This is a genomic window from Exiguobacterium sp. RM11 (assembly GCF_059821525.1).
Window position 1 is genome coordinate 90,001 of sequence record NZ_CM187558.1, and the last position, 55,000, is coordinate 145,000.

68 protein-coding genes, 2 rRNA genes and 2 other annotated features (2 of these 72 running past the window's edge) are annotated in these 55,000 nt (G+C 47.7%); all 70 genes read left to right on the forward strand.

Annotation, left to right across the window (positions count from 1 at the left end):
- Nucleotides 1–2,170, forward strand: a 23S ribosomal RNA gene (locus AC5LIL_RS00470); it begins 745 nt to the left of the window's first position.
- Nucleotides 2,171–2,224: 54 nt separating this feature from the next.
- Nucleotides 2,225–2,342: ribosomal RNA gene (gene rrf / locus AC5LIL_RS00475) — 5S ribosomal RNA — on the forward strand.
- A gap of 141 nt (nt 2,343–2,483) precedes the next feature.
- Complete coding sequence (locus tag AC5LIL_RS00480) at nt 2,484–2,960, forward strand: CtsR family transcriptional regulator (protein ID WP_074032375.1); 477 nt, start codon at nt 2,484–2,486, stop codon at nt 2,958–2,960.
- A 5-nt stretch (nt 2,961–2,965) separates the two neighbouring features.
- On the forward strand, nt 2,966–3,400 hold the full coding sequence (locus AC5LIL_RS00485) for a UvrB/UvrC motif-containing protein (RefSeq protein WP_074032378.1): 435 nt from the start codon (nt 2,966–2,968) through the stop codon (nt 3,398–3,400).
- Entirely contained in the window at nt 3,400–4,443 is a 1,044-nt protein-coding gene (locus AC5LIL_RS00490) for a protein arginine kinase (protein ID WP_499824544.1), read from the forward strand. Before AC5LIL_RS00485 ends, AC5LIL_RS00490 begins: the two co-directional genes overlap by 1 nt.
- A 24-nt stretch (nt 4,444–4,467) precedes the next feature.
- Nucleotides 4,468–6,903: an ATP-dependent protease ATP-binding subunit ClpC gene (gene clpC, locus AC5LIL_RS00495; RefSeq protein WP_499824545.1), complete on the forward strand. Its 2,436-nt coding sequence runs from the start codon at nt 4,468–4,470 to the stop codon at nt 6,901–6,903.
- A gap of 56 nt (nt 6,904–6,959) precedes the next feature.
- Nucleotides 6,960–8,336: a DNA repair protein RadA gene (gene radA, locus AC5LIL_RS00500; RefSeq protein ID WP_074032385.1), complete on the forward strand. Its 1,377-nt coding sequence runs from the start codon at nt 6,960–6,962 to the stop codon at nt 8,334–8,336.
- Nucleotides 8,337–8,449: 113 nt separating this feature from the next.
- Entirely contained in the window at nt 8,450–9,514 is a 1,065-nt protein-coding gene (locus AC5LIL_RS00505; RefSeq protein WP_074032388.1) for a PIN/TRAM domain-containing protein, read from the forward strand.
- A gap of 56 nt (nt 9,515–9,570) precedes the next feature.
- The gene (gene ispD, locus AC5LIL_RS00510; RefSeq protein WP_499825341.1) at nt 9,571–10,251 is read left to right on the forward strand and encodes a 2-C-methyl-D-erythritol 4-phosphate cytidylyltransferase; all 681 of its coding nucleotides are present in this window, start codon (nt 9,571–9,573) and stop codon (nt 10,249–10,251) included.
- The gene (gene ispF, locus AC5LIL_RS00515) at nt 10,248–10,721 is read left to right on the forward strand and encodes a 2-C-methyl-D-erythritol 2,4-cyclodiphosphate synthase (protein ID WP_499824546.1); all 474 of its coding nucleotides are present in this window, start codon (nt 10,248–10,250) and stop codon (nt 10,719–10,721) included. The genes ispD and ispF overlap by 4 nt, the downstream gene beginning before the upstream one ends.
- A gap of 45 nt (nt 10,722–10,766) precedes the next feature.
- Complete coding sequence (gene gltX / locus AC5LIL_RS00520) at nt 10,767–12,224, forward strand: glutamate--tRNA ligase (RefSeq protein ID WP_214697139.1); 1,458 nt, start codon at nt 10,767–10,769, stop codon at nt 12,222–12,224.
- Nucleotides 12,221–12,428, forward strand: a binding site (T-box leader). (Overlaps the previous gene by 4 nt.)
- A gap of 51 nt (nt 12,429–12,479) precedes the next feature.
- Nucleotides 12,480–13,169, forward strand: coding sequence for a serine O-acetyltransferase (gene cysE / locus AC5LIL_RS00525; RefSeq protein ID WP_499824547.1), 690 nt, complete (start codon nt 12,480–12,482; stop codon nt 13,167–13,169).
- Nucleotides 13,138–14,535: a cysteine--tRNA ligase gene (cysS, locus tag AC5LIL_RS00530; protein WP_499824548.1), complete on the forward strand. Its 1,398-nt coding sequence runs from the start codon at nt 13,138–13,140 to the stop codon at nt 14,533–14,535. The genes cysE and cysS overlap by 32 nt, the downstream gene beginning before the upstream one ends.
- On the forward strand, nt 14,532–14,936 hold the full coding sequence (locus tag AC5LIL_RS00535) for a Mini-ribonuclease 3 (RefSeq protein WP_499824549.1): 405 nt from the start codon (nt 14,532–14,534) through the stop codon (nt 14,934–14,936). Before cysS ends, AC5LIL_RS00535 begins: the two co-directional genes overlap by 4 nt.
- Before the next feature lie 109 nt (nt 14,937–15,045).
- Nucleotides 15,046–15,795, forward strand: coding sequence for a 23S rRNA (guanosine(2251)-2'-O)-methyltransferase RlmB (gene rlmB, locus AC5LIL_RS00540; protein ID WP_074032495.1), 750 nt, complete (start codon nt 15,046–15,048; stop codon nt 15,793–15,795).
- Nucleotides 15,792–16,331: an NYN domain-containing protein gene (locus AC5LIL_RS00545; protein WP_214761567.1), complete on the forward strand. Its 540-nt coding sequence runs from the start codon at nt 15,792–15,794 to the stop codon at nt 16,329–16,331. Before rlmB ends, AC5LIL_RS00545 begins: the two co-directional genes overlap by 4 nt.
- A 208-nt stretch (nt 16,332–16,539) precedes the next feature.
- Nucleotides 16,540–17,181, forward strand: coding sequence for an RNA polymerase sporulation sigma factor SigH (gene sigH, locus AC5LIL_RS00550; RefSeq protein WP_031421852.1), 642 nt, complete (start codon nt 16,540–16,542; stop codon nt 17,179–17,181).
- 128 nt (nt 17,182–17,309) lie between these two features.
- Nucleotides 17,310–17,456 carry a 50S ribosomal protein L33 gene (rpmG, locus tag AC5LIL_RS00555; protein WP_026824819.1) on the forward strand — a complete coding sequence of 49 codons (147 nt, stop codon included), beginning with the start codon at nt 17,310–17,312 and terminating at the stop codon, nt 17,454–17,456.
- Between the two features lie 34 nt (nt 17,457–17,490).
- Nucleotides 17,491–17,661 (forward strand): preprotein translocase subunit SecE, encoded by a 171-nt coding sequence (gene secE, locus AC5LIL_RS00560; RefSeq protein ID WP_074032412.1) that lies wholly within the window; start codon nt 17,491–17,493, stop codon nt 17,659–17,661.
- Between the two features lie 16 nt (nt 17,662–17,677).
- Nucleotides 17,678–18,229 (forward strand): transcription termination/antitermination protein NusG, encoded by a 552-nt coding sequence (gene nusG, locus AC5LIL_RS00565; protein ID WP_499824551.1) that lies wholly within the window; start codon nt 17,678–17,680, stop codon nt 18,227–18,229.
- A 147-nt stretch (nt 18,230–18,376) separates the two neighbouring features.
- A complete protein-coding gene (gene rplK / locus AC5LIL_RS00570) occupies nt 18,377–18,802 on the forward strand; it encodes a 50S ribosomal protein L11 (protein ID WP_012727690.1) in 426 nt (141 codons plus the stop codon).
- Nucleotides 18,803–18,896: 94 nt separating this feature from the next.
- Nucleotides 18,897–19,583: a 50S ribosomal protein L1 gene (gene rplA / locus AC5LIL_RS00575; protein ID WP_074032415.1), complete on the forward strand. Its 687-nt coding sequence runs from the start codon at nt 18,897–18,899 to the stop codon at nt 19,581–19,583.
- 59 nt (nt 19,584–19,642) lie between these two features.
- Nucleotides 19,643–19,796: a sequence feature (ribosomal protein L10 leader region), on the forward strand.
- 44 nt (nt 19,797–19,840) lie between these two features.
- Entirely contained in the window at nt 19,841–20,347 is a 507-nt protein-coding gene (rplJ, locus tag AC5LIL_RS00580) for a 50S ribosomal protein L10 (RefSeq protein ID WP_074032418.1), read from the forward strand.
- Between the two features lie 61 nt (nt 20,348–20,408).
- Nucleotides 20,409–20,777 carry a 50S ribosomal protein L7/L12 gene (gene rplL, locus AC5LIL_RS00585; RefSeq protein ID WP_074032420.1) on the forward strand — a complete coding sequence of 123 codons (369 nt, stop codon included), beginning with the start codon at nt 20,409–20,411 and terminating at the stop codon, nt 20,775–20,777.
- A gap of 79 nt (nt 20,778–20,856) precedes the next feature.
- A complete protein-coding gene (locus AC5LIL_RS00590; RefSeq protein WP_074032423.1) occupies nt 20,857–21,453 on the forward strand; it encodes a class I SAM-dependent methyltransferase in 597 nt (198 codons plus the stop codon).
- A gap of 193 nt (nt 21,454–21,646) precedes the next feature.
- A complete protein-coding gene (gene rpoB, locus AC5LIL_RS00595) occupies nt 21,647–25,195 on the forward strand; it encodes a DNA-directed RNA polymerase subunit beta (protein ID WP_074032498.1) in 3,549 nt (1,182 codons plus the stop codon).
- A gap of 22 nt (nt 25,196–25,217) precedes the next feature.
- The gene (rpoC, locus tag AC5LIL_RS00600; RefSeq protein WP_499824553.1) at nt 25,218–28,817 is read left to right on the forward strand and encodes a DNA-directed RNA polymerase subunit beta'; all 3,600 of its coding nucleotides are present in this window, start codon (nt 25,218–25,220) and stop codon (nt 28,815–28,817) included.
- A gap of 290 nt (nt 28,818–29,107) precedes the next feature.
- Nucleotides 29,108–29,530: a 30S ribosomal protein S12 gene (gene rpsL / locus AC5LIL_RS00605; protein WP_012727683.1), complete on the forward strand. Its 423-nt coding sequence runs from the start codon at nt 29,108–29,110 to the stop codon at nt 29,528–29,530.
- 48 nt (nt 29,531–29,578) lie between these two features.
- A complete protein-coding gene (gene rpsG / locus AC5LIL_RS00610) occupies nt 29,579–30,046 on the forward strand; it encodes a 30S ribosomal protein S7 (RefSeq protein ID WP_012727682.1) in 468 nt (155 codons plus the stop codon).
- A gap of 112 nt (nt 30,047–30,158) precedes the next feature.
- Nucleotides 30,159–32,237 carry an elongation factor G gene (gene fusA, locus AC5LIL_RS00615; protein ID WP_214697122.1) on the forward strand — a complete coding sequence of 693 codons (2,079 nt, stop codon included), beginning with the start codon at nt 30,159–30,161 and terminating at the stop codon, nt 32,235–32,237.
- A 115-nt stretch (nt 32,238–32,352) separates the two neighbouring features.
- A complete protein-coding gene (gene tuf / locus AC5LIL_RS00620; RefSeq protein ID WP_214697124.1) occupies nt 32,353–33,540 on the forward strand; it encodes an elongation factor Tu in 1,188 nt (395 codons plus the stop codon).
- A 108-nt stretch (nt 33,541–33,648) separates the two neighbouring features.
- Nucleotides 33,649–34,158 carry a hypothetical protein gene (locus AC5LIL_RS00625; RefSeq protein WP_214786176.1) on the forward strand — a complete coding sequence of 170 codons (510 nt, stop codon included), beginning with the start codon at nt 33,649–33,651 and terminating at the stop codon, nt 34,156–34,158.
- Nucleotides 34,159–34,535: 377 nt separating this feature from the next.
- Nucleotides 34,536–34,844, forward strand: a complete 309-nt coding sequence (rpsJ, locus tag AC5LIL_RS00630; RefSeq protein ID WP_074032438.1) for a 30S ribosomal protein S10 — start codon at nt 34,536–34,538, stop codon at nt 34,842–34,844.
- Between the two features lie 62 nt (nt 34,845–34,906).
- Nucleotides 34,907–35,533, forward strand: coding sequence for a 50S ribosomal protein L3 (gene rplC, locus AC5LIL_RS00635; protein WP_074032441.1), 627 nt, complete (start codon nt 34,907–34,909; stop codon nt 35,531–35,533).
- 28 nt (nt 35,534–35,561) lie between these two features.
- Nucleotides 35,562–36,185: a 50S ribosomal protein L4 gene (gene rplD / locus AC5LIL_RS00640; RefSeq protein ID WP_012727676.1), complete on the forward strand. Its 624-nt coding sequence runs from the start codon at nt 35,562–35,564 to the stop codon at nt 36,183–36,185.
- Entirely contained in the window at nt 36,185–36,466 is a 282-nt protein-coding gene (rplW, locus tag AC5LIL_RS00645; RefSeq protein ID WP_026824834.1) for a 50S ribosomal protein L23, read from the forward strand. Before rplD ends, rplW begins: the two co-directional genes overlap by 1 nt.
- Nucleotides 36,467–36,500: 34 nt before the next feature.
- The gene (gene rplB / locus AC5LIL_RS00650; RefSeq protein WP_012727674.1) at nt 36,501–37,331 is read left to right on the forward strand and encodes a 50S ribosomal protein L2; all 831 of its coding nucleotides are present in this window, start codon (nt 36,501–36,503) and stop codon (nt 37,329–37,331) included.
- Nucleotides 37,332–37,397: 66 nt separating this feature from the next.
- Nucleotides 37,398–37,673, forward strand: coding sequence for a 30S ribosomal protein S19 (gene rpsS, locus AC5LIL_RS00655; protein WP_012727673.1), 276 nt, complete (start codon nt 37,398–37,400; stop codon nt 37,671–37,673).
- A gap of 20 nt (nt 37,674–37,693) precedes the next feature.
- Entirely contained in the window at nt 37,694–38,026 is a 333-nt protein-coding gene (gene rplV / locus AC5LIL_RS00660) for a 50S ribosomal protein L22 (RefSeq protein ID WP_012727672.1), read from the forward strand.
- Nucleotides 38,027–38,039: 13 nt separating this feature from the next.
- Nucleotides 38,040–38,699, forward strand: a complete 660-nt coding sequence (rpsC, locus tag AC5LIL_RS00665) for a 30S ribosomal protein S3 (protein WP_012727671.1) — start codon at nt 38,040–38,042, stop codon at nt 38,697–38,699.
- Between the two features lie 32 nt (nt 38,700–38,731).
- The gene (rplP, locus tag AC5LIL_RS00670; RefSeq protein ID WP_012727670.1) at nt 38,732–39,169 is read left to right on the forward strand and encodes a 50S ribosomal protein L16; all 438 of its coding nucleotides are present in this window, start codon (nt 38,732–38,734) and stop codon (nt 39,167–39,169) included.
- Nucleotides 39,156–39,359: a 50S ribosomal protein L29 gene (gene rpmC, locus AC5LIL_RS00675; RefSeq protein WP_012727669.1), complete on the forward strand. Its 204-nt coding sequence runs from the start codon at nt 39,156–39,158 to the stop codon at nt 39,357–39,359. The genes rplP and rpmC overlap by 14 nt, the downstream gene beginning before the upstream one ends.
- Nucleotides 39,360–39,391: 32 nt before the next feature.
- Complete coding sequence (gene rpsQ / locus AC5LIL_RS00680; RefSeq protein ID WP_012727668.1) at nt 39,392–39,652, forward strand: 30S ribosomal protein S17; 261 nt, start codon at nt 39,392–39,394, stop codon at nt 39,650–39,652.
- 44 nt (nt 39,653–39,696) lie between these two features.
- Nucleotides 39,697–40,065, forward strand: coding sequence for a 50S ribosomal protein L14 (rplN, locus tag AC5LIL_RS00685; RefSeq protein ID WP_026824839.1), 369 nt, complete (start codon nt 39,697–39,699; stop codon nt 40,063–40,065).
- 36 nt (nt 40,066–40,101) lie between these two features.
- Complete coding sequence (rplX, locus tag AC5LIL_RS00690) at nt 40,102–40,410, forward strand: 50S ribosomal protein L24 (protein ID WP_074032448.1); 309 nt, start codon at nt 40,102–40,104, stop codon at nt 40,408–40,410.
- Nucleotides 40,411–40,442: 32 nt separating this feature from the next.
- A complete protein-coding gene (gene rplE / locus AC5LIL_RS00695; protein WP_012727665.1) occupies nt 40,443–40,982 on the forward strand; it encodes a 50S ribosomal protein L5 in 540 nt (179 codons plus the stop codon).
- 20 nt (nt 40,983–41,002) lie between these two features.
- Nucleotides 41,003–41,272, forward strand: a complete 270-nt coding sequence (gene rpsN / locus AC5LIL_RS00700; RefSeq protein WP_012727664.1) for a 30S ribosomal protein S14 — start codon at nt 41,003–41,005, stop codon at nt 41,270–41,272.
- Nucleotides 41,273–41,303: 31 nt separating this feature from the next.
- A complete protein-coding gene (gene rpsH / locus AC5LIL_RS00705) occupies nt 41,304–41,702 on the forward strand; it encodes a 30S ribosomal protein S8 (RefSeq protein WP_012727663.1) in 399 nt (132 codons plus the stop codon).
- A 33-nt stretch (nt 41,703–41,735) separates the two neighbouring features.
- Nucleotides 41,736–42,275 carry a 50S ribosomal protein L6 gene (rplF, locus tag AC5LIL_RS00710; RefSeq protein WP_012727662.1) on the forward strand — a complete coding sequence of 180 codons (540 nt, stop codon included), beginning with the start codon at nt 41,736–41,738 and terminating at the stop codon, nt 42,273–42,275.
- A gap of 34 nt (nt 42,276–42,309) precedes the next feature.
- Nucleotides 42,310–42,672 carry a 50S ribosomal protein L18 gene (gene rplR, locus AC5LIL_RS00715; protein WP_074032453.1) on the forward strand — a complete coding sequence of 121 codons (363 nt, stop codon included), beginning with the start codon at nt 42,310–42,312 and terminating at the stop codon, nt 42,670–42,672.
- 20 nt (nt 42,673–42,692) lie between these two features.
- On the forward strand, nt 42,693–43,193 hold the full coding sequence (gene rpsE / locus AC5LIL_RS00720; RefSeq protein WP_012727660.1) for a 30S ribosomal protein S5: 501 nt from the start codon (nt 42,693–42,695) through the stop codon (nt 43,191–43,193).
- Between the two features lie 15 nt (nt 43,194–43,208).
- Entirely contained in the window at nt 43,209–43,394 is a 186-nt protein-coding gene (gene rpmD, locus AC5LIL_RS00725; protein ID WP_012727659.1) for a 50S ribosomal protein L30, read from the forward strand.
- Between the two features lie 31 nt (nt 43,395–43,425).
- Nucleotides 43,426–43,866, forward strand: a complete 441-nt coding sequence (gene rplO / locus AC5LIL_RS00730) for a 50S ribosomal protein L15 (RefSeq protein ID WP_012727658.1) — start codon at nt 43,426–43,428, stop codon at nt 43,864–43,866.
- Nucleotides 43,866–45,155, forward strand: a complete 1,290-nt coding sequence (secY, locus tag AC5LIL_RS00735; RefSeq protein WP_214697130.1) for a preprotein translocase subunit SecY — start codon at nt 43,866–43,868, stop codon at nt 45,153–45,155. Before rplO ends, secY begins: the two co-directional genes overlap by 1 nt.
- 79 nt (nt 45,156–45,234) lie before the next feature.
- A complete protein-coding gene (locus AC5LIL_RS00740) occupies nt 45,235–45,885 on the forward strand; it encodes an adenylate kinase (RefSeq protein ID WP_012727656.1) in 651 nt (216 codons plus the stop codon).
- A complete protein-coding gene (gene map, locus AC5LIL_RS00745; protein ID WP_214749789.1) occupies nt 45,882–46,640 on the forward strand; it encodes a type I methionyl aminopeptidase in 759 nt (252 codons plus the stop codon). The genes AC5LIL_RS00740 and map overlap by 4 nt, the downstream gene beginning before the upstream one ends.
- A 105-nt stretch (nt 46,641–46,745) precedes the next feature.
- The gene (gene infA, locus AC5LIL_RS00750) at nt 46,746–46,964 is read left to right on the forward strand and encodes a translation initiation factor IF-1 (RefSeq protein WP_021066622.1); all 219 of its coding nucleotides are present in this window, start codon (nt 46,746–46,748) and stop codon (nt 46,962–46,964) included.
- A 30-nt stretch (nt 46,965–46,994) separates the two neighbouring features.
- On the forward strand, nt 46,995–47,108 hold the full coding sequence (rpmJ, locus tag AC5LIL_RS00755; RefSeq protein ID WP_003156543.1) for a 50S ribosomal protein L36: 114 nt from the start codon (nt 46,995–46,997) through the stop codon (nt 47,106–47,108).
- Nucleotides 47,109–47,127: 19 nt separating this feature from the next.
- The gene (gene rpsM / locus AC5LIL_RS00760) at nt 47,128–47,493 is read left to right on the forward strand and encodes a 30S ribosomal protein S13 (RefSeq protein ID WP_012727653.1); all 366 of its coding nucleotides are present in this window, start codon (nt 47,128–47,130) and stop codon (nt 47,491–47,493) included.
- A gap of 16 nt (nt 47,494–47,509) precedes the next feature.
- A complete protein-coding gene (gene rpsK, locus AC5LIL_RS00765) occupies nt 47,510–47,905 on the forward strand; it encodes a 30S ribosomal protein S11 (RefSeq protein WP_012727652.1) in 396 nt (131 codons plus the stop codon).
- 92 nt (nt 47,906–47,997) lie between these two features.
- Nucleotides 47,998–48,942 (forward strand): DNA-directed RNA polymerase subunit alpha, encoded by a 945-nt coding sequence (locus AC5LIL_RS00770; RefSeq protein ID WP_012727651.1) that lies wholly within the window; start codon nt 47,998–48,000, stop codon nt 48,940–48,942.
- Nucleotides 48,943–48,966: 24 nt separating this feature from the next.
- Nucleotides 48,967–49,320, forward strand: a complete 354-nt coding sequence (rplQ, locus tag AC5LIL_RS00775; protein ID WP_012727650.1) for a 50S ribosomal protein L17 — start codon at nt 48,967–48,969, stop codon at nt 49,318–49,320.
- A gap of 69 nt (nt 49,321–49,389) precedes the next feature.
- The gene (locus AC5LIL_RS00780; RefSeq protein WP_074032463.1) at nt 49,390–50,226 is read left to right on the forward strand and encodes an energy-coupling factor transporter ATPase; all 837 of its coding nucleotides are present in this window, start codon (nt 49,390–49,392) and stop codon (nt 50,224–50,226) included.
- Nucleotides 50,202–51,080 (forward strand): energy-coupling factor transporter ATPase, encoded by an 879-nt coding sequence (locus AC5LIL_RS00785; RefSeq protein WP_224863684.1) that lies wholly within the window; start codon nt 50,202–50,204, stop codon nt 51,078–51,080. The genes AC5LIL_RS00780 and AC5LIL_RS00785 overlap by 25 nt, the downstream gene beginning before the upstream one ends.
- Complete coding sequence (locus AC5LIL_RS00790; RefSeq protein WP_214876983.1) at nt 51,077–51,868, forward strand: energy-coupling factor transporter transmembrane component T family protein; 792 nt, start codon at nt 51,077–51,079, stop codon at nt 51,866–51,868. Before AC5LIL_RS00785 ends, AC5LIL_RS00790 begins: the two co-directional genes overlap by 4 nt.
- Nucleotides 51,865–52,605 (forward strand): tRNA pseudouridine(38-40) synthase TruA, encoded by a 741-nt coding sequence (gene truA, locus AC5LIL_RS00795; protein WP_499824558.1) that lies wholly within the window; start codon nt 51,865–51,867, stop codon nt 52,603–52,605. The genes AC5LIL_RS00790 and truA overlap by 4 nt, the downstream gene beginning before the upstream one ends.
- Before the next feature lie 143 nt (nt 52,606–52,748).
- Nucleotides 52,749–53,186: a 50S ribosomal protein L13 gene (gene rplM, locus AC5LIL_RS00800; RefSeq protein WP_026824852.1), complete on the forward strand. Its 438-nt coding sequence runs from the start codon at nt 52,749–52,751 to the stop codon at nt 53,184–53,186.
- A 25-nt stretch (nt 53,187–53,211) separates the two neighbouring features.
- Nucleotides 53,212–53,604 (forward strand): 30S ribosomal protein S9, encoded by a 393-nt coding sequence (gene rpsI, locus AC5LIL_RS00805; protein ID WP_012727644.1) that lies wholly within the window; start codon nt 53,212–53,214, stop codon nt 53,602–53,604.
- A 134-nt stretch (nt 53,605–53,738) separates the two neighbouring features.
- The gene (gene salA, locus AC5LIL_RS00810) at nt 53,739–54,770 is read left to right on the forward strand and encodes an iron-sulfur carrier protein/transcriptional regulator SalA (RefSeq protein ID WP_074032486.1); all 1,032 of its coding nucleotides are present in this window, start codon (nt 53,739–53,741) and stop codon (nt 54,768–54,770) included.
- An 11-nt stretch (nt 54,771–54,781) separates the two neighbouring features.
- A protein-coding gene (locus AC5LIL_RS00815; RefSeq protein WP_337874862.1) for a KinB-signaling pathway activation protein crosses the window boundary here: on the forward strand, nt 54,782–55,000 show its beginning. The gene runs 426 nt beyond the window's last position; 219 of the gene's 645 nt are visible here — the first part of the coding sequence; the start codon lies at nt 54,782–54,784; the stop codon falls past the right edge of the window.

Genomic DNA, 55,000 nt, shown 5'->3' on the forward strand with positions numbered 1-55,000 from the left:
GGATGAAGGTCAGGTAACACTGACTGGAGGTCCGAACCCACGCACGTTGAAAAGTGCGGGGATGAGGTGTGGGTAGCGGTGAAATGCCAATCGAACCTGGAGATAGCTGGTTCTCTCCGAAATAGCTTTAGGGCTAGCCTCGAGGTGAAGAGTTCTGGAGGTAGAGCACTGATTGGACTAGGGGCCCCCACAGGGTTACCGAATTCAGTCAAACTCCGAATGCCAGCAACTTGTACTCGGGAGTCAGACTGCGAGTGATAAGATCCGTAGTCGAGAGGGAAACAGCCCAGACCATCAGCTAAGGTCCCCAAGTGTATGTTAAGTGGAAAAGGATGTGGCGCTGCACAGACAACTAGGATGTTGGCTTAGAAGCAGCCACCATTCAAAGAGTGCGTAATAGCTCACTAGTCGAGTGGCGCCGCGCCGAAAATGTAACGGGGCTAAACATACCACCGAAGCTATGGATCCCGTAAGGGATGGTAGGAGAGCGTTCCAAGCAGCAGTGAAGCGGTATCGTGAGGAGCCGTGGAGCGCTTGGAAGTGAGAATGCCGGTGTGAGTAGCGAAAAGAGGGGTGAGAATCCCCTCCGTCGAAAGCCTAAGGTTTCCTGAGGAAGGCTCGTCCGCTCAGGGTTAGTCTGGACCTAAGCCGAGGCCGAAAGGCGTAGGCGATGGACAACAGGTCGATATTCCTGTACCGCCGTACCACCGTTTGAACGATGGGGGGACGCAGAAGGATAAGGTGACCGTGCGACTGGAAGTGCACGGACAAGCAGCGAGGCCGTCGGGTTGGCAAATCCGCCCGGCATACAAGGTTGAGCTGTGACGTGGAGCCCGTAGGGCGAAGCACCGGATTTCACGCTGCCAAGAAAAGCCTCTAGTGAGGAGGTCGGCGCCAGTACCGCAAACCGACACAGGTAGGCGAGATGAGAATTCTAAGACGCGCGGGATAACTCTCGTTAAGGAACTCGGCAAAATGGTCCCGTAACTTCGGGAGAAGGGACGCTTATGGCAACATAAGCCGCAGTGAATAGGCCCAAACGACTGTTTAGCAAAAACACAGGTCTCTGCTAAATCGCAAGATGAAGTATAGGGGCTGACGCCTGCCCGGTGCTGGAAGGTTAAGGGGATGTGTCATCGCAAGAGAAGCACTGAACCGAAGCCCCAGTAAACGGCGGCCGTAACTATAACGGTCCTAAGGTAGCGAAATTCCTTGTCGGGTAAGTTCCGACCCGCACGAAAGGCGTAACGATTTGGGCACTGTCTCAACGAGAGACCCGGTGAAATCATAGTACCTGTGAAGATGCAGGTTACCCGCGACAGGACGGAAAGACCCCATGGAGCTTTACTACAGCCTGATATTGAGGCTTTGTACGCGATGTACAGGATAGGTGGGAGTTTGTGAAGCCGGAGCGCCAGCTTCGGTGGAGACACCCTTGGGATACCACCCTTTGCGTATAGAGTCTCTAACTCGCAGCCGTAATCCGGCTGGAGGACCGTGTCAGGCGGGTAGTTTGACTGGGGCGGTCGCCTCCTAAACAGTAACGGAGGCGCCCAAAGGTTCCCTCAGAATGGTTGGAAATCATTCGAAGAGTGCAAAGGCAGAAGGGAGCTTGACTGCGAGACCTACAAGTCGAGCAGGGACGAAAGTCGGGCTTAGTCGATCCGGTGGTTCCGCATGGAAGGGCCATCGCTCAACGGATAAAAGCTACCCTGGGGATAACAGGCTGATCTCCCCCAAGAGTCCACATCGACGGGGAGGTTTGGCACCTCGATGTCGGCTCATCGCATCCTGGGGCTGGAGTAGGTCCCAAGGGTTGGGCTGTTCGCCCATTAAAGCGGTACGCGAGCTGGGTTCAGAACGTCGTGAGACAGTTCGGTCCCTATCCGTCGTGGGCGCAGGAAATTTGAGGAGAGCTGTCCTTAGTACGAGAGGACCGGGATGGACGCACCGCTGGTGTACCAGTTGTTCCGCCAGGAGCATCGCTGGGTAGCTACGTGCGGACGGGATAAGTGCTGAAAGCATCTAAGCATGAAGCCCCCTCCGAGATGAGATTTCCCTTTGAGCAATCAAGAAAGACCCCTCAGAGACGATGAGGTAGATAGGTCATGGGTGGAAGCGTGGTGACACGTGGAGCTGAATGATACTAATCGGTCGAGGCTTTGATCTAGTCTATGGTTTGTGTTGATGAATCCTCAGTTTTCAGGGAACAAGCCCTGTAAAGTCTGGTGGCGATAGCGAGACGGCCACACCCGTTCCCATGCCGAACACGGAAGTTAAGCGTCTCAGCGCCGAAAGTAGTTGGGGGATCTCCCCCTGTGAGGATAGGACGTTCAACAGAGAGGACGACCGAGCATACGCTCGGTTGTTTTTTTGTATCAATTAGCGGTGCTCTTTATAGAGGGCATCGCTTTTCGTTTGCCTTTTTTTAAATCAATGATAAAATATAGTCAAAAGTCAAAGATGGTCAGAGGGTGGTGGAGATGAGAAATATTTCGGATGTTATCGAACAGTATTTGAAGCAAGTATTGAAGGAAAGTCAGGCAAATGCAATCGAGATCAAACGCCAAGATATCGCGCAACGATTCGAATGTGTACCATCCCAAATCAATTATGTCATCAACACACGTTTTACCGTCGAAAAAGGATATTTAGTAGAAAGTAAACGAGGTGGGGGTGGATATATTCGAATCCGACGCGTCATCTTACATGAAAAACAAGATGTGCTCTCTAGTTTGATGGATGTCATTCATGAGCATCCACGTCTGAATGAACAACTCGTTGAAAATGTGCTCGTACGATTAGTGGAAGAACAAATGATGCACGAACAAGAAGCGCAATTGATTTACCATCTCTTATCAGATGAAGCATTACACTTACAAGTTGATGATCGCTCTTTTATTCGACGTCAACAATTGCTGGCACTGATGAAAGTACTTCGTTATCGTAATGGGGGATAAGTCGTATGTTATGCGAACGTTGTAAACAGCGACCTGCTGTCAATGAAGTCGTTGTGATGGAACAAGATGTACCCGTAAAAAAACGATTATGTCGACAATGTACGGTAGAACTGATGACAGGATATGTACCAGTCGTGAAGCGATGCCCGACTTGTCAGATGACACGCCAGGACCTATTGCGCGTACGAAAAGCAGGATGCGCTACATGTTATACCGTATTTCGGGATGAATTGACCAAAATTACTCGTCAATATCAACAAGGACACGATCATCATATCGGTTCAATCCCTGACCAGTTACGCACGCCACATGAACGGATCGAAGAACGGCTCGAAAAGTTGGCAGGGGAGTTGAACCGCGCTGTCGAACAAGAAGATTATGAACGGGCAGCACGCATTCAAAAAGAAATGAAGCAATTAGAAGGGCAGGGAGATGTCTGATGGAAACTTTCCTAGCACATCCACTTGGTCCAAAAATGAAAGAACGTGCCAAGCTCGATGATTTGGTCGTTTCTACAAGAATTCGACTGGCACGTAATGTCAAAGACACGGTATTCTCTCCCGTACTTTCTAAAGAAGGAGAACGTCAGCTTTGTGATCGTCTAGAAGGGCGTCTACGTGGGTTGAAAGGATTCGAATATCTTCATATGCGTGATTATGATGAAGTGACACGACAGGCGTTGATGGAGAAACACCTCATTAGCCCAGCCGTTGCAACCAATGAAGAGAGTGCGGTCTTCTTAAGTGAAGATGAAACAATTAGTGTATTGATTAATGAGGAAGACCATTTACGCATTCAAACGCTACTTCCAGGATATCAAATGAAAGAGGCGTTTGAATTAGCGAAACAAGTTGACGCGTTATGTGCAGAATCCCTATCGTATGCGTTTGATGAACAGTTAGGTTATTTGACGACATGTCCGAGCAATATCGGAACAGGACTTCGTGCCTCGGTCATGTTACACTTGCCGGGACTCACCTTAACGGGACGAATCAGTCCAATCTTACGAGAACTTCGAAAATTGGGCTATACGATTCGAGGTCGTTATGGTGAAGGTAGTGATGCGGCGGGTCGCTTGTTCCAACTGTCGAATCAACGGACATTAGGGAGTCACGAGTCACAGTTACTGGCTGACTTTATGGAAGTGACAGAACAAGTGATTCAAGCAGAGCGTCATGCGCGCGAAGAACTCGTTGCGAATCGACAGGAAGAGTTGGAAGATCGATTTTATCGATCATATGGTATTTTGCGATATGCTAAATTACTATCTTCTACTGAAGCCATCGAACGATTATCTGATTTACATTTGGCTAGTGACCTAGGGATTTTGTCTGATTGGAGTCCACCAAAGTTCCATGAACTCATTGTTCGGCTACAATCAGGTTTTCTACAAAAACATTTCGGGAAAACATTATCTACGCAAGAACGGGATCGAGAACGAGCGACCCTCGTTCGTCGAACGTTAGATCAAGGCTTAGTTTGATCCAACTACAAGGAGGTTTTGTCAATGATGTTTGGACGATTTACAGAACGAGCACAGCGCGTATTAGCTTTAGCACAAGAGGAAGCAGTACGTCTTGGCCATCATAATATTGGTACAGAACATATTTTATTAGGATTGGTTCGTGAAGGAGAAGGGATTGCGGCAAAAGCGCTCTTCGCTCTCGGATTGACTTCTGAAAAAATTCAACAAGAAGTAGAATCATTGATTGGACGCGGTTCTGAGAATGGGTCGACGATTCACTACACGCCACGTGCGAAAAAGGTCATTGAACTCTCGATGGACGAGGCACGTAAACTAGGACATTCATATGTTGGAACGGAGCACATCCTTCTTGGATTGATTCGTGAAGGCGAAGGTGTCGCAGCACGTGTTCTCAATAACCTTGGAATCAGTTTGACGAAAGCGCGTCAACAAGTATTACAGCTTCTCGGTAACACGGAGTCTTCTTCAAATGCTTCACAACCAGGCGCGAGCGCTGCAACCCCAACACTTGATGGGTTGGCACGCGACTTGACGCAACAAGCACGTGAATCGCGTTTAGACCCAGTCATCGGCCGCGCAGGTGAGATTCAACGTGTCATTGAAGTCTTATCTCGTCGTACGAAAAACAACCCGGTTCTTATCGGAGAGCCAGGTGTCGGGAAAACGGCAGTAGTCGAAGGTCTCGCTCAACAAATCATTAACAACGAAGTACCTGAAACACTTCGCAATAAACGCGTGATGGTACTCGACATGGGTACACTCGTAGCAGGTACGAAATATCGTGGTGAGTTCGAAGATCGATTGAAAAAAGTAATGGACGAAATTCGTCAGGCAGGAAACGTCATTCTCTTCATCGACGAGTTGCACACATTGATTGGTGCGGGTGGTGCAGAAGGTGCGATCGATGCGTCGAACATCCTCAAGCCGTCATTGGCTCGTGGCGAACTTCAATGTATCGGGGCGACAACACTTGATGAATACCGGAAGTACATCGAAAAAGATGCAGCGCTTGAACGACGCTTCCAACCAATTCAAGTAAATGAACCGACAACAGAAGAAGCTGAACAAATCCTACTCGGGTTGCGCGATCGTTATGAGGCGCATCACCGCGTAACGATTACAGACACAGCGATTCACGAGGCGGTCGTTCTGTCTGACCGTTACATCTCGGATCGTTTCTTACCGGACAAAGCGATTGACCTCGTTGATGAGGCGGCATCAAAAGTACGACTTCGCTCGTTCACGGCACCACCGAACTTGAAAGAGTTGGAGTCACGCCTTGAATCGATTCGTAAAGAAAAAGATTCTGCTGTCCAAAGCCAAGAGTTTGAAAAAGCGGCTTCTCTCCGTGATACAGAACAAAAGTTACGCGATGAGTTAGAAGAGTTGAAAGCAGAATGGCAGAACAAACAAGGAAACGAAAAACTTGAAGTGACGAAAGAAGATATCGCTCAAGTTGTCGCAAACTGGACAGGTGTGCCGGTCACGAAGATTGCCGAAGAAGAGACAGACCGTCTCCTCAAACTCGAATCAATTCTTCACAACCGTGTCATCGGTCAAGACGATGCGGTGAAATCAATTTCCCGCGCCATTCGTCGGGCTCGTGCTGGTTTGAAAGATCCAAAACGCCCAATTGGTTCATTCATCTTCCTTGGACCTACAGGAGTCGGTAAAACCGAACTCGCTCGCGCAGTTGCCGAAGCGATGTTTGGGGATGAGGATGCGATTATTCGAATTGACATGTCAGAGTACATGGAAAAACATGCGACGAGTCGTCTCGTTGGTTCGCCTCCTGGTTATGTTGGTTACGAAGAAGGCGGTCAGTTGACAGAAAAGGTACGCCGTAAGCCATACTCGGTCATCCTTCTCGATGAAATTGAAAAAGCGCACCCTGAAGTGTTCAACATCTTACTTCAAGTGCTTGACGACGGGCGCTTGACGGATTCGAAAGGTCGCACGGTCGACTTCCGAAACACTGTCATCATCATGACGTCAAACGTCGGGGCCGCAGCGCTTCAACGTAATAAATATGTTGGATTTACAGTCGAAGATGATGTGAAACGTGAGTATGCGGAAATGAAGGATAAAGTACTCGAAGAATTGAAAAAAGCGTTCCGACCTGAGTTCTTGAACCGGATTGACGAAATCACGGTCTTCCATTCACTTCAAAAAGAGCACATTCAAGAAATCATCAAACTCATGGCAGAGACACTCAAGAAACGTCTTGCCGAACAAGGAGTTGATTTCAGCTTGACGGATGCGGCGCTCGAAAAGATTGCCGAAGTCGGCTATGATCCGGAATACGGGGCTCGCCCTCTCCGTCGTGCCCTTCAACGAGAAGTGGAAGATCGCCTCTCAGAAGCAATGCTTGGCGGCACAATCGCTAAAGGCAGTAAAGTTGCGCTCGACGTACAAGATGGAGAGTTTGTCGTTCGTAACGAAGGTGTGGTTCAGTAAATCATTCAGCTCCCTCGTTGTTTATGAGGGAGCTTTTTTAGACAGGAAGGAAACTTATGGCCAAAATTAAAACGAAATACGTCTGCCAATCGTGTGGATATGAATCAGCCAAATGGATGGGACGCTGTCCAGGTTGTAATGAATGGAATACGCTCGTTGAGGAGTTTGTCGAAGAGAAGAAAGCTAAACGTGGCGCAGCATTTGTGCATAGTTCATCTCGACAATTGAAGCCAGAACGACTCGCCAACGTTGTCTCACAAGAAGAGACACGCGTTCACACAAATAGTCGTGAATTTGACCGTGTGCTCGGTGGGGGGATCGTGCCGGGCTCACTCGTCTTAGTCGGCGGGGACCCAGGAATCGGGAAGTCGACGATTCTTTTACAGGTCAGTGCACACCTAGCCCATAGTGGTAAAAAAGTGCTCTATATCTCAGGTGAAGAATCACTCAAGCAGACGAAACTGCGAGCGGAACGTCTCGGCTTACCGACCGAAGACTTGTTTGTGCTCGCTGAGACAGACATGTTGATGATTGAACGCGTCATTGATGAAGAACAACCCGGGTTTGTCATCATCGACTCGATTCAGACGGTATATATGGATGAGATTCAATCGGCGCCAGGAAGTGTGTCACAAGTACGAGAATGTACAGCTGCGCTCATGAAGATTGCAAAAACGCGAGGGATTGCCGTCTTCATCGTCGGTCACGTGACGAAACAAGGATCGATTGCAGGTCCACGTTTACTCGAGCACATGGTTGATGCGGTCCTTTACTTTGAAGGAGAGCGTCATCATACGTTCCGTATTTTACGAGCGGTGAAAAACCGTTTCGGTTCGACGAACGAAATCGGAATTTTCGAGATGAAAGAGAGTGGGCTAGAAGAAGTTCTCAACCCGTCCGAAATCTTCTTAGAAGAACGAACCGCCGGTGTGTCGGGTTCTACGGTCGTCGCTTCGATGGAAGGGACAAGGACAGTGCTCGTCGAACTACAAGCACTCATCTCGCCAACATCATTCGGTAACCCGAGACGTATGGCGACGGGAATCGATCAAAACCGGGTCGCGCTTCTGATGGCCGTCCTTGAGAAACGCTCTGGCTTATTGCTTCAGACGCAGGACGCCTACTTGAAAGCGGCGGGTGGTGTCAAACTAGATGAGCCTGCGATTGACCTCGCGATTTGTGTCTCGATTGCCTCGAGTTTCCGCGACCGCCCGACTCGTCCGACGGATGTCTGCATCGGTGAAGTCGGATTGACTGGAGAAGTGCGACGCGTATCACGGATTGAACAACGTGTCGCCGAAGCCGCAAAATTAGGATTCACACGTGCCATCATTCCGAAAAACAACATGGGGGGATGGACCGCTCCGGCAGGGATTGAAGTAGTCGGCGTCGGAACGGTGGACGAAGCTCTGCAGTTGGCGATCCCGTTTTAACGGGACGCCAATGGCAGTTTTTAACGCTTTGTAACGAACGTGATTGAAAAAACCATGTTACAATGAAAGTGTTATTTTTGAAATTTTATTTCATATAGAAGGAGGTGGAATGAGTGAAGATTGCTGTACGAATCGGATTTATTTTGATTGGTCTCGTCGTAGGTTGGTTCGGAATTATCGAAGCGACGTTATTATTAGGAGATCTCGGCATGAATGTGCCGGAGTGGTTAACGATTCCATACGTAGCAAGTTTGATTGGTGGACTTATCTTCTTCATTCTTAGTTTATTCTTAACCGATGGTGTTGTTGCATTTATTCGTTTTGTCGAAGAACGGCTCGTCCGTTTACCGGTAGGGGATATTTTATTCGGTTCGATTGGCCTCATTATCGGGCTCTTGATCGCCTTTTTGATCAGTGTCTCGCTTGAAGTAACGAACATTTTCTTACTGAGTAAGATCGTTCCAATCTTTGTCACAGCGCTGTTTGGTTACTTCGGTTTCGCGGTCGGGTATCGGAAGCGTAACGAATGGATCAAACTATTTGTAAAGAGTGAGCGGGAGAAACCGGCGGCTGAACCGGTGCAACGTTCGAATGATAAAATCTTAGATACGAGCGTCATTATTGACGGTCGTATCGCAGATATCGCCACGACTGGGTTTGTGGAAGGTACATTGATCGTTCCGCAGTTCGTCATCGGAGAACTTCAATATATCGCGGATTCATCGGATACGTTGAAACGAAACCGTGGTCGCCGTGGGCTCGATATTTTAAAAGAGCTTCAAGAGAACAAGCGAATCCAAGTTGAAATTTATGATGGGGACTTTGAAGACGTACCAGAAGTCGATATCAAATTAATCAAGTTGGCAGAGTTGAAAAATGGGATTGTCGTCACGAACGACTACAACTTAAACAAAGTCTGCGAAGTACGAAATGTTCCAGTCTTGAACATCAATGACTTAGCGAATGCCGTCAAACAAATCGTCATCCCTGGCGAAGAGATGGTTGTCACTGTCATTAAAGAAGGAAAAGAACAAAATCAAGGTGTTGCCTATCTCGAAGACGGGACGATGGTCGTCGTGGAAGGTGGACGTAAGTTGATCTCGAAGACGCTTCCTGTCGTCGTGACGAGTGTGCTGCAGACATCTGCAGGCCGAATGATTTTTGCTCGTCCTGAATAACGAACAAAAAAGAGACGCGTGAGCGCTCTCTTTTTTCACGAAGAGAGGTGTTTGACATAGTTTCTTATACAGTTGTGATCCCGGCTGCGGGAAGAGGGAAACGAATGGGCGCGGATGCGAACAAACTCATGTTGTCGCTCCGTGACAAACCGATTATCGCGTGGACGTTACAAGCGTTCGATACCGATCCGTGGTGTGAACGGATTATTTTGGTGATTCGTCCAGAGGAACGTGACTGGTTTGAAGCGATCACGGCACAAATCGAAACACCGATTACATATGTAACAGGTGGGGAAGAACGACAACAGAGTGTCCATGCGGGGCTTAAGGTGGTTGCACCCGATACGATTGTGATGATTCATGACGGTGCCCGTCCGTTTGTAAAGCGTGAACAGCTGCATCAAGTGGCGGAAGCGGCGTTACAAGGTGGCGCCATTTTAGCGGTACCGGTCAAAGACACAGTCAAACAAGTCGAACATCATCAAATCGAACGAACGGTTCCTCGGGAAAATCTATGGTTGGCGCAAACGCCGCAAGCTTTTCAGGCCAAGGCGATCTTAGCGGCACATGAACGAGCGGTCGAACAACAGATGATGGGGACGGATGATGCGAGTTTATTCGAATGGCTTGGTGAAACGGTACAAGTCGTTCTTGGAGACTATCATAATATTAAGATGACGACGCCGGAGGATTTATTGTTTGGTGATGCGATTTTAGCAAAGGAGGACTTACAATGAGAATTGGTCAAGGATTTGATGTACACGCATTTGCGGAAGGACGTCCATTAATTTTAGGAGGAATTGAGATTCCACATGAACGTGGGCTACTCGGTCATTCCGATGCGGATGTGTTACTCCATACGATTGCCGATGCAGCGCTTGGAGCGATTGCGGCAGGTGACATCGGGAAGCATTTCCCTGATACGGACCCGGAATTTAAAGGTGCGGATTCGAAAGAATTGCTTCGCCACGTATGGCAACTTGTGAAGGATGAGGGATATGTCCTCGGAAATGTGGACGCGACCGTCATGGCACAACGTCCAAAACTACGTCCTTATATTGATGAGATGCGAGCGGTCATTGCCGACCTACTCGAAGCGGACATCGAACAGGTGAACGTAAAAGCGACGACGACGGAGAAGCTCGGCTTCACAGGACGTGAAGAAGGAATCGCGGCGCAAGCGGTCATCTTACTCAACCGGGCTTGACAGAAATGGTATACTATTTGGGCAGAAGAGAAGAAAGGTGGAACTATTATGAGTGAAGTGCGTGTACGCTATGCGCCTAGTCCGACGGGGCATCTCCACATCGGAAATGCGCGGACTGCGTTGTTTAATTACTTATTTGCTCGTCATGCAGGCGGGAAATTGATTCTTCGAATTGAAGATACTGACCAGAAACGAAATGTATTAAACGGTGTCGAAAGTCAAATGAAGTATTTGGAGTGGCTCGGAATCGACTGGGATGAAGGTCCAGGTCGTGATGGAGACTACGGTCCATATTATCAAATGGAACGTCTTTCACTTTATGAGAAATACGTCAACGAATTGATGAGCAAAGGTCTTGCTTATAAATGCTATATGACATCAGAGGAGCTCGAAGCAGAGCGTGAAGCACAAATCGCACGCGGCGAAGCACCGCGTTATTCTGGTGCGCACCGCAACCTGACTGTCGAAGAACGTGAAGCGTTTGAAGCAGAGGGCCGCAAGCCGTCAATTCGAATTCGCGTGCCTGAAGGCGTGACGTATAAATGGACAGATGTCGTCAAAGGTGATGTTTCATTCGAGTCGAAAGACTTTGGTGATTGGGTCATCGTGAAACAAGATGGGATTCCGACTTACAACTTCGCTGTTGTTGTCGACGACCACTTGATGAAGATCAGCCACGTCTTGCGTGGAGACGACCACATCGCAAACACACCAAAACAGATGATGGTATATGACGCGCTTGGATGGGAATATCCTGAATTCGGTCACATGACGCTCATCTATAACGATCAACATAAGAAATTGTCAAAACGCGATGAATCAATCATCCAGTTCATTGAACAATATGCGGATCTTGGCTACTTGCCAGCAGCGCTCTTCAACTTCATTTCTCTTCTTGGCTGGTCACCAGTCGGAGAAGAAGAAATCTTCTCGAAAGAAGAGTTCATTGAAATGTTTGATGCGAACCGTTTGTCGAAGAGTCCGGCTGTATTTGACCAACAAAAACTTTCTTGGATTAACAGTGTTTACATGAAGAAGGCCACGCTTGACGAAGTAGTGGCACTCAGTTTACCATTCTTACAAGAAGCAGGACGATTACCCGAGGCGGTATCTGTCGAGGAGGCAGATTGGGCAACAAACTTGATCGCATTGTATAAAGAACAAATGACGCACGGGGCGGAGATTGTCTCGTTGACGGACTTGTTCTTCAAAGATGAGATTGAGTATGACGAGGAAGCGAACGCTGTCCTTTCAGGGGAAACGGTGCCCGCTGTCCTTGCAGAGTTCAAACAACAACTCGAAGGAATCGAAGACTTCACACCAGAAGCGATTAAAGCGGCGACGAAAGCAACGCAAAAAGCAACTGGTCAAAAAGGGAAGAACTTGTTCATGCCAATCCGTGTCGCGACGACAGGGCAAACACATGGACCAGAGCTCCCGAACGCGATTTCATTAATCGGAAAAGAGCGTGTCTTGAAACGTCTGACAACTTTATTGGCATAAAGGCATCGATGAGGAAAGTAAGCGGTATGACACTTTGCAGAGACTAGAACCTAGGCTGGGAGTTCTAGATGTGTCCCCCGAAGAAGTGCACCTCGGAGCCGTCTCGGCGATACGTAGTCGAGGCCGTGACTCGGCGTTAACGAGACTTGAGAGGGGAACACTTTTTCCCAAACAGAGTGGGACCGCGCTTACGGCGTCTCTGTGCCTTGGCACAGGGGCGTCTTTGTTTTTGTATAAGAAAAGGAGATATCAATTATGGGATTTTGGAGCAGTGTGCGCGAAGACTTGCGGACTGTCTTGGAACTAGACCCTGCCGCCCGTTCAAAAGTAGAGGTGGCACTGACATATCCAGGACTACACGCCATATGGGCACATCGCATTGCGCACGGATTATGGAAGCGTAACGTGAAGCTTGTGGCCAAGTTATTAGCCCAGTTCAGTCGCTGGTTGACCGGTATTGAAATTCATCCGGGAGCAGTTCTCGGCGATCGTATATTCATCGATCATGGTTTTGGTGTCGTCATTGGAGAGACGGCGATTATCGGGAACGACGTGACGATTTATCAAGGCGTCACACTTGGAGGAACAGGGAAAGAGAAAGGGAAGCGTCACCCGACGATTGGGAGTGACGTACTCATCTCAGCAGGAGCGAAAGTGCTCGGAAACATTACGGTTGGCGATTGCGTCAAAATCGGAGCGAGTTCTGTCGTCTTGAACGATGTACCGTCTGATTCGACCGTCGTCGGGATTCCGGGTCGTGTCGTCATTCGAAACGGGAAGCGTGTGAAACAACATGACCTCGATCATCGTTTCCCAGATCCGGACCGCGAGTGTCAAGAACGCTTAGAAGCGGCAGTGGATGAACTACAACAAAAATTAGCGACGCTTGAAAAGCGGATGGAGGAGAAAACGCATGATTCAGCTGTACAACAGTCTCACGAATAAAAAAGAACCGTTTGTCCCGATTGTTCCGGGTAAAGTATCCATGTATGTGTGCGGACCGACCGTCTACAACTACATCCATGTCGGAAATGCCCGTCCGGCCATCGCCTTCGATACGGTTCGTCGCTATTTGACATATCGTGGGTACGAGGTGAAATACGTCCTAAACTTCACGGACGTAGACGACAAAATCATTCGTACCGCGAACGAACTCGGGGAAGACACCGAGACGTTGACGAATCGTTATATTGAAGCTTATTTAGCCGATACGGGAGCATTGAACGTGCAACCGGCAGACGTACACCCGCGTGTTACCGATACGATGGAAGAGATTATCGAGTTCATCCGTCAGTTGGAGACGGAAGGGTTCGCTTATGAATCAGAAGGCGATGTTTATTTCCGGACGAAGAAGTTTGAAACGTACGGAAAGCTAAGTCAACAATCAATCGAAGATTTACGGGCAGGCTCACGTGTCGATGTCGGAGAAAAGAAAGAAGATCCACTCGACTTCGTCTTATGGAAAGCCGCTAAACCGGACGAACCTTCTTGGGAGAGTCCATGGGGCAAAGGACGACCAGGCTGGCATATCGAATGCTCAGCGATGGCGAAAAAGCATCTCGGGGCAACAATCGATATCCATGCAGGTGGTCACGATTTAAAGTTCCCACACCATGAGAATGAGATCGCCCAGTCAGAAGCATGCAACCACACGAAGTTCGCCAACTATTGGTTGCATAACGGATTCATCAACATTGAAAATGAGAAGATGTCCAAATCGCTCGGAAACTTCCTACTCGTCCACGAAGCACTGAAAGAAGTAGACCCAATGGTTCTTCGTTTCTTCATGTTGTCCGTCCATTATCGTCATCCGATCAACTATAGCCGTGAATTAATTGAACAAGCGGCGAACGGTTGGAGTCGAATCAAAGAAGCGTATCAAAACATCGAATATCGTTTATCGGTAACGGCTGGACTTGGTGAACCGAGCGAGTCGATGGAGCGGAAACTTGAAGCAATCAAGACGTCGTTCATCGAATCGATGGACGATGATATCAATACAGCGAATGCCATGACCGTCCTCTTTGATTTGGCACGAGAAGCGAATATTTACGCCAAAGCAGACCATGTGGCAAAAGCGACACTCGAACAAGTTCTCTCGTTATTCGACGAATTGACAGGTGTGCTCGGATTGACGCTCGCTGAAGAGAAAGAATTGCTCGATGCCGAGATCGATCAATTGATTCAAGAACGAAACGACGCACGCGCGGCACGTAACTTTGCCCGGGCTGACGAGATTCGTGATTTACTGAAAGAACAAAACATCCAACTCGAAGACACAGCCCAAGGGGTTCGGTGGAAGCGGTTATGATGCAACCGAAACAAATGAATGCCCTCGCACTCGCCTATATGGGTGATGTGGTATATGAATTGGCCGTACGAGAAAGACTGCTCGAGCAAGGATTGACGCGCCCGAACGATTTGCATCGAGGTGCCGTCCGTTATGTGAACGCGCGGGCGCAAGCGAGCGTCGTGACCTATTGGATAGAGACGGACGTGTTGACGGAAGAAGAACAAGCCGTCGTCAGACGTGGCAAAAATGCGAAATCAGGCTCGATTCCGAAGCGGGTCGACGTCCATACGTATCGTTATTCCACAGCATTCGAGGCATTGATTGGCTATATCTACTTAACAGAAAGAAGGGATCGTCTTGAAGAACTCATCAAACAAGCGTTCGAACGACTCGAAGCCGAGTCGACCGAAACGACATGACGGAAAACGAGGTGCGGAAAAACGAACGTTTGACCGCCCGCGTGGGGAACGTCCAGAGCGTTCACGCCATCAAAAGTCGGAACGACCGGACTATAAGGAAGTAGACGTAATGGAGGAAGGGATTGATTTCCTTTACGGGCGAAACCCTGTACTCGAAGCACTTCGAAGCGGTCGCGACATGAACAAAGTATTTATCATGGAAGGGCAACAAAAAGGCCCGCTCGCTCAAATCATCGCGATGGCGAATGAAGCATCCGTCCAAGTGTCATTCGTACCGAAAACAAAGCTTGAGAAGATGGCTGGTAGTGAACATCATCAGGGTGTCGTGGCAGCCGTCGCGGCCTATGAATATAAAACCATCGAGGACATGTTCGCACTCGCCGCTTCAAAAGAAGAGACACCGCTCTTTATTTTGCTAGATGAACTCGAGGACCCACATAACCTCGGTTCCATTTTACGGACCGCGGATGCTGTCGGCGCACATGGAATCATCATCCCGAAACGCCGCTCGGTCGGTTTAACTCAAACGGTCGCCAAAGCTTCGACTGGGGCGATTGAACATATCCCGGTTGCGCGCGTGACGAATTTGACGCGGACACTCGAAGAATTGAAAGAAAAAGGACTATGGGTCGTCGGGACCGATGCGAAAGAGAGTCAGGACTATCGTCGATTGGATGGGAATATGCCACTTGTCGTGGTCATCGGAAGTGAAGGAAAAGGAATGAGCCGTCTCGTGCGTGAATCATGCGACTTCCTCGTTCATTTACCAATGGTTGGTCATGTCACGTCACTCAATGCATCTGTTGCAGCGGCACTCCTTCTGTATGAAGTGCATCGCTCACGTAACCCGTTAGCATGAGTATCCAAAAACGCGAGCTCCTTCTTGTCGACGGATATAACATCATCGGGGCGTGGCCACATTTGAGAAGTTTGCGCGATATGGATTTTGATCAAGCGCGCAATTTGTTAATTGAAGCGATGGCGGAATATCAGGCCGTATCAGGGAAAGAAGTCACCGTCGTCTTTGATGCCCATATGCGTTACGGTCGAGAATCGAAAGAAAAACGAAGTCGTGTCGATGTCGTCTATACGAAAGAGAACGAGACGGCGGACGAGTGGATTGAGCGACGAGCGCACGAACTAGTAGATAACCGACTCGTCACGCTATTCGTTGCGACGAACGATTTCACCGAGCAGTGGGTCATTTTCGGCCAAGGTGCCTTACGTGTTCCCGCGACCGAGTTATTAAAAGATTGGAAGCATGCCAAAACACTGATTGAGCAACAACGTCTCTCGTTAGAGAAGGAACAATCGAATCGAAAAACGATCGATATTCCTCCGCATATTCAAGAACGATTTGAAGAAATGCGACGTCGTAAATCAAAAGGTGATTGAAGACACGGACGAGTTCATGAAATGGACTCGTCTTTGTTTCGATTTTGACATTTTCTCGCAAAGGAATGTTGTATACTATTACATATATGAGTTACACAGCATTTAATTGACGGAATTTTTAGAAATTTGTTTGACGCATAGGGTTAGGGGTCCTATAATGGGACAAAACCTTACATAGTTCAGGATCAATCGCCGGGGGGTAACGAGCATGAACGGATGGCCGTACGAACAGTTTGAAAAAATGTCAGACGAAGAGTTGGTCTTATTGGCGCGCAACGAAGGGGATAGCGACGCGCTCGAGTTTTTGATTGAACGATACCGGTATTTTGTACGCGCGAAAGCACGTTCTTATTTCTTGATTGGTGCAGATCATGAGGACATCGTCCAAGAGGGCATGATCGGTCTTTATAAAGGGGTGCGGGACTATAAAGATGAGCGACTCGCCTCGTTCAAAAGTTTTGCTGAGATGTGCATCACTCGTCAGATGATCACGGCAATCAAGACGGCGACGCGTCAAAAGCATATTCCGCTCAACTCATATGTGTCACTCGATAAACCGATTTTCGACGAGGAATCCGACCGGACGTTACTCGATGTCATATTGCCACCACATCCGACGGATCCACAAGAACTCATCGTGACACAAGAAGAACAGACGTTTATGGAAGCGAAGATGGATGAGATTTTGAGTGATCTCGAACGCAAAGTGTTGCGTCTTTATTTAGACGGACGTTCTTATCAAGAGATTTCAGACGACCTCGACCGGCATGTCAAATCGATTGATAATGCGTTACAGCGTGTGAAGAAGAAATTCGAACGTCATGTCGACGTCCGGATGCTCACGAGCTAACCGATGATTGACCCCGTGCCTCCTATGTGATACTTTAAAAGCAGCGCCTTGTCCGTAGACGCCATTTACAGGAGGCGTTTTTTTTTCGCTCTTTTTTAAGAGGGATTAGTCGAAAGGGGCGCTTATGAATGGCAAAGAAAGTAAGTCTCGCTTGCTCAGAATGCGGGTCTCGGGAGTATTCGACGACAAAAAAAGATGGTGTGTCGACACGGCTTGAAATGAAAAAGTTTTGTCGCCGCTGTAACGCGCATACGATGCATCGAGAATCAAAGTAACGTAGATTGGCATTCAATGTAGGAGGAAGCTACCATGAACTTTTTGCGCGACGTATGGAAAGAGTTGAAAAAAACGAGTTGGCCAACTCGTAAAGAGCTCACGAAATATACCGTTACCGTCATCGCGACTGTTGTCGTGATTGGCCTGTTCGTGTTCGGCGTAGATACTGGAGTCAGCTATCTCGTCAATTTATTGATTAACTAAGGAAGAGGTGAAAGTCGTGGAGAAACAATGGTTTGTTGTCCAGACGTACTCAGGGTTTGAGAATAACGTCAAAGAAAACCTAGAACGTCGAATCGGTTCGATGAACATGGAAGATAAAATTTTCCGCGTCCTCGTCCCGACCGAAACGACGCAAGAAGAAGTCACATTAAAGAGTGGCGAAAAGAAAATTAAAGAGCGTGAAGTCAAAAGTTTCCCGGGCTATGTGTTCGTAGAGATGGTCATGACTGACGATTCATGGTATGTTGTCCGCAACACGCCTAACGTCACCGGCTTCCTCGGTTCAACGGGCGGCGGTGCAAAACCGATCCCACTCCAACCGGACGAAGTGACAAACGTCTTGTCACAAATGGGACTCATCGAGAAGAAAGATCGTTACAACTACGAGCTCGGTGACCTTGTCCGCGTGAAAGAAGGCGCGTTCGAGAACTTTGAGGGGACAGTCGACGAGATTGAAGCCGATAAAGAGAAGCTCAAAGTCGTGGTCGACATGTTCGGTCGCGAAACAAAAATTGAGCTTGATTTCGAACAAGTTCAGAAAATTAACTAAACCCACTTGCTAATCCGTGAAACGGATGGTACAATCGAAAATGTTTGATGTTGTGCTATATTTCGGTACAAACTCGACCTAATAGATTGAGTGGGAGGGCGCACAACGTCCAAGAAACCACATTTTAGACTTAAGGAGGTGTGTCTCGTGGCGAAAAAAGTTTCTAAACTCGTTAAACTTCAAATCCCAGCTGGTAAAGCTAACCCAGCACCACCAGTAGGTCCAGCACTTGGTCAAGCAGGTGTTAACATCATGGGATTCTGTAAAGAGTTCAACGCTCGTACACAAGACCAAGCCGGATTGATTATTCCTGTAGTCATCACGGTATACGAAGATCGTTCGTTTACATTTATTACGAAAACTCCACCAGCTGCAGTTCTTTTGAAGAAAGCTGCTGGTATCGAGAGTGGTTCTGGTGAACCAAACCGTAAGAAAGTAGCAACGGTTAAGCGTGACAAAGTTCGCGAAATCGCTGAACTTAAAATGCCTGACCTTAACGCATCATCTGTAGAAACAGCGATGCTTATGGTTGAAGGTACTGCACGTAGTATGGGTATTGTAATCGAAGACTAATTGTTAGTCTCTGGGGTTGTCGGTGAATACTGCTCACCTTCAATCCCTTCATTATGTGGGAGGAAATTCCGCTAACCACAAGGAGGAAAAGATCATGGGTAAAAAACACCAAGAAGCAGCTAAGCTTGTTGACCGCACGAAGTCATACGACCTCGCTGAAGCTGTCGAGCTCGTTCAAAAAACAGCTACTGCTAAATTCGATGAAACAATCGAAGTTGCTGTCCGTCTCGGCGTAGATCCGAAGAAAGCAGACCAACAAATCCGTGGTGCCGTTGTACTTCCACACGGTACTGGTAAAACACAAAAAGTTCTCGTCTTCGCAAAAGGTGAGAAAGTGAAAGAAGCGGAAGCTGCTGGCGCAGACTACGTTGGCGACGCTGAGTACATCAACAAAATCCAACAAGGATGGTTCGACTTCGATGTAATCGTTGCGACACCTGACATGATGGGTGAAGTTGGTAAACTTGGTCGTGTTCTCGGACCTAAAGGCCTCATGCCTAACCCGAAAACAGGAACAGTTACTTTTGACGTAGAAAAAGCAATCGCGGATATCAAAGCTGGTAAAGTTGAATACCGTGTTGATAAAGCTGGTAACATCCACGTTCCAGTTGGTAAGAAATCATTTGAAGCATCTAAACTTACTGAGAACATCGAGACAATCCTCGAAACACTCATGAAAGTGAAGCCTGCTACTGCAAAAGGAACTTACCTTAAAAACATCGCGCTTTCATCTACAATGGGTCCTGGGATCCGTGTAGCGACTGCGGATTTCCTTAAGTAATCTTGTTGAAATAAATTGTTGACAACGTGTGACGCCGCTGTTAAAGTAATACACGTTCAACCGAATATGTTGGATTACCGTAGACAGAAGGTGGACATCGGTCCGTAAACCCTTCCGAGGTGTCTTTGCTCGAACTTGAGCCTGTTGTCACAGGTTTACTTTCAAACAATTACGCCCTCGTATGTCTTCATACGAGGGATTTCTTTTGGAGAGCAGCCTCTCGTCCGGTATAAGAATTGACTAGGAGGTGCAAACACATGGCAAACGAAAAAATCGTAGCTCAGAAATCGGCACTCGTCGATGAAATCGCTGAGAAAATGCAAGCGAGCGTTGGAACAGTTGTTGTTGACTACCGTGGACTTACAGTTGAAGAAGTGACTACACTCCGTAAATCACTCCGTGACGCTGGAATCGAGTTCAAAGTTTACAAGAACGGTCTTCTTCGCCGCGCAGCTACTCAGTCGAACTTCGAAGGTCTTGACGAAGTCTTCACTGGTCCTACAGCAATCGCCTTCTCTAACGAAGACGTTGTTGCTCCAGCGAAGATCTTGAACGACTTCTCGAAAGAGCACAAAGCGCTCGAACTTAAAGGCGGAATCATCGAAGGTAAAGTTTCTTCACTCGAAGAAATCAAAGCCCTTGCAGAACTTCCATCACGCGATGGTCTTCTCTCGATGCTTCTCAGCGTACTTCAAGCTCCAATCCGTGGGCTCGCAGTCGCAACAAATGCAATCGCAGAACAAAAAGAAGAGCAATCAGCTTAATTTTTGTCGCGTAGCGTAACTCAAAAAAACTTTTTCACAACATCAAAGGAGGAAAACCATAATGGCTTTCAACAAAGAGCAATTCATCGAAGACCTCAAATCAATGACGGTTCTCGAACTTAACGAACTCGTAAAAACAATCGAAGAAGAATTCGGCGTATCAGCAGCAGCTCCAGTAGCAGTTGCAGGTGCTGGCGCAGGCGCAGCAGCTGAAGAGAAAACTGAATTCGACGTAGTACTCACAAACGCTGGCGCTGGTAAAATCAACGTCATCAAAGCTGTTCGTGAAATCACAGGTCTCGGCCTTAAAGAAGCAAAAGCACTCGTTGACGGAACTCCAGCTCCAGTCAAAGAAGGCGTTTCTAAAGAAGACGCTGAGTCAATCAAAGCTAAGCTTGAAGAAGCTGGCGCATCTGTTGAAGTTAAGTAATTCAACTTCACAACCTATAGAAGCTCGCCATGGCGAGCTTCTTTTATTTCCTTGAAGAAAGGGTTAGGAGGTTCAACGCATGGGAGATCATTACTATACGAACGATCCACGTTCGGAAAGTGCCCCGGAGACATGGACGTACGAGTTGCGAGGGAAACAGTATCATTTCACTTCGGACCGCGGTGTGTTCTCGAAAGGATCAGTCGATTTTGGGTCGCGTCTTTTAATTGAGTCGTTTGAAGTGCCTGATGTCTCAGGACGTATTTTAGATGTAGGCTGTGGTTATGGTCCGATGGGGATCTCGCTTGCCGATGCCTCTGGGCGTGAAGCCTTGCTCATCGATGTGAATGAGCGTGCGCTGGCGCTCTCTGAGCAAAACGCCGCCCGTAATGGAGTGACGGTCGAAACACGACTTTCTCACGCGTATGACGCGGTGGGGGGAGAACGGTTTGCCGCCATTGTCACCAATCCGCCGATTCGTGCGGGGAAACAAGTCGTCCATACGATCTTGCGTGAAGCACATGCGCATTTGGTCGATGGAGGAGCAATCTATGTCGTCATTCAGAAAAAACAAGGAGCGCCTTCTGCTAAGAAGTTATTAGAAGAGGTGTTTGGTCAAGTCGAAACGATTGCGAAAGAAAAAGGTTACTTTATTTTCCGGGCAATTCGGTCTTGACAAACGGTGAAGTCTTGTTGACTCGCTATAACGTATATGCTAACATTATAAAATGCCATTGGAATGGAATTCGCTTGAAACTGCCGTGTCTGCTGCTTTTTAGAGACGGAAAACGAGCGACATTCAATGACAATGTTCGATTACTACGCCCGAAAAATTCGCTAAAGAATTGGGGGTCTGAGAGGTGAATCAGTTGACTGGTCAACTTGTTCAGTACGGTCGTCACCGTCAGAGAAGAAGCTTTGCCCGTATCAGTGAGGTATTAGAGCTTCCGAATTTGATTGAAATTCAAACTGCTTCTTATGAGTGGTTCTTGCGTGAAGGATTGAAGGAAATGTTCACGGACATTTCACCGATTTCCGACTTCACAGGAAACCTCGTATTGGAGTTCATCGATTACTCGCTCAGTGAGCCGAAATATTCAATCGATGAATCGAAGGAGCGCGACGTTACTTATTCTGCGCCACTTCGCGTAAAAGTACGTCTCCAAAACAAAGAGACAGGTGAGCTTAAGGAACAAGAAGTATTCATGGGGGATTTCCCGCTCATGACAGAATCGGGAACGTTTATCATTAATGGTGCAGAACGCGTCATCGTTTCCCAGCTTGTCCGTTCACCGAGCGTGTACTATAACGCTAAACTCGATAAAAACGGTAAACGTGGATTTGGCGCAACCGTCATCCCGAACCGTGGTGCTTGGCTCGAACTCGAGACAGATGCCAAAGATATCGTTTATGTTCGTATCGACCGTACCCGTAAAATCCCGGTAACGGTGTTGTTGCGTGCCCTCGGATTCGGTACGGACCAAGAGATTATCGACCTTCTCGGGGATGACGAATACCTTCGTAACACCCTTGAAAAAGATAATACAGAGTCTACAGAGAAAGCGTTGATCGAGATTTATGAGCGTCTCCGCCCTGGTGAACCACCAACGGTAGAAAATGCGAAATCACTTCTTGTGTCACGTTTCTTCGACCCGAAACGTTATGACTTAGCGAACGTCGGTCGCTACAAGATGAACAAAAAGCTTCATCTTAAGAACCGTTTGTTCGGTCAAAAATTGGCGGAAACGCTCGTGGACCCAGAGACAGGCGAAGTACTCGCTGAAGCCGGAACAGTCCTCGACCGCCGCAACTTAGATCGTATCCTCCCACACTTGGAGAGCGGCCTCGGTTATGTCGATGCGGAACCAACTGGTGGTGTCGCTGAAGGTGAGCCGTTCGGTCTTCAATCAATCAAAGTCATCTCACCAGATGACCCAGATGGAGAGCGTGTCTTGAACATCATCGGAAATGGCAATATCGACCGTAGTATTAAACATATTACGCCGGCTGATATTATCGCTTCAATCAACTACTTCTTCAACTTACTTCACGAAGTCGGAACAACAGATGACATCGACCACTTAGGAAACCGTCGTCTTCGTTCAGTCGGAGAACTTCTCCAAAACCAATTCCGTATCGGGCTTTCTCGTATGGAACGTGTCGTAAAAGAACGTATGTCGATTCAAGATCAAAACGCGATCACACCGCAGGCGCTTATCAACATCCGCCCGGTTATCGCATCACTGAAAGAGTTCTTCGGTAGCTCGCAATTGTCACAGTTCATGGACCAGACGAACCCACTCGCTGAGTTGACGCACAAACGTCGTCTCTCTGCACTTGGACCGGGTGGTTTGACACGTGAGCGTGCTGGTTTCGAAGTTCGAGACGTTCACTATTCGCACTACGGTCGGATGTGTCCAATCGAAACACCAGAGGGACCGAACATCGGACTCATCAACTCACTCTCGTCTTATGCGAAAGTGAACGAGTACGGTTTCATCGAAGCGCCGTATCGTCGCGTTGACCCGGAAACAGGTCTTATCACTGGCGATATCCAATATATGACGGCTGATGAGGAAGACCTCTATGTCGTCGCACAGGCGAACATGCCGCTCACAGAAGACGGTCACTTTGCAGACGAACAAGTTCTTTGCCGCTTCCGCGGACAAAACTTGTCAGTTGAGCCAAGCCGAGTCGATTACATGGACGTTTCGCCGAAACAGGTTGTTTCTGCCGCGACAGCATGTATCCCGTTCCTTGAGAACGATGACTCGAACCGTGCCCTCATGGGAGCGAACATGCAACGTCAAGCAGTACCGCTTCTCCAACCAGATTCACCGATCGTCGGTACTGGAATGGAGTACGTGTCTGCGAAAGACTCTGGGGCAGCAATCGTTGCGAAATACCCAGGTGTCGTTGAGCGTGTCACAGCGCGTGAAATCTTGATCCGTCGTACGTCTGACGTTAACGGTTCTGAGGTTTCAGGTGATTTAGACCGCTACAAACTTCAAAAATATGTCCGTTCTAACCAAGGGACATGCTACAACCAAAAACCAATCATCGCAGCTGGCGACCGTGTCGAAAAAGGAGAAATCCTTGCAGACGGTCCGTCGATGGATATGGGTGAGCTCGCGCTCGGCCGTAACGTCGTCGTTGCCTTCATGACATGGGATGGTTACAACTATGAGGATGCGATCATCATGAGTGAGCGTCTCGTGAAAGATGACGTGTACACATCGATTCATATCGAAGAGTACGAGTCAGAGTCACGCGACACGAAACTCGGACCAGAGGAAATCACACGTGATATTCCAAACGTTGGAGATGACGCGCTTCGTAACTTGGACGATCGTGGAATTATCCGCATCGGAGCTGAAGTTAAAGATGGCGATATCCTCGTCGGTAAAGTAACACCGAAGGGAGTTACAGAATTGACGGCGGAAGAGCGTCTCTTGCACGCAATCTTCGGTGAGAAGGCGCGTGAAGTACGTGATACGTCACTTCGTGTACCAAACGGTGGAGACGGAATCATCTTGGATGTCAAAGTGTTCGACCGTGAAAACGGCGACGAGTTGTCTCCAGGCGTCAACCAGATGGTACGTGTCTATATCGTTCAAAAACGTAAGATTCACGAAGGGGATAAGATGGCGGGACGTCACGGTAACAAAGGTGTTATCTCGCGGATCCTCCCTGAAGAAGATATGCCATACATGCCAGACGGTACACCGGTTGACATCATGCTCAACCCGCTTGGGGTACCATCTCGTATGAACATCGGTCAGGTTCTTGAACTTCACTTAGGAATGGCGGCGAAGAAGCTCGGCATCAAAGTGGCGACACCTGTATTCGATGGAGCGCGTGAGGAAGACGTATGGGCAACGATTGAAGAGGCTGGTATGGATAAAGATGCGAAGACGCGTCTCTATGACGGTCGTACGGGTGAACCGTTCGATAACCGTGTCTCTGTCGGTGTCATGTACATGATCAAACTCGCGCACATGGTTGATGATAAACTTCACGCTCGTTCGACTGGACCATACTCACTCGTTACGCAACAACCGCTCGGTGGTAAAGCACAGTTTGGTGGTCAGCGCTTCGGGGAGATGGAAGTTTGGGCTCTTGAAGCGTACGGCGCAGCCTACACGCTCCAAGAAATCTTGACAATCAAGTCGGATGACACGGTTGGTCGTGTGAAAGCATACGAGGCCATCGTGAAAGGCGAGAGCGTTCCGAAAGCGGGCGTTCCTGAATCATTCCGCGTCTTGATCAAAGAGCTTCAAGCGCTCGGTATGGAAGTCAAGATGATGTCAGCGGATGATGAAGAAGTCGAAATGAAAGATGAAGATGACGACAACATCCCGAACGCAACATCGGCGTTAGAACAAGTCGTTCAACCGACTGTTACGGAAGAGGAATAAGGCGAAAAGGGAGGTCGGCCCCTTGGTAGATGTTAATCGATTTGAATATATGAAAATCGGCTTGGCTTCATCAGAGAAGATCCGTTCGTGGTCTTACGGTGAAGTCAAAAAGCCGGAAACGATCAACTATCGTACACTTAAACCAGAGAAGGACGGATTATTCTGTGAACGAATCTTCGGTCCTACGAAAGACTGGGAATGTTACTGTGGGAAGTACAAACGTATCCGTTATAAAGGAGTCATTTGTGACCGCTGTGGCGTTGAAGTGACGAAAGCGAAAGTGCGTCGCGAGCGAATGGGCCATATCGAGCTCGCGGCACCAGTTTCGCACATCTGGTACTTCAAAGGGATTCCAAGCCGCATGGGGCTTGTTCTCGATATGTCACCACGTGCACTTGAAGAAGTGATTTACTTCGCTTCTTACGTAGTTACAGAGCCAGGTGATACACCGCTCGAGAAGAAACAACTTCTCTCGGAAAAAGAATTCCGTCTCTATCGTGAAAAATACGGTAGTGACTTCAAAGCAGACATGGGTGCTGAAGCCATCCGTACACTCCTTCAAGACGTCAATCTTGAAAAAGAAGTGGCTGAGCTTCGTGAAGAGTTGAAAACTGTCCAAGGCCAACGTCGTACACGTGCGATTAAGCGTTTGGAAGTTCTAGATGCGTTCTTCACATCAGGGAACAATCCGGATTGGATGATCCTTGAAGTACTTCCTGTCATCCCACCAGAGCTTCGCCCAATGGTACAGCTCGACGGTGGACGCTTTGCGACATCTGACTTGAACGACTTGTATCGTCGAGTCATCAACCGTAACAACCGTCTCAAACGTTTGCTCGACCTCGGCGCGCCGAACATCATCGTGCAAAACGAGAAGCGTATGCTTCAAGAAGCGGTTGACGCCCTCATCGACAACGGTCGTCGTGGTCGTCCGGTAACAGGTCCTGGTAACCGTCCGCTCAAATCACTTTCACACATGTTGAAAGGGAAACAAGGTCGCTTCCGTCAAAACCTTCTTGGTAAACGGGTCGACTACTCAGGACGTTCGGTTATCGTCGTCGGACCGAACTTGAAGATGTATCAGTGTGGTCTTCCAAAAGAGATGGCACTTGAGCTCTTCAAACCGTTCGTGATGAAAGAGCTTGTCGGTCGTGGCATCGCTTCGAACATCAAGAACGCAAAACGCAAAATCGAGAAGATGCAACCTGAAATCTGGGGCGTCCTTGAAGAAGTCATCCGTGAGCATCCAGTTCTCTTGAACCGTGCCCCGACACTTCACCGTCTTGGTATTCAAGCATTCGAACCGATTCTTGTTGAAGGTCGTGCGATTCGCCTTCACCCACTCGTATGTACGGCTTATAACGCCGACTTCGATGGTGACCAAATGGCCGTCCACGTTCCGCTTTCTGCAGAAGCACAAGCGGAAGCACGCCTTCTCATGCTCGCTGCACAGAACATCTTGAACCCGAAAGACGGGAAACCGGTTGTTACACCATCGCAGGATATGGTCCTCGGTAACTACTACATCTCACTCGAACGTGAAGATGCCGTCGGTCAAGGGAAAGTGTTCTCGAACGTCAACGAGGCGTTGATCGCTTACCAAAACGGATATGTCCACTTGCACTCGCGTGTGGCACTTCCGGCACGTACGCTCAACAACCCGACGTTCACAGACGAACAGAACGAGAAATTGCTCATTACGACTGTTGGTAAGATGATCTTCAACGAGATCTTGCCAAACACGTTCCCATACTTGAACGAGCCGACGATGGAAAACTTGCAGGAAGCAACTCCTGATAAGTACTTCATCGACAAAGGGGCGAACGTTGCAGAAGAAATCGCATCACGTCCAATTATCGACCCGTTCAAAAAAGGATTCCTTGGAAAAGTCATCGCGGAAGTGTTCCAGAAGTTTGAAACGACTGAAACAAGCCGCATGCTTGACCGCATGAAAGATCTCGGCTTCAAACACTCGACGAAAGCCGGTGTGACAGTTGGGATCGCCGACATCATCGTACTTCCGGATAAACAGGAAATCTTGGATGAGGCGCAGAAACAAGTCGACCAAATCATGAAGTCGTTCCGTCGTGGTCTCATCACAGAAGATGAGCGTTACGAGCGCGTTGTACGTGCTTGGAACGAAGCGAAGGATGAAATTCAATCTCGATTGATGAAATCCCTCAACCGCTTGAACCCGATCTTCATGATGTCTGACTCTGGTGCCCGTGGTAACGCATCTAACTTTACGCAGCTTGCGGGTATGCGTGGTTTGATGGCCGCTCCATCTGGTCGCATCATCGAACTTCCAATCAAATCGTCGTTCCGTGAAGGTCTGACGGTTCAAGAGTACTTCATCTCGACTCACGGGGCTCGTAAAGGTCTTGCCGATACAGCCTTGAAGACAGCTGACTCAGGTTACTTGACGCGTCGTCTCGTTGACGTTGCGCAAGATGTCATCATCCGTGAAGAAGATTGTGGAACAGACCGCGGGATCCGCGTATCTGCACTCCGCGAAGGTACGGAAGAAATCGAAAACTTGTACGACCGTCTCGTCGGACGTACATCGTTTGAAACAGTCACACACCCTGAAACGGGCGAAGTGTTGGTTGATAAGAATGAATTGATCACAGAAGACATCGCACGCGTCATCGTTGATGCGGGTGTCGAGCAAGTAGAAATCCGTACAGCCTTCACATGTAACACGTCACACGGCGTATGTAAGAAGTGTTACGGACGTAACTTGGCTACTGGATCAAACGTTGAAGTCGGGGAAGCCGTCGGTATCATCGCCGCACAATCAATCGGTGAGCCAGGAACGCAGCTTACAATGCGTACCTTCCACACAGGTGGGGTTGCCGGAGACGATATCACACAAGGTCTTCCACGTATCCAAGAGGTATTCGAAGCCCGTAACCCGAAAGGTCAAGCGGTCATCTCGGAAATCTCTGGTACGGTCATCGACTTCACGGAATCGCGTGACAAGCGTGAACTCACAGTCGAAGGATTCAGTGAAACACGTTCTTACACGATTCCATTCGGAGCGCGTCTCCGTGTTCAAATCGGCGATACAGTAGAAGCCGGTGAAGTCTTCACGGAAGGTTCGATCGATCCGAAAGAATTGCTCGCCGTCCGTGGTGTATCTGGTGTTCAGAACTATCTTCTCCAAGAAGTTCAAAAAGTATACCGGATGCAAGGGGTAGAAATTGGTGACAAGCACGTTGAGGTTATGGTTCGCCAAATGCTTCGTCGTGTCAAAGTCATCGAGTCTGGTGACACACCACTTCTCCCAGGTTCACTTGTCGACATCAGCGTCTTCAAAGAAGCGTGTAAAGATGCGATTCGTGACGGAAAACACCCAGCGACTGCAAAACCAGTCCTTCTCGGGATCACGAAAGCATCGCTTGAGACAGATTCGTTCCTCTCAGCGGCTTCGTTCCAAGAAACGACTCGTGTCTTGACAGATGCGGCAATCAAAGGGAAACGCGACTATCTCCTCGGACTCAAAGAGAACGTCATCATCGGTAAACTCGTTCCAGCTGGTACTGGAATGGCTGTCTACCGCGATGTCGAACTTAAAGAAGATGAGGCGCCAGTTGCACTCGAAGATACAACCGTCGAGTAAAATACGTCTTGACAGCGCAGGTTGGCGGTGCTACTATGATTTAGTGCCGCCAATCGGTTGTTGTCGATGACAACGATGTCCAGCAGTCGGCAAGCTACTTGGACGTCCATCCGAACTTTCTACGGGAAGGTTTGGCTGCTACAATTGCCACTTTCAAGGTATAACTCACGTTTTTGCGAGGTCATGGAATGCCTACGCCTCGTAAAAGCGTTTCGTTATGACCTTAAATGAACCACCCGGGTCGGTGGGACTAGAAAATAGCAACATTCAGGAAGGGAGGATCTTCAAAGATGCCTACTATTAACCAGTTAGTCCGTAAAGGACGTAAATCGAAAGTCGTTAAATCTGACTCTCCAGCACTTAACAAAGGTTACAACAGTTTCATCAAGTCACAAACAAACGTGAGCTCACCACAAAAACGTGGTGTTTGTACACGTGTTGGTACAATGACTCCGAAGAAACCGAACTCGGCGCTTCGTAAGTATGCTCGTGTTCGTTTGACTAACCAAATCGAAGTGACTGCGTACATTCCAGGTATTGGCCACAACCTTCAAGAGCACAGCGTTGTTCTTATCCGTGGAGGACGTGTAAAAGACTTACCAGGGGTACGTTACCACATCGTTCGTGGTGCGCTTGACACTGCAGGTGTTGATGGACGTATGCAAGGCCGTTCTAAATACGGTACGAAGCGTCCGAAAGCTGCGAAGAAGTAATTCTCGCTAACTAAAATACAATTGAAATTTTGAAAGGAGGGTACTCGGATGCGTAAAAACCGTGCAGAACGTCGTGACGTTATCGCAGATCCGATCTACAACTCGAAATTGGTAACTCGCCTCATTAACCGTGTCATGTTAGACGGTAAAAAAGGTACAGCTCAAACTATCATTTACAACGCATTTGGCATCATCGCTGAACGCTCAGGCAAAGAGCCTATGGAAGTGTTCGAAGAAGCAATGAACAACATCATGCCTGTACTTGAAGTTAAAGCACGCCGTGTAGGTGGAGCTAACTACCAAGTTCCTGTTGAAGTTCGTCCAGAGCGCCGTACAACACTTGGTCTTCGTTACCTCGTGAACTACGCTCGTCTCCGCAACGAAAAAACGATGGAGCAACGTATCGCGAACGAAATCATGGATGCAGCCAACAACACTGGTGCGTCTGTTAAGAAACGCGAAGACATGCATAAGATGGCAGAAGCAAACAAAGCGTTTGCTCACTATCGTTGGTAATTTAATCGTAAAGTCCACTCCGCCAAGCATGGCTTAACGGAGTGGCTTTCGGGTATAATCATATCGTGTGCGCGCACACGAAAATCAAACATGCGGAAGGAGAATACCCAGTATGGCAAGAGAATTCTCCCTAAAGAATACTCGTAACATCGGAATCATGGCTCACATCGATGCCGGTAAAACGACAACAACTGAACGTATTCTTTATTACACAGGTCGTATCCACAAAATTGGTGAAACGCACGAAGGTGCTTCACAAATGGACTGGATGGAGCAGGAGCAAGAGCGTGGAATCACGATCACTTCAGCTGCGACAACTGCACAGTGGAATGGCCACCGTGTAAACATCATCGATACACCTGGACACGTAGACTTCACAGTAGAAGTTGAACGTTCACTCCGTGTACTTGATGGTGCTGTTGCTGTACTTGACGCTCAGTCAGGTGTAGAACCACAAACTGAAACTGTATGGCGTCAAGCGACGACATATGGTGTACCACGTGTCGTATTCGTCAACAAGATGGATAAAATCGGCGCAGACTTCTTGTACTCTGTGAAGACGCTCCACGATCGTCTTCAAGCGAACGCTTACGCGATCCAACTCCCAATCGGAGCAGAGGACGATTTCAAAGGGATCATCGATCTCGTTGAAATGAAGACTTACATGTACAACAACGACCTCGGTACTGACATCGAAGTAACAGATGGCTTCCCAGCTGACATGGCTGACCAAGCTGAAGAACTTCGCGGTCAATTGATCGAAGGTGTTGCTGACTTCAACGAAGAGTTGATGATGAAGTACCTTGAAGGTGAAGAGATTTCAATCGATGAATTGAAAGCTGCAATCCGTCAAGCGACACTTAGCGTTGAATTCTACCCTGTACTCGTTGGTTCTGCCTTCAAGAACAAAGGTGTTCAGCTCATGCTTAACGCCGTTGTTGATTACCTCCCATCACCAGTTGATGTTGAGTCAATCAAAGGGATCAACCTCGATACAGAAGAAGAAATCACACGTGAGCCTTCTGACGAAGCTCCATTCTCAGCACTTGCGTTCAAAGTTATGACTGACCCTTACGTCGGTAAATTGACGTTCTTCCGCGTGTACTCTGGTACAGCTGAAGCAGGATCATACGTGAAGAACTCGACTAAAGGGAAGCGTGAGCGTCTCGGTCGTATCCTTCAAATGCACGCAAACAGCCGTGAAGAGATTCCAATGGTATACGCTGGTGACATCGCCGCTGCTGTTGGTTTCAAAGACACGACTACTGGTGACACGCTTTGCACAGAGAAAGATAACATCGTTCTCGAGTCAATGACGTTCCCAGAACCAGTTATCTCGGTTGCAATCGAGCCTAAATCGAAAGCAGACCAAGATAAGATGGGTCAAGCTCTTGCGAAACTCGCAGAAGAGGATCCAACATTCCGCACTGAAACAAACCCTGAGACTGGTCAAACGATCATCTCTGGTATGGGTGAGCTTCACCTTGATATCCTCGTTGACCGTATGCGTCGCGAATTCAAAGTAGAAGCTAACGTTGGTGCACCACAAGTTGCTTACCGTGAAACAATCCGTGGCGCTGCGAAGATCGATTCGAAATTCGTTCGTCAGTCTGGTGGACGCGGTCAGTACGGTCACGTTGTCGTAGAATTCGAGCCGAACGAAGAAGGCGCTGGATTCGAGTTCGAGAACAAGATCGTCGGTGGTGTTGTACCACGTGAATACGTCCCAGCTGTTCAAAACGGGATTGAAGAAGCTCTCGAAAACGGTATCCTCGCTGGTTACCCAGTAGTTGACGTTAAAGCTCGCCTCGTATTCGGATCGTACCACGATGTCGACTCGAACGAGATGGCGTTTAAAGTTGCTGCTTCGATGGCGGTTAAACAACTTAAGGACCAAGCGAAAGCTGTCATCCTTGAGCCAATGATGCGTGTTGAAGTTGTTATCCCTGAAGAATACATGGGTGACATCATGGGTGACGTAACGTCACGCCGTGGACGCGTAGAAGGTATGGAAGCTCGCGGTAACGCACAAGTCGTTAAAGCGATGATTCCACTTTCAGAAATGTTCGGTTACGCAACATCACTTCGTTCACGTACACAAGGACGTGGAACGTACTCGATGCACTTCGATCACTACGAAGAAGTACCGAAATCAATTGCTGAAGAAATCGTCAAAAAAGCGAACGGCTAATAACGGTTGTATCGCTAGATTGATTGTTGTAAGCTAAGGAGGACGTATGTTAAAAGTAACCTACGTCTTCCTAGTTAAATAAAAAACTAATCGTTTAATAGAGGAGGAATCTAGAATGGGTAAAGAAAAATTCGACCGTTCTAAACCGCACGTTAACGTTGGTACAATCGGCCACGTCGACCACGGTAAAACAACTTTGACTGCAGCAATCTCTGCTGTACTTTCACGTGCACAAGGTAAAACAGCTACTAAGTTTGACCAAATCGATGGTGCTCCAGAAGAGCGCGAGCGCGGTATCACAATCGCAACAGCTCACATCGAGTACGAAACTGACAAGCGTCACTACGCACACGTTGACTGCCCAGGACACGCTGACTATGTTAAAAACATGATCACTGGTGCTGCTCAAATGGACGGCGCGATCCTCGTTGTATCTGCAACAGATGGCCCAATGCCACAAACACGTGAGCACATCCTTCTTTCACGTCAAGTAGGTGTTCCTTACATCGTAGTCTTCATGAACAAAGTTGACATGGTAGACGACGAAGAGCTCCTCGAACTCGTTGAAATGGAAATCCGTGAACTTCTTTCTGAATACGACTTCCCAGGCGACGACCTCCCTGTAATCAAAGGTTCTGCACTTGGCGCACTTAACGGTGAAGCTCAGTGGGAAGAAAAAGTTATGGAACTCATGAACGCTGTTGATGAGTACATCCCAGAACCAGTTCGTGACACAGACAAAGACTTCATGATGCCTGTTGAGGACGTATTCTCAATCACTGGTCGTGGTACTGTAGCGACTGGTCGTGTTGAGCGTGGTGTTCTCCGCGTCAACGACGAGATCGAAATCGTTGGTCTTACAGAAGAAACTAAGAAAACTGTATGTACTGGTGTAGAGATGTTCCGTAAGCTTCTTGACTATGCTGAAGCTGGCGACAACATCGGTGCACTTCTCCGTGGTGTATCACGTGACGACATCGAGCGTGGACAAGTACTTGCTAAGCCAGGTTCAATCACACCACACTCAAAATTCAAAGCATCAATCTACGTTCTTTCTAAAGAAGAGGGTGGCCGTCACACGCCATTCTTCGCGAACTACCGCCCGCAGTTCTACTTCCGTACAACTGACGTAACAGGTATCGTTCACCTTCCAGAAGGTACTGAAATGGTAATGCCAGGAGACAACATCGAGTTGACGATCGAATTGATTTCTACAATCGCGATCGAAGACGGTACACGTTTCTCTATCCGTGAGGGTGGCCGTACTGTAGGTGCTGGTTCAGTAACAGAAATCATCGAGTAATCGATTGATTCAACTGAACAACTTCAAGCAGTCCGCAATATGCGGGCTGCTTTTTTGTGTTTCTGGATGAGCGTGGTAAGATGAAGCATACGAGAAAGGAGTGACGTCATGTTGAAACAATTAGAGACGATTTGTCGTTTGAATGGAATCGCATATCGTATCGGTGGTTCGCAACTATTAAAGCATCATGGCATTGTCGACGAAACGAATGACATTGATGTTTTCGTAGAGCCCGATCAGTTTGAACGGTTAGACCAGATTTTGAGTCGTGCCGGAGAGAAACAATCGACTGAACCACATGAGGCGTACTTGACGACGTACTTTGGGGAGTATGTTTTCGAGGGGACCGACGTGGATGTCATGTCCAGTTTTCGCATGAAGTGTACTGACGGCATCTATACACATCCTTATATAGAAGCAGAAGGGAACTGGATGCACCTCGAAGAATGGATTGTCCTTTATACAGTCATCGGTAGAGAGGATAAACTGACGCGTCTGGCTCGCTATTTTGAGACACACGATATAAATGAAGGGATTGTTCATGCATGTTTAAGAAGAGCCCCACAATCGGTCGTAGAAGGGGTAACGGAGCGATTTGGAGAGATGATGAAACGCTAGGTCGAGTTGACATGGGACTTCGTTTGAAAAATAGTTCAATAAAAGAATGAATTTTCTCTTGCAAAAGCTCGCGAATCTTGTTACATTAGGGAACGTTGAGCAACTCATCAGACAACCAGCAACTTCAAAAATCTAATCTTGCATTCCATGACCAGATTAGATATAATGATTAAGTGTTTGTGCGAGTGGTGAGAGACTTTACAGCAGAAAATGGGTCCAATCGTTGATTTGCAATGATCGGATGCCTCTGCTGACACAAGCACGCTGCGTTGAAGCGGGAGGTTATGACACGCCAGGCAGCATTGCCATGGCCGGTGTGGAAATTTCCGCGGAGAATTGTCTATTTTTAAAATAGGCGACAAAGGAGGGAAACAAACATGGCAAATGAAAAAATTCGTATTCGTTTAAAAGCATATGACCATCGCGTTCTCGATCAATCAGCTGAGAAGATCGTTGACACTGCGAAGCGTTCAGGTGCAAAGGTATCGGGTCCAATCCCGCTCCCAACTGAAAAATCGGTTTACACGATCCTTCGTGCGGTTCACAAGTACAAAGATGCTCGTGAGCAGTTCGAAATGCGTACACACAAACGCTTGATCGACATCGTAAACCCAACACCGAAAACAGTCGATTCGCTTATGCGTCTCGAGTTACCATCAGGTGTAGACATCGAAATCAAACTTTAATTCTTCATATAGTAGATACTAGCCAGAAGAGACAATTAATTATTTAACAGGAGGTGTATCTCATGGCTAAAGGAATCTTAGGAACAAAACTTGGTATGACTCAAATCTTCAACGAAGCAGGCGAAGTTGTACCGGTAACAGTAGTTGCTGTAGAAGGTAACGTCGTTCTTCAACTTAAAACAGTTGATACAGACGGTTACGAAGCAGTTCAACTTGGTTTCGGAGACATCAAAGAATCACGTCAAAACAAACCATCAAAAGGTCACGCTGCGAAAGCAAACGCGACACCTAAGCGCTTCATCAAAGAAGTTCGTACTTCAGTAGAAGGATACGAAATCGGTCAAGAGATTAAGGCAGACATTTTCGCTGCAGGTGAATTAGTAGACGTTACAGGTACATCGAAAGGTAAAGGATTCCAAGGTGCGATCAAGCGTCACGGACAATCACGTGGACCAATGGCTCACGGTTCGCGCTACCACCGTCGTCCTGGTTCGATGGGTCCTGTCGCTCCTAACCGCGTATTCAAAGGGAAACTTCTTCCTGGTCAAATGGGTGGAGAGCGTAAAACAATTCAAAACCTTGAAATCGTTAAAGTTGATGTGGAACGCGGCCTTCTCCTCGTGAAAGGTGCTATCCCAGGCGCTCGTAAATCGAACGTCATCATCAAATCAGCGGTCAAAGGTAACTAATTAACTGCACGGAAAGGAGGAATTACGAATGCCTAAAGTAGCTTTGCTTAACCAAACAGGTTCACAAGTTGGCGAAATCGAATTGGCAGAAGCCATCTTCGGAATCGAGCCAAACGAATCAGTACTTTACGACGCAATCGTCATGCAACAAGCATCACGCCGTCAAGGTACTCACGATACGAAAGGTCGCTCGGAAGTACGCGGTGGCGGCCGTAAACCATGGAAACAAAAGGGAACTGGTCGTGCGCGCCAAGGTTCTATCCGCTCACCACAATGGGTTGGTGGTGGTACAGTCTTCGGTCCAACACCACGTTCATACTCTTACAAACTTCCTAAGAAGGTTCGTCGTTTAGCACTTCTCTCGGCTCTTTCGTCGAAAGTACAAAACAACGAAATCATCGTCCTCGAAGGCCTTGCTTTCGATGCACCAAAAACAAAAGATATGGCTGCTGTACTCAACAGCTTATCAGTAGAACGTAAGGCTCTTGTAGTCACAGCGGACTACAATGAGACTATCGCTCTCGCAGCTCGTAACATCCCAGGAGTGACTGTGATCGACGCAGCAGGCGTAAACGTTCTTGACCTCGTTGCTAACGACAAAGTCATCTTCACTAAAGATGCGGTTGCGAAGGTAGAGGAGGTGCTTGCATAATGGCTCAAGCATACGATATCATCAAACGTCCGATCATCACTGAGCGTTCAGTTAGCCTCATGGAAGCTAACAAATACGTTTTCGAAATCGACGTAAAAGCGACTAAATCGCAAGTGAAACACGCTATCGAAACAATCTTCAATGTGAAAGTTGCTTCGGTAAACACAATGAACTACAAACCGAAAGCGAAACGTGTCGGTCGTCACGCTGGTTACACAGCTCGCCGTAAAAAAGCGATCGTAACTCTTGCAGAAGGCAACACAATCGACTTCCTCGGTTAATTAACTACCTTAGAAGAAAAGGAGGGAATCCTCGATGGCAATCAAAAAGTTTAAGCCGACCACTAACGGTCGTCGTAACATGACATCTCTCGACTTTGCAGAGATCACAACGAATCGCCCTGAAAAATCGTTAACTGAAAAGCTTTCGAAAAAAGGCGGACGTAACAACCAAGGTCGCTTGACTGTTCGTCACCAAGGTGGCGGTCACAAGCGTAAATACCGTATCATCGATTTCAAACGTAACAAAGATGGCGTTGCAGGACGCGTAGCAACGATCGAATACGATCCAAACCGTTCAGCAAACATCGCACTCATCAACTATGTAGATGGTGAGAAACGTTACATCCTCGCTCCTAAGGGCATCAAAGTAGGCATGGAAATCATGTCTGGTCCTGAAGCGGATATCAAAGTGGGGAACGCTCTTCCACTCGTAAACATCCCTGTCGGTACAACAATCCACAACATCGAGCTTAAGCCTGGTAAAGGCGGTCAGCTTGTTCGTGCGGCTGGTGCATCGGCACAAATCCAAGGACGTGACGGCAAGTACGTCATCGTTCGTCTTCAATCAGGTGAATCACGCTTGTTCCTCGGCACTTGCCGCGCGACAATCGGTTCAGTTGGTAACGAAGAACACGAACTCGTAAACATCGGTAAAGCAGGACGTTCACGTTGGTTAGGCAAACGCCCAACAGTACGTGGTTCTGTAATGAACCCGGTTGATCACCCACACGGTGGTGGTGAAGGTCGTGCGCCAATCGGTCGTTCGGGCCCACTTACTCCTTGGGGTAAACCAGCTCTTGGTCTTAAGACTCGTAAGAAAAACAAATCGAGCGACATGTACATCCTTCGTCGCCGTAAGAAATAATTACTACATGATTCTCGGGCGGTTCGAAAGGGCCGTTCCCGAATCATTCCAAAGGGAGGTTCTAACATGGGTCGCAGCTTAAAAAAAGGTCCATTCGCAGATCACCACTTGCTCGCTAAAGTTGACAAACTCAACGAATCTGGTGAGAAGCAAGTCATCAAAACTTGGTCACGTCGCTCGACGATCTTCCCAGAATTCATGGGTCACACGTTCGGTGTGCACGATGGTCGTAAACACGTACCAGTATTCGTGACAGAAGACATGGTTGGTCACAAACTTGGTGAATTCGCTCCAACACGCACGTACAAAGGTCACGGATCAGACAAGAAAACGAAACGGTAATTTGAGGGGAGGTCAAATCCATGCAAGCTAAAGCATCAGCTAATATGGTCCGTCTTGCTCCTCGCAAAGCACGTCTCGTTGTAGACTTAATTCGCGGGAAACAAGTCGGCGAAGCGCTCTCTGTCCTTGCTCACACGAACAAGGCAGCATCGCCAGTCGTTGAAAAAGTATTAAAATCAGCGATTGCTAACGCAGAGCACAACTACGATATGAACATTGAGAACCTCGTTGTAACAGAAGCTTACGTAAACGAAGGTCCAACACTCAAACGCTTCCGCCCACGTGCGATGGGTCGCGCAAGCCGTATTAACAAACGCACAAGCCACATCCACATCGTGGTAACTGAGAAATAAGGAGGGATATGTAGTGGGTCAAAAGGTAAATCCGCACGGTCTTCGCGTTGGTGTTATCAAAGACTGGGATTCGCGTTGGTACGCTGAGAAAGACTACGCTGATCTCCTTCATGAAGACTTCGTTATTCGTGAATACATCGAAAACAAAATGAAGGATGCTAGTGTTTCTAAAGTTGAAATCGAACGCGCTGCAAACCGCGTGAACATTTCGCTTCACACTGCGAAGCCAGGTATGGTAATCGGTAAAGGTGGTTCTGAAATCGAATCACTCCGTAAACACATTACAAAAATCGCTGACGGAAAACGCGTTCACATCAACGTTGTTGAAGTGAAAAACGCTGACGCTGTTGCGAAGCTTGTAGCAGAAAACATTGCTCGTCAATTGGAAGGTCGTGTATCATTCCGTCGTGCAATGAAACAATCAATTCAACGTTCGATGCGTACTGGCATCAAAGGGATCAAAACAGAAGTTTCTGGTCGTCTTGGTGGCGCTGATATCGCTCGTTCAGAGAAATACTCGGAAGGAACAGTTCCACTTCACACACTCCGTGCCGACATCGACTACGGAACAGCTGAAGCTGACACAACTTACGGTAAAATCGGCGTAAAAGTTTGGTTATACCACGGTGAAGTTCTTCCAACAAAAAACAACACAGCGAAAAACGCTGAATAATAAACACTCTTTCAGGAAGGAGGCAACACACTATGTTGTTACCTAAACGCGTGAAATATCGTCGTGTACACCGTGGTAAAATGCGCGGGAATGCTAAACGCGGCACAACTGTACACTTCGGTGAGTTCGGTCTCCAAGCTCTCGAAGCGAGCTGGATTACAAACCGTCAAATCGAATCAGCACGTATTGCAATGACACGTTATATGAAACGTGGTGGTAAAGTGTGGATCAAGATCTTCCCACACAAGCCGTACACTAAAAAGCCTCTCGAAGTCCGAATGGGTTCGGGTAAAGGTGCTCCAGAAGGCTGGGTAGCTGTAGTTAAGCCTGGCAAAGTAATGTTCGAAATCGCAGGTGTATCTGAGGAAGTGGCACGTGAGGCACTTCGTCTCGCATCGCACAAACTTCCAGTAAAATGTAAGTTCGTGAAACGTGAAGAAAATGGTGGTGATACGAATGAAAGCAACTGATCTCCGTCAATCAACAACTGAAGAGCTCAACGGTAAAGTGGGCGAGTGGAAAGAAGAACTCTTTAACCTTCGCTTCCAACTTGCTACAGGTCAGCTTGAGAATCCTGCTCGTATCCGTGAAGTACGCAAGTCGATTGCGCGTGCTAAAACGATTCTTCGTGAACGCGAACTCGGCATCAACAACGGCTAATTACATCGGATTCTTGAGAGGAGGTAACACTCATGGAACGCAACAACCGTAAAGTGTTCACTGGTCGCGTCGTGTCTGACAAAATGGACAAAACGATCGTCGTCGCAGTAGAAACAAAGGTTCGTCATAAACTTTATGGCAAACGTGTAAACTACACGAAGAAATATAAAGCACACGATGAGAACAACGTCGCTAAAGTGGGCGATATCGTTCGCATCGCGGAAACACGTCCTCTTTCTAAAGACAAACGTTTCCGTCTTGTAACAGTAGTAGAAGAATCAGTAATCATCTAATAACAGTTCGGATTTATTAAACATCCGGAGGGAGGTACACTCGCATGATTCAACAAGAATCTCGCTTGAAAGTAGCAGACAACTCTGGCGCGCGTGAACTGTTGACAATTAAGGTTCTCGGTGGTTCTGGTCGTAAGACTGCAAACATCGGTGACGTTATCGTCGCTACGGTAAAACAAGCAACACCAGGTGGCGTTGTTAAAAAAGGTGACGTTGTCAGAGCAGTTGTCGTTCGTACAAAACGCGGCGCTCGTCGTAAAGATGGTTCGTACATCCGTTTCGATGAGAACGCAGCAGTCATTATCAAAGATGACAAGAGCCCACGCGGCACACGGATCTTCGGGCCAGTTGCACGTGAACTTCGTGAAAAAGAATTCATGAAGATCGTTTCGTTGGCACCGGAAGTACTTTAATTTCCAATTTCAATCCTATAAGGAGGTGCGCAAACGATGCATGTTAAAAAAGGCGATACAGTCCAGGTAATGTCTGGTAAAGATAAAGGCAAGCAAGGGGTTATCCTCAAAGCTATGCCAAGCAAAAACCGCGTAGTGGTTGAAGGCGTAAACGTGATGAAAAAACACTCAAAACCTTCACAAGCGAATCCACAAGGCGGGATCCTTGAGATCGAAGCACCAATTCACGTCTCGAACGTAATGCCACTCGACCCTAAAACTGGCAAACCAACTCGTGTTGGTTTCAAAGTAGTCGATGGTAAAAAAGTTCGTGTCGCGAAATCGGGCGAATCACTCGATAAATAAGAAGAACGTGACGAAAGGAGGTCCATTCGACTATGAACCGTTTGCAAGAGAAGTATAAAAGCGACATCGTGAAAGCGATGATGGATAAATTCAACTATGACTCGGTCATGCAAGTACCGAAAATCGAAAAGATCGTCATCAACATGGGTGTAGGTGATGCTGTTTCGAACTCGAAAGCACTTGACATGGCAGTTGAAGAATTAACAATTCTTTCAGGTCAAAAACCACTCGTAACGAAAGCGAAGAAATCAATCGCTGGTTTCAAGCTTCGTGAAGGTATGCCAATCGGTGCGAAGGTTACACTTCGTGGCGAGCGTATGTACGATTTCCTCGACAAATTGGTAACTGTTTCACTTCCACGTGTACGTGACTTCCGCGGTGTATCGAAGAAAGCATTCGACGGACGCGGTAACTACACGCTTGGCGTGAAAGAGCAACTTATTTTCCCTGAGATCGATTACGATAAAGTATCTAAAGTACGCGGTATGGACATCGTTGTTGTTACAACAGCAAACACAGACGAAGAAGCACGTGAATTGCTCACACTTCTCGGTATGCCATTCCAAAAATAATCTAGAGGGAGGTCGACAACATGGCTAAAAAGTCAATGGTGAATCGCGAACTTAAACGCGAGAAACTCGTTGCCCAGTACGCTGAAAAGCGTGCGAAGTTGAAAGCTGAAGGCGATTATATCGGACTCAGCAAATTGCCACGTAACTCGTCACCTGTACGCTTGCACAACCGTTGCAGCATCACAGGTCGTCCGCATGGTTACATGGGTAAATTCGGGATCAGCCGTATCAAGTTCCGTGATCTTGCATACAAAGGTCAAATCCCTGGTGTTAAAAAAGCAAGCTGGTAATCCACTAACAGTGTGAAAGGAGGTACATCGCATGGTAATGACAGACCCTATTGCAGATATGCTTACACGTATCCGTAACGCTAACATGGTTCGCCATGAAAAAATGGAGCTTCCAGCTTCGAACATTAAACGTGAGATCGCTGAAATCCTTAAGCGTGAAGGTTTCATTCGCGATGTTGAATATATCGAGGACGCTAAACAAGGTACACTTCGTCTTTTCCTTAAATATGGAGCAAGCAACGAACGTGTAATCACTGGTCTCAAACGTATTTCGAAACCAGGTCTTCGCGTATACGCAAAAGCTGATGAAGTGCCTAAAGTACTCGGAGGACTCGGAATCGCAGTTCTTTCGACATCTAAAGGTCTTATGACTGATAAAGAAGCTCGCCAACAACAAGTCGGCGGCGAAGTGATCGCCTACATCTGGTAAGTCACTTTTCTAACAAGAACGGAGGTGTAATCAATGTCACGTATTGGTAAAAAACCAGTTACGATTCCTGCTGGCGTTACTGTAACAGTTGCTAATGACAACACGGTCACAGTAAAAGGTGCTAAAGGTGAACTTTCGCTTTCAGCTAACCCGGCATTGGAAATCAAAGTTGAAGAGAACGAATTGACGGTTGTTCGTCCAGACGAATCGAAAGAAAGCCGCACAATTCACGGTACGACACGTGCCCTTATTGCCAACATGGTACAAGGTGTGTCGAACGGATTCCAAAAAACACTTGAGATCTCGGGGGTTGGTTACCGTGCTACGAAGCAAGGTAACAAACTCGTCCTCAACCTCGGCTACTCGCACCCAATCGAGTACGTTGCTGAGGAAGGTATCGAAATCGAAGTTCCTTCAAACACGCAAATCATCGTAAAAGGGATTAACAAAGAGCGCGTCGGTCACGTTGCTGCTCAAATCCGCTCGTACCGTGCTCCAGAACCTTACAAAGGTAAAGGTGTTCGTTACTCTGATGAACGTATTCGCCGTAAAGAAGGTAAGACTGGTAAGTAATTCGTCACGAAATGAACGGAAAGGAGTGGCATAAATGATCACAAAGGCAGATAAAAATGCAGTTCGTAAAAAACGTCATGCTCGCGTACGTCGTACGATCTCGGGGACAGCAGCTCGTCCACGTTTGAACGTATTCCGTTCGAGCAAGCACATTTACGTTCAACTTATCGATGACGCAGCACAAACAACGCTTGTGTCTGCATCTTCGAAAGATAAAGCTCTCGATCTTACAAATGGCGGTAACGTTGAAGCAGCGAAAGCTGTTGGTAAACTTGCTGCAGAACGTGCACTCGAGAAAGGTATCGACACAGTTGTGTTCGACCGTGGTGGATACCTCTATCATGGCCGCGTCAAAGCTGTTGCAGAAGCAGCTCGTGAAGCAGGTCTTAAATTCTAATAAAAAGGAGGGGACACTCGATGCGCCAGTTAGACGTTAACATGGAACAACTTGAAGAACGCGTTGTTACCGTAAACCGCGTCGCGAAAGTCGTAAAAGGTGGCCGCCGCTTCCGTTTTGCTGCTCTCGTAGTCGTAGGTGACAAAAATGGTCACGTCGGTTTCGGTACAGGTAAGGCACAAGAGGTGCCAGAAGCGATTCGCAAGGCTATTGAAGCCGCTAAGAAAAACATGGTACAAGTACCTATGGTTGGTACAACAATTCCACACGAAATCACAGGAGTATTCGGAGCAGGTCGTGTATTCATGAAACCAGCTTCTGAAGGTACTGGGGTTATCGCTGGTGGTCCAGTTCGTGCGGTGCTCGAACTTGCAGGTGTAGGTGACATCCTTTCGAAATCGTTAGGTTCAAACACACCGATCAACATCGTCCGTGCGACGGTACAGGGCTTGACTGAGCTCAAAAAAGCAGAGGAAGTTGCTAAACTACGTGGTAAAAGCGTAGAAGAACTTCTTAACTAAGGGAGGGAACTAGACATGGCGAAACTCGCAATCACCCTCACACGCAGCACAATTGGTCGTCCGGAAGGTCAGCGTGTTACTGTACGTACACTCGGTCTTCGCAAAATGCATCAAACGGTCGTTGTCCCAGACAACGTCGCGATGCGCGGTATGATCAATAAAGTGTCGCACCTTGTGACTGTAAAAGAAATCAACGAATAATAAAGATTTTAATAAATAAGGAGGTGCCACTATGAAACTCCATGAATTGAAGCCAACTCCAGGTTCACGTCACGAACGTAACCGTGTCGGTCGCGGTATGGCGACTGGTAACGGTAAAACTTCTGGCCGTGGACACAAAGGTCAAAAAGCTCGTTCGGGCGGTGGCGTTCGTCCAGGATTCGAAGGTGGACAAAACCCACTTTACCGTCGTCTTCCAAAACGCGGTTTCAACAACCCAACTCGTAAAGAGTACGCGGTTGTTTCCCTAGACACGCTTAACCGTTTCGAAGCAGGTACTGAAGTTACTCCAGAACTCTTAATCGAGACTGGTGTAGTCAGCTCTGCTAAAGACGGAATCAAGGTCCTTGCTAACGGCAAGCTTGAAACTAAATTGACTGTAAAAGCCAACAAGTTCTCGGGTGCAGCGAAAGAAGCAATCGAAGCAGCTGGCGGTACAGTTGAGGTGATCTGATGTTTCAGACGATCTCCAATATGTGGCGCGTGAAAGATATTCGACAGCGTATTCTCTTCACACTCGCAATCATCATCATTTTCCGCATCGGGGCTCATATCCCGGTGCCGATGGTGAATACGGATGTGTTGCGTTTTGACTCAGGAGGTCTTCTTGACTTCTTGAACTTGTTTGGAGGAAATGCTTTACAGAACTTCTCCTTGTTCGCAATGGGGATCATGCCGTACATTACGGCATCGATCGTTGTGCAACTTTTACAAATGGACGTCGTTCCAAAGTTTGCCGAATGGGCAAAACAAGGAGAGGCGGGCCGTAAAAAGTTAGCGACGGTCACGCGCTATGGGACGATCATCTTAGGCTTTGTCCAAGCGACTTCGTTGTCGTTTGGATTTAACCGCCTCTACCCAGGTCTCGTCAATGAAACATGGGGAACGGCAACTTACTTTGTGATCGCGATTGTACTCACTGCGGGTACAGCGTTCTTGATGTTCCTTGGTGAGATGACAACGGAGAAAGGTGTTGGGAATGGTATTTCCATCATTATCTTCGCTGGTATCGTCGCTGGGTTCCCAAGAATCTTTACGCAGATTTATGAAACAAAACTCCAAAACGCTGGAGATGCATTGTTCATTAACATCGTTTACTTGGTTGTATTGGCCCTTGTCATTTTGGCTGTGACGGTTGGGATCATTTATGTTCAACAAGCGGCACGCAAAATTCCAATCCAATATGCAAAACGCACGGCAAACCGTACCCCAGTGGGCGGTCAGTCGACGCACTTGCCAATCAAACTAAACGCTGCAGGTGTTATCCCGGTTATCTTCGCGATTTCCTTCATGGTAACACCACCAACTGTTGCAAGCTTCATTGCTTCTCCAGAGACAACGCAAAAATTACAGACGTACTTTGACACGACGGCGCCAATCGGAATGTCGATTTACGTTGCGTTAATCATTGCGTTCTCTTACTTCTATACATTTGTTCAGGTCAACCCGGAGCAGATGGCAGAAAACCTGCAGAAGCAAGGTGGTTATATTCCTGGGATTCGTCCTGGGGCGCAAACAGAACAGTACATCACGAAGTTGCTGTATCGATTGACTTTCTTCGGAGCGATTTTCTTATCGCTCGTGGCGATCATGCCGACAATCTTCATTAAGCTTGCCGGTCTTCCAACTTCCGTTCAAATCGGAGGAACGAGCTTATTGATCGTCATCGGGGTAGCCCTCGAAACGATGAAACAAATCGAGAGTCAACTTGTAAAACGACACTACAAAGGCTTTATCCGTTAAAGCGGAAGGAAGGGTTGACCCTTCCTTCCTGTCGTGTTTACAAGCCCTTCGTGAAAATCAAAACTGGAGGCTAACCGAGATGAATCTAGTACTCATGGGCTTACCGGGTGCTGGGAAAGGGACTCAAGCTGCTAAAATCGTAGAAGAGTACCAAATCCCTCACATTTCGACAGGCGACATGTTTCGTGCGGCAATCAAAGGCGGAACGCCACTCGGTAAAGAAGCCAAGTCGTTCATGGATAAAGGCGAACTCGTACCGGATGAGGTAACAATCGGAATCGTACGCGAACGTCTTAGCCAAGATGACACTGAAAAAGGTTTCTTACTTGATGGATTCCCGCGTACTGTTGCTCAAGCAGAGGCACTCGAAAGTTTGCTTAAAGATTTGGGGAAACAGATTGACCACGTCGTCAACATCGATGTGGATGCGGAAATTCTCGTTCCACGTTTGACAGGTCGTTGGATCTGCCCAACATGTGGTGCGACATATCACGTGATCTTCAACCCACCAAAAGTGGAAGGCATCTGTGATGTGGATGGGTCGGCTCTCATGCAACGTGAAGACGATAAAGAGGAAACGGTTCGCCGTCGCCTTGACGTCAACATCGAGCAATCGAAACCACTCATTGACTTTTACGCTGAAAAAGGGTATCTTCGTACATTGGATGGAGATCGTCCAATCGATGTCGTATATGCCGATGTCAAAGCATTACTCGGTGATACTGAATGATCATCACGAAGACGCCTCGTGAAATTGCGATTATGCGTGAGGCTGGGCAAATTGTTGCTCGAACGCACCAGGTGCTCAAACAGCACATAAAACCAGGAATCACGACGCTTGAGCTCGACCAGATTGCGGAAGATTACATTCGCAGCCAAGGTGCGACGCCATCGTTTAAAGGCTATAACGGTTTTACCGGTAGTGTTTGCGCTTCGGTGAATGAAGAGCTTGTTCATGGCATTCCAGGAAAACGGGTATTGAACGATGGAGATATTATCTCAATCGACATCGGTGCCTACTATAATGGATACCATGGAGATTCCGCTTGGACTTATCCAGTGGGAACAATCTCAGAAGAGACACAGCGGCTACTTGACGTAACCGAAGAAAGTCTGTATAAAGGATTGGAGCACGCCAAGGCTGGAGGGCGATTGACAGATATTTCACATGCGATTCAAGCATATGTTGAATCACACGATTTTTCTGTCGTCCGCGAATACGTCGGTCATGGTGTTGGACAAAATTTGCATGAAGAACCGCAAATTCCACACTATGGTCCACCGGGGAAAGGGCCGCGCCTGAAGACTGGGATGACGTTAGCTATTGAACCAATGGTTAATGCTGGTCAACGCTATGTTCGAACACTGGCTGATAACTGGACAGTTGTCACAGTGGACGGTAGCATGTGCGCCCACTTTGAGCACACCATCGCCATCACAGACGATGGATACGAGATTTTAACGAAACTCGATTCCGGTGAATGAGGCTCTATTGTTTCATACTGATCCATTCTGGATCCTTCTCTCACAGTAGATGGCAATAGATCGTCTGTGCTCCTAAAGATCTTCATATAGAAAGGGGAATAAATGATGGCGAAACAAGATGTCATTGAAGTGGAAGGCACTGTTGTCGAACCACTTCCGAACGCAATGTTTAAAGTGGAGTTAGAAAACGGCCACACGGTGCTCGCGCACGTCTCAGGGAAAATTCGGATGCACTACATTCGGATCCTTCCAGGTGACCGCGTAACTGTTGAGTTGTCTCCATACGACTTGACTCGCGGGCGGATTACGTACCGTTATAAGTAACTCCGATTTTTCCAGGAGGAGGGTATACTCATGAAAGTAAGACCGTCGGTAAAACCGATTTGCGAAAAATGTAAAGTTATTCGCCGTAAGGGTAAAGTAATGGTAATTTGCGAAAACCCGAAACACAAACAAAAACAAGGTTAATTTCAGAGGAGGTGCACACATGGCACGTATTGCTGGTGTAGATATTCCACGCGAAAAACGTATCGTTATTTCGCTCACATACATCTATGGTATTGGTAAAACAAAAGCACAAGAAATTTTGAAGGCTGCTAACGTTTCTGAAGAGACACGCACACGCGACCTTACTGAAGATGAACTCAACCGTATCCGTGAAGCAATTGACGGAATCAAAGTTGAAGGTGACCTTCGTCGTGAAGTTTCACTTAACATCAAACGTTTGATCGAGATCGGCGCATACCGCGGTATCCGTCATCGCCGTAGTCTCCCTGTTCGCGGTCAAAACACGAAGAACAACTCGCGTACTCGTAAAGGCCCACGCCGTACAGTAGCGAACAAGAAGAAGTAAAGGAGGGAATTGAACAATGGCGAAACGTAAGCAAAACGTACGTTCTAAACGTAAAGTTAAAAAACATGTTGAAGTCGGTGTGGTACACATCCGTTCTACATTCAACAACACAATCATTACAATCACTGACACGCAAGGTAACGCGATCTCATGGGCTACTTCTGGTAACCTTGGATTTAAAGGATCACGTAAATCGACTCCGTTCGCAGCACAAATGGCTGCTGAAACTGCAGCGAAAGTTGCAATGGACAACGGTATGCGTACAGTAGAAGTTAACGTTAAAGGTCCTGGTGCTGGACGTGAAGCGGCTATCCGTGCGCTCCAAGCTACTGGTCTCGAAGTTACTGCAATCCGTGACGTAACTCCAGTTCCGCACAACGGTTGCCGCCCTCCGAAACGTCGCCGCGTATAATCGCTTGAACGTGTGAGGGGTTTACCTAGCACGACAGCTTATACTTTAGCAGTTCAAACTGCACGGCAGGATATACTCAAGGAGGGGTTCAGATGATCGAGATTGAAAAACCAAAGATCGAAACGGTCGAAATCAGCGAGGACGCTACGTTTGGTAAATTCGTAGTAGAACCGCTTGAACGTGGATATGGCACTACTCTCGGTAACTCACTACGTCGAATTCTATTGTCATCGCTCCCAGGTGCAGCGGTAACAGCGGTTCAAATCGATGGCGTGCTTCACGAGTTCTCTACGATTGACGGTGTCGTCGAAGACGTTACTCAAATCGTACTAAACCTCAAGAAGTTAGCACTCAAAGTGTACTCGGAAGAAGAGAAAACGCTTGAGATTAACGTTTCAAGTGCCGGTGCTGTCACTGCGGCAGACATTACCCATGATAGCGACGTTGAAATCTTGAATCCTGAGCTCCACATCGCGACTCTCGCTGACAATGCGACGCTTCGCATGCGTTTGACTGCTCGCCGTGGTCGTGGTTACGTCCAGGCAGAAGATAACAAACGTGATGATATGCCGATTGGGGTCATTCCAATCGATTCGATCTATACACCGATTCAACGCGTGAACTACGAAGTAGATAAAACACGTGTCGGTCAAGACGCTAGCTTTGATAAGCTTTTATTAGACGTGTGGACAGATGGTTCAATTCGTCCGGAAGAAGCTGTATCATTAGGAGCGAAAATTTTGACTGAACACTTGAACATCTTCGTTGGTTTGACAGATGAGGCTCTCAACGCAGAAATCATGGTCGAGAAAGAAGAAGACCAAAAAGAAAAAGTACTCGAAATGACGATTGAAGAACTCGATCTCTCAGTTCGTTCGTACAACTGCTTGAAGCGCGCTGGCATCAACACTGTTCAAGAACTCGCAAACAAATCAGAGGAAGAGATGATGAAAGTTCGTAACCTCGGACGTAAATCACTCGAAGAAGTTCAACACAAGTTGGACGAACTCGGTTTGGGCTTGCGTAAAGAAGACTAAGTTCAACCGAAGGAGGGAAATGTAATGGCTTATTCGAAACTTGGCCGTACAAGCTCGCAACGCAAGGCGCTTTTGCGTGATCTTGCAACTGACCTAATCATCAACGAGCGCATTCAAACAACTGAACAAAAAGCGAAAGAACTTCGCCCAGTCGTTGAAAAATTGATCACTCTTGGGAAACGTGGCGATCTTCATGCCCGTCGTCAAGTAGCTTCATTCGTTCGTAAGGAGAACGCTGGAGAAAAAGACGCAATCCAAAAATTGTTCGAAGACGTGGCTCCACGCTACGCTGAACGTCAAGGTGGATACACGCGCATCATGAAAGTCGGCCCACGCCGCGGTGATGGTGCAGAAGTTGTAATCATCGAACTCGTCTAATTCATTAGGCAGTCAACAGGGCATGCGGTGACGTATTGCCCTGTTTCCACATCAGAAAGGAGTCGACCTATGGAATCGCAAATTATGGTACGGGACGTCGTATTTCATTACCCTGGACAGTCTGAGCCGGCACTTAACGGCCTGTCGCTCGATGTATATAAAGGGGAATGGCTTGCGATTGTCGGCCATAATGGTTCTGGTAAGTCGACACTGACGAAGTTGTGGAACGGACTTCTTATTCCTGAACAGGGGGAAGTCCGCGTCGAGACACTCGATCCATCGAACGCCGCAGACGTGTGGGACGTTCGAACTCGGATCGGGGTCGTCTTTCAAAATCCCGACAATCAATTTGTCGGGGCGACCGTGCGCGATGATGTGGCATTTTCTCTCGAAAACATGGGACTTCCACGTCAAGAAATGGTTCGTCGAATTGATGACAGTCTAGCGCGCGTTGGATTATCGGAACTAGCGGACCGTGAACCGCATCAGTTATCCGGTGGACAAAAGCAGCGCGTTGCGATAGCTGCGGCTCTCGCAATGCGCCCGCGTGTCCTCGTGCTCGATGAAGCGACCTCGATGCTCGACCCAATTGGGCGACAAGAGGTATTACAAACGGTAAGACAACTCGTCTCAGAAGGGATGACCGTTGTCGCCATTACACACGAGCTCGACGAAGTGTTGTTTGCCGACCGTATCATTGCATTATCGAAAGGTAAGATTGCGATGACCGGTACACCTGAAGACGTGTTTCAACATCCCGATCAGCTTCGTGACATTCAATTGGATGTCCCGTTCATTGTCCGGATGCAACTCGAACTGAAGGCACGTGGCATTCCACTCGATCGTCTGATGCTACAACATTCGGAGTTGGTGAACCATCTATGCCGATACGCATTGAAGAAGTAACATATCAATATCAAATGAATACTCCGTTTGAACGAACCGCGCTGCGCGATGTGAATGTAACCATTCCGTCGGGAGCGCTTGTTGCGTTTCTTGGGCATACGGGCTCGGGAAAATCAACACTCGTTCAACATATGAACGGCTTATTACGACCGACTGATGGACGTGTCGTGGTCGATGATATCACGGTCACACCGATTCGAACGCGTCGTGATAAAAAACAAAATCTCTTGCCGCTTCGGCGTCGCGTTGGGCTCGTCTTTCAATATCCTGAGCACCAATTGTTTGAAGAGACGGTCGAACGCGACGTCATGTTCGGTCCGCGCAACTTTGGCGCGACAGATGCCGAAGCAAAAGAGCGTGCCCATGAGGCACTTCGTCTCGTCGGTTTGGATGAATCACTATGGGACCGTTCCCCATTCGACCTTTCTGGGGGGCAAATGCGTCGCGTCGCGATTGCGGGTGTCTTAGCAAGTCGTCCCGACGTCCTCATCGTCGACGAACCGACAGCGGGTCTCGATCCGATTGGCCGACGAGATATGCTGGCATTATTTAAACGATTACGAGAAGAGCTGAATCTAACGCTGATTCTCGTTTCTCACGATATGGATGACGTGCTCACTTACGCCGAACGCGTCGTCGTGATGGAGCGTGGACAGGTAGCGTTCGATGGCGATCCGTTTGAGTTGTTTCAGGATGAAGCTCTCGTACGTCGTCTCCAGCTTGATATCCCGCACGTTCTCCGATTCGCCCGTGATCTAGCACCGGTTTTTGGGGAAGCGGTCACTCCACTCGTACGAACGGAGGCCGAATTAGCGGATTGGATCGCAGAGCATTTGAGAGGGGGAGCCATATGATTATTGGTCAATATATACCGGGTCATTCCTGGCTCCATTCACTCGATGCCCGTGCGAAGACACTCTTTATTTTAGGATTTATCCCGGTCGTGTTTTTAGCGGATAACTTATGGACGAACTTATTTCTACTAGCGTTCACGTTATTTGCGGTGAAACTATCACAACTATCGTGGCGTTATTTATGGAATGGGTTACGGATGATTCTCTTCTTGATCGTCTTCACGTTGATCTTGCAGTTATTATTTAATCGTGACGGGACACTCCTTTTTGAATTTGGCCCGATTGCCATTTACTCAGAAGGGATTCGGATGGGACTGATTGTCTCGCTCCGGTTCTTCTATCTCGTCATGTTAACGACACTCGTCACATTGACGACGACACCGATGGAATTGACCGATTCGATTGAAGCAGGTCTCCGACCGTTTGAGCGGATTCGTGTACCGGCACATGAGATTGCCTTGATGTTATCGATCTCGCTTCGCTTCTTACCAACTCTTGCAGACGAAACAGACCGAATCATGAAAGCCCAGCAAGCACGAGGGGTTGATTTGATGAGTGGTCCATGGAAGTCTCGTTTAAAAGGAGTCATCCCTTTATTGATTCCATTGTTCATCTCGGCGTTTAAGCGCGCTGAGGATCTCGCTACGGCGATGGAGGCACGTGGGTATCGTGGGGGTGAAGGACGGACAAGGTTGCGTGAGATGGAGTGGCAGACGCGTGATACAGCAGTATTGCTGATCTTTGTCGCGTTAACACTCATATTGTTTGGATTGAGAGGGATTGGATGAGACGGATTAAACTGACAGTTGCCTATGACGGGACACACTACGCGGGATATCAAGTACAGCCAAATGGGAATACGATTCAAGCGGAGATTGAGGCAGTTCTCACACGAATGCATCGTCACCCCGTCAAAATTGTCGCCTCAGGTCGTACAGACGCTCGTGTCCATGCCTTAGGACAAGTGATTCATTTTGACACTTCATTACAGATGCCGGCGGAGCGGTTTGTTAAAGCGTTGAATGCGATGTTGCCGGACGACATCCTCGTCAAACAAGCAGAAGAAGCGGACACTGGGTTCCACGCTCGATATGGGGCGAAGCGAAAAGAGTATCGCTATCATATCCGTAAGACCGAGGATCCATTCAGAAGGCACTATGCTGCCACGGTGACGTATGACCTTAGCCTTGATCGAATGCGTGAGGCGATGGAGCGGCTAGTCGGCACCCACGACTTTACATCGTTCTCTGTGACAAAGGCGGAAGTCGAGGACCGCGTCCGTACCATCTTTGAAGCAGAAGTGCTCGAAATAGGGGATGAGATCGTATTCCGTTTCGTCGGTTCTGGTTTCTTATATAATCAAGTACGTATCATGGTAGGGACGGTCATTGAGGTAGGGAGAGGCAAGTATGAGCCGGCTGACATCACCGAAATGCTGGAAGCGAAAGACCGCCGTATGGCGGGGATTACCGCGCCCCCACACGGTTTATATTTATGGAATGTGAATTATGAAAAAGTAGATTGACATTCCCTCTATAAAATCGTATTATATTCATTGGCATTTCATTTTCACATTTAGAGATGAACCACAATCTTAGCCCCGTAAACTAGGATTATGATAAAGCATCAAAAAAATTAAGTGAACAGACATTTTAGGAGGTATTCCACATGCGCACAACATTCATGGCTAAAGCATCTGAAGTAGAACGCAAATGGCTCCTTATCGACGCAGAAGGCAAAACACTCGGTCGTTTGACTAGTGAAGTAGCATCACTTCTTCGCGGTAAGCACAAGCCGACTTTCACACCACACGTTGATTGCGGAGACCACGTCATCATCATCAACGCTGAGAAAATCAAATTGACTGGTAACAAATTGAATGACAAGATCTACTACCGTCATTCAGGTCATCCAGGCGGTTTGAAATCACAAACTGCAAAAGAGCTTCTCGCAAAACGTCCAGAGCGTATGCTTGAACTCGCGATCAAAGGGATGCTTCCAAAAGGATCACTCGGTCGTCAACAATTCAACAAACTCCACGTTTACGCTGGAACTGAACACAAGCATGAAGCACAAAAACCAGAAGTTTACGAACTTCGCGGTTAATCGAGACACAGGGAGGAACTAAACGATGGCAGATGTACGTTACTACGGAACAGGCCGCCGCAAACACTCGGTGGCTCGCGTTCACCTCGTTGCAGGTGACGGTAAAGTTGTTGTAAATGGCCGCGATATCTCAGAATACTTCGGTCATGAGACTTTAATCATGATGGCTAAATCACCACTCGTATTGACTGAAACAGAAGGTAAATACGATGTAATCGTTAACGTTAACGGTGGTGGATACACTGGACAAGCTGGAGCGATTCGCCACGGCGTATCACGTGCGCTTCTTCAAGCGGACCCAGAATTCCGTCCAAGCCTCAAAGAAAAAGGCTTCTTAACTCGTGACGCTCGTATGAAAGAACGTAAAAAATACGGTCTTAAAGCAGCACGTCGCGCACCACAATTCTCGAAGCGTTAATCTTCGCGAAGTGGTTCGAACTCTCCATCCTTTCGGGTGGAGAGTTTTTTGTTTGAATTAGTCGATTCCAAAGCCGTCAAGAAAACGCTTTTTTTGATATACTGATATCGAAACAGTTATAAGGGGGAAGCGATATGCTTACAGTAGAGCAAGTACGCGAGGAATTGGCGGGGCTCGTTGATCCAACGATCAACCGAACGCTTGGAGATACAGCGGGAGTCAAAGACATCCGCATTAAAGAAGATTACGTCAGTGTGAAAGTGGCACTCGGACAAACAGGGAGCGGGGAACAGCTTCAGTTACAACAAGAGATCGTCACATTGCTCAAGGGGAAAGGCTTTAAGACGGTCGGGCTTCGCTTTGAAGCATTGAACGATGAAAGTTTGAAGGAGGCAACAAAGCCAGCAATCCTTCGCGAGAATTCAGGAACGACATTTATCGCTATCGCTTCAGGTAAAGGTGGCGTAGGGAAGTCGACAGTATCCGTCAACTTAGCGGTTGCGCTTGCACGTGCTGGGAAGAAAGTTGGATTGATTGACGCGGACATTTACGGTTTCAGCGTTCCAGATATGCTCGGAATCGAAGAACGTCCAGTCGTTCGTGGAGAAAAAATCATTCCAGTTGAGCGATTTGGTGTAAAAGTCATCTCGATGGGCTTCTTCGTTGAAGATAATGCACCTGTTATCTGGCGCGGACCGATGCTTGGGAAGATGCTCAACAACTTCTTTAATGACGTGGAGTGGGGAGACCTTGACTATCTATTGCTCGACTTACCACCAGGAACAGGAGATGTCGCGCTCGATATCCACTCTATGCTCCCATCATGTCAAGAGTTGATTGTGACGACACCTCATGCTACAGCTGCCTTCGTTGCTGCCCGTGCAGGAGCAATGGCGATTAAAACGAACCATAAAGTGTTAGGCATCATTGAGAACATGGCTTACTTCGAAAGTAAGGTCACAGGCGAGAAAGAATATGTATTTGGGTATGGTGGTGGAGAAAAACTCTCAGAAGCACTGAAGAGTAAACTCCTCGCTCAAATTCCACTCGGTCAACCGTATGACAACGAAGAAGACTTTGCACCATCTGTGTATCGTGATGGGCATCCGTTTGAGCATACGTATGATGAGTTGGCGCAAGCAGTCATTCAACAAATAGAAGGGTGAATCGGTGAGAGATGAAAGTACAAGGTTTTTTACGTTTGTTTTGGACAACGCTCGTGTTTGGGACGTTGTTTGGGTTCCTGATGAATTTATTGGCGAACCCGGGTTATTTGGTCAGTCAGTCCTGGGAGGCAATTGTCACGGCACTCAGTTACTCGAGTACATGGACCGGGATCAGCATGATGGGCTTCTTCGCCTACCTAATCATCCACCGAGTCGGTCTCGACTTGTTT

Bases quoted from the DNA above. Each gene is read 5' to 3' on its own strand.
- AC5LIL_RS00480 (WP_074032375.1), top strand. From the start codon at position 2,484: ATGAGAAATATTTCGGATGTTATCGAACAGTATTTGAAGCAAGTATTG.
- AC5LIL_RS00485 (WP_074032378.1), top strand. From the start codon at position 2,966: ATGTTATGCGAACGTTGTAAACAGCGACCTGCTGTCAATGAAGTCGTT.
- AC5LIL_RS00490 (WP_499824544.1), top strand. From the start codon at position 3,400: ATGGAAACTTTCCTAGCACATCCACTTGGTCCAAAAATGAAAGAACGT.
- clpC (WP_499824545.1), top strand. From the start codon at position 4,468: ATGATGTTTGGACGATTTACAGAACGAGCACAGCGCGTATTAGCTTTA.
- radA (WP_074032385.1), top strand. From the start codon at position 6,960: ATGGCCAAAATTAAAACGAAATACGTCTGCCAATCGTGTGGATATGAA.
- ispF (WP_499824546.1), top strand. From the start codon at position 10,248: ATGAGAATTGGTCAAGGATTTGATGTACACGCATTTGCGGAAGGACGT.
- cysE (WP_499824547.1), top strand. From the start codon at position 12,480: ATGGGATTTTGGAGCAGTGTGCGCGAAGACTTGCGGACTGTCTTGGAA.
- cysS (WP_499824548.1), top strand. From the start codon at position 13,138: ATGATTCAGCTGTACAACAGTCTCACGAATAAAAAAGAACCGTTTGTC.
- AC5LIL_RS00535 (WP_499824549.1), top strand. From the start codon at position 14,532: ATGATGCAACCGAAACAAATGAATGCCCTCGCACTCGCCTATATGGGT.
- rlmB (WP_074032495.1), top strand. From the start codon at position 15,046: ATGGAGGAAGGGATTGATTTCCTTTACGGGCGAAACCCTGTACTCGAA.
- AC5LIL_RS00545 (WP_214761567.1), top strand. From the start codon at position 15,792: ATGAGTATCCAAAAACGCGAGCTCCTTCTTGTCGACGGATATAACATC.
- sigH (WP_031421852.1), top strand. From the start codon at position 16,540: ATGAACGGATGGCCGTACGAACAGTTTGAAAAAATGTCAGACGAAGAG.
- rpmG (WP_026824819.1), top strand. From the start codon at position 17,310: ATGGCAAAGAAAGTAAGTCTCGCTTGCTCAGAATGCGGGTCTCGGGAG.
- secE (WP_074032412.1), top strand. From the start codon at position 17,491: ATGAACTTTTTGCGCGACGTATGGAAAGAGTTGAAAAAAACGAGTTGG.
- rplA (WP_074032415.1), top strand. From the start codon at position 18,897: ATGGGTAAAAAACACCAAGAAGCAGCTAAGCTTGTTGACCGCACGAAG.
- rplJ (WP_074032418.1), top strand. From the start codon at position 19,841: ATGGCAAACGAAAAAATCGTAGCTCAGAAATCGGCACTCGTCGATGAA.
- rplL (WP_074032420.1), top strand. From the start codon at position 20,409: ATGGCTTTCAACAAAGAGCAATTCATCGAAGACCTCAAATCAATGACG.
- AC5LIL_RS00590 (WP_074032423.1), top strand. From the start codon at position 20,857: ATGGGAGATCATTACTATACGAACGATCCACGTTCGGAAAGTGCCCCG.
- rpsL (WP_012727683.1), top strand. From the start codon at position 29,108: ATGCCTACTATTAACCAGTTAGTCCGTAAAGGACGTAAATCGAAAGTC.
- rpsG (WP_012727682.1), top strand. From the start codon at position 29,579: ATGCGTAAAAACCGTGCAGAACGTCGTGACGTTATCGCAGATCCGATC.
- fusA (WP_214697122.1), top strand. From the start codon at position 30,159: ATGGCAAGAGAATTCTCCCTAAAGAATACTCGTAACATCGGAATCATG.
- tuf (WP_214697124.1), top strand. From the start codon at position 32,353: ATGGGTAAAGAAAAATTCGACCGTTCTAAACCGCACGTTAACGTTGGT.
- AC5LIL_RS00625 (WP_214786176.1), top strand. From the start codon at position 33,649: ATGTTGAAACAATTAGAGACGATTTGTCGTTTGAATGGAATCGCATAT.
- rpsJ (WP_074032438.1), top strand. From the start codon at position 34,536: ATGGCAAATGAAAAAATTCGTATTCGTTTAAAAGCATATGACCATCGC.
- rplC (WP_074032441.1), top strand. From the start codon at position 34,907: ATGGCTAAAGGAATCTTAGGAACAAAACTTGGTATGACTCAAATCTTC.
- rplD (WP_012727676.1), top strand. From the start codon at position 35,562: ATGCCTAAAGTAGCTTTGCTTAACCAAACAGGTTCACAAGTTGGCGAA.
- rplW (WP_026824834.1), top strand. From the start codon at position 36,185: ATGGCTCAAGCATACGATATCATCAAACGTCCGATCATCACTGAGCGT.
- rplB (WP_012727674.1), top strand. From the start codon at position 36,501: ATGGCAATCAAAAAGTTTAAGCCGACCACTAACGGTCGTCGTAACATG.
- rpsS (WP_012727673.1), top strand. From the start codon at position 37,398: ATGGGTCGCAGCTTAAAAAAAGGTCCATTCGCAGATCACCACTTGCTC.
- rplV (WP_012727672.1), top strand. From the start codon at position 37,694: ATGCAAGCTAAAGCATCAGCTAATATGGTCCGTCTTGCTCCTCGCAAA.
- rplP (WP_012727670.1), top strand. From the start codon at position 38,732: ATGTTGTTACCTAAACGCGTGAAATATCGTCGTGTACACCGTGGTAAA.
- rpmC (WP_012727669.1), top strand. From the start codon at position 39,156: ATGAAAGCAACTGATCTCCGTCAATCAACAACTGAAGAGCTCAACGGT.
- rpsQ (WP_012727668.1), top strand. From the start codon at position 39,392: ATGGAACGCAACAACCGTAAAGTGTTCACTGGTCGCGTCGTGTCTGAC.
- rplN (WP_026824839.1), top strand. From the start codon at position 39,697: ATGATTCAACAAGAATCTCGCTTGAAAGTAGCAGACAACTCTGGCGCG.
- rplX (WP_074032448.1), top strand. From the start codon at position 40,102: ATGCATGTTAAAAAAGGCGATACAGTCCAGGTAATGTCTGGTAAAGAT.
- rplE (WP_012727665.1), top strand. From the start codon at position 40,443: ATGAACCGTTTGCAAGAGAAGTATAAAAGCGACATCGTGAAAGCGATG.
- rpsN (WP_012727664.1), top strand. From the start codon at position 41,003: ATGGCTAAAAAGTCAATGGTGAATCGCGAACTTAAACGCGAGAAACTC.
- rpsH (WP_012727663.1), top strand. From the start codon at position 41,304: ATGGTAATGACAGACCCTATTGCAGATATGCTTACACGTATCCGTAAC.
- rplF (WP_012727662.1), top strand. From the start codon at position 41,736: ATGTCACGTATTGGTAAAAAACCAGTTACGATTCCTGCTGGCGTTACT.
- rplR (WP_074032453.1), top strand. From the start codon at position 42,310: ATGATCACAAAGGCAGATAAAAATGCAGTTCGTAAAAAACGTCATGCT.
- rpsE (WP_012727660.1), top strand. From the start codon at position 42,693: ATGCGCCAGTTAGACGTTAACATGGAACAACTTGAAGAACGCGTTGTT.
- rpmD (WP_012727659.1), top strand. From the start codon at position 43,209: ATGGCGAAACTCGCAATCACCCTCACACGCAGCACAATTGGTCGTCCG.
- rplO (WP_012727658.1), top strand. From the start codon at position 43,426: ATGAAACTCCATGAATTGAAGCCAACTCCAGGTTCACGTCACGAACGT.
- secY (WP_214697130.1), top strand. From the start codon at position 43,866: ATGTTTCAGACGATCTCCAATATGTGGCGCGTGAAAGATATTCGACAG.
- AC5LIL_RS00740 (WP_012727656.1), top strand. From the start codon at position 45,235: ATGAATCTAGTACTCATGGGCTTACCGGGTGCTGGGAAAGGGACTCAA.
- map (WP_214749789.1), top strand. From the start codon at position 45,882: ATGATCATCACGAAGACGCCTCGTGAAATTGCGATTATGCGTGAGGCT.
- infA (WP_021066622.1), top strand. From the start codon at position 46,746: ATGGCGAAACAAGATGTCATTGAAGTGGAAGGCACTGTTGTCGAACCA.
- rpmJ (WP_003156543.1), top strand. From the start codon at position 46,995: ATGAAAGTAAGACCGTCGGTAAAACCGATTTGCGAAAAATGTAAAGTT.
- rpsM (WP_012727653.1), top strand. From the start codon at position 47,128: ATGGCACGTATTGCTGGTGTAGATATTCCACGCGAAAAACGTATCGTT.
- rpsK (WP_012727652.1), top strand. From the start codon at position 47,510: ATGGCGAAACGTAAGCAAAACGTACGTTCTAAACGTAAAGTTAAAAAA.
- AC5LIL_RS00770 (WP_012727651.1), top strand. From the start codon at position 47,998: ATGATCGAGATTGAAAAACCAAAGATCGAAACGGTCGAAATCAGCGAG.
- rplQ (WP_012727650.1), top strand. From the start codon at position 48,967: ATGGCTTATTCGAAACTTGGCCGTACAAGCTCGCAACGCAAGGCGCTT.
- AC5LIL_RS00780 (WP_074032463.1), top strand. From the start codon at position 49,390: ATGGAATCGCAAATTATGGTACGGGACGTCGTATTTCATTACCCTGGA.
- AC5LIL_RS00785 (WP_224863684.1), top strand. From the start codon at position 50,202: ATGCCGATACGCATTGAAGAAGTAACATATCAATATCAAATGAATACT.
- AC5LIL_RS00790 (WP_214876983.1), top strand. From the start codon at position 51,077: ATGATTATTGGTCAATATATACCGGGTCATTCCTGGCTCCATTCACTC.
- truA (WP_499824558.1), top strand. From the start codon at position 51,865: ATGAGACGGATTAAACTGACAGTTGCCTATGACGGGACACACTACGCG.
- rplM (WP_026824852.1), top strand. From the start codon at position 52,749: ATGCGCACAACATTCATGGCTAAAGCATCTGAAGTAGAACGCAAATGG.
- rpsI (WP_012727644.1), top strand. From the start codon at position 53,212: ATGGCAGATGTACGTTACTACGGAACAGGCCGCCGCAAACACTCGGTG.
- salA (WP_074032486.1), top strand. From the start codon at position 53,739: ATGCTTACAGTAGAGCAAGTACGCGAGGAATTGGCGGGGCTCGTTGAT.